At 70.7% G+C, this 57,671-nt stretch carries 40 protein-coding genes (1 of these 40 running past the window's edge); 18 read left to right on the top strand and 22 right to left on the bottom strand.

Annotated elements, in window-relative coordinates:
- Positions 1–8,500 carry the 5' portion of a LamG-like jellyroll fold domain-containing protein gene (locus ACGFMP_RS12855; RefSeq protein WP_393672215.1) on the bottom strand. It extends 2,105 nt beyond the left edge of the window, so only the first 8,500 of its 10,605 coding nucleotides appear in the window; it begins with the start codon at positions 8,498–8,500; its stop codon lies beyond the left edge, outside the window.
- A gap of 470 nt (positions 8,501–8,970) precedes the next feature.
- On the opposite strand from ACGFMP_RS12855, the gene ACGFMP_RS12850 reads away from it, so the two are divergent.
- Entirely contained in the window at positions 8,971–10,365 is a 1,395-nt protein-coding gene (locus ACGFMP_RS12850) for a GH1 family beta-glucosidase (protein ID WP_393672214.1), read from the top strand.
- A gap of 108 nt (positions 10,366–10,473) precedes the next feature.
- On the opposite strand, the gene ACGFMP_RS12845 is transcribed toward ACGFMP_RS12850, so the two are convergent.
- A complete protein-coding gene (locus tag ACGFMP_RS12845) occupies positions 10,474–12,567 on the bottom strand; it encodes a PQQ-dependent sugar dehydrogenase (RefSeq protein ID WP_393672213.1) in 2,094 nt (697 codons plus the stop codon).
- 746 nt (positions 12,568–13,313) lie between these two features.
- Here ACGFMP_RS12845 and ACGFMP_RS12840 point away from each other — a divergent pair.
- The 3 genes from ACGFMP_RS12840 to ACGFMP_RS12830 all read left to right on the top strand — a co-directional run bounded on the left by ACGFMP_RS12840 (position 13,314) and on the right by ACGFMP_RS12830 (position 16,926).
- Positions 13,314–14,003, top strand: a complete 690-nt coding sequence (locus ACGFMP_RS12840; protein WP_393672212.1) for a sugar-binding domain-containing protein — start codon at positions 13,314–13,316, stop codon at positions 14,001–14,003.
- The gene (locus tag ACGFMP_RS12835; protein WP_393672211.1) at positions 13,961–16,120 is read left to right on the top strand and encodes a glycoside hydrolase family 2 TIM barrel-domain containing protein; all 2,160 of its coding nucleotides are present in this window, start codon (positions 13,961–13,963) and stop codon (positions 16,118–16,120) included. Before ACGFMP_RS12840 ends, ACGFMP_RS12835 begins: the two co-directional genes overlap by 43 nt.
- A gap of 176 nt (positions 16,121–16,296) precedes the next feature.
- Entirely contained in the window at positions 16,297–16,926 is a 630-nt protein-coding gene (locus ACGFMP_RS12830) for a YceI family protein (protein WP_393672209.1), read from the top strand.
- A gap of 39 nt (positions 16,927–16,965) precedes the next feature.
- Here ACGFMP_RS12830 and ACGFMP_RS12825 read toward each other — a convergent pair whose 3' ends face one another.
- Complete coding sequence (locus ACGFMP_RS12825) at positions 16,966–17,259, bottom strand: YiaA/YiaB family inner membrane protein (RefSeq protein WP_393672208.1); 294 nt, start codon at positions 17,257–17,259, stop codon at positions 16,966–16,968.
- A gap of 129 nt (positions 17,260–17,388) precedes the next feature.
- The gene (locus tag ACGFMP_RS12820) at positions 17,389–18,552 is read right to left on the bottom strand and encodes a hypothetical protein (protein WP_393672206.1); all 1,164 of its coding nucleotides are present in this window, start codon (positions 18,550–18,552) and stop codon (positions 17,389–17,391) included.
- Between the two features lie 371 nt (positions 18,553–18,923).
- Here ACGFMP_RS12820 and ACGFMP_RS12815 point away from each other — a divergent pair, with 371 nt between their 5' ends.
- The 3 genes from ACGFMP_RS12815 (at position 18,924) to ACGFMP_RS12805 (ending at position 23,142) form a co-directional block, all read left to right on the top strand.
- Positions 18,924–19,178, top strand: a complete 255-nt coding sequence (locus tag ACGFMP_RS12815; RefSeq protein WP_393672795.1) for a hypothetical protein — start codon at positions 18,924–18,926, stop codon at positions 19,176–19,178.
- A gap of 548 nt (positions 19,179–19,726) precedes the next feature.
- A complete protein-coding gene (locus tag ACGFMP_RS12810; RefSeq protein ID WP_393672205.1) occupies positions 19,727–20,686 on the top strand; it encodes a hypothetical protein in 960 nt (319 codons plus the stop codon).
- Between the two features lie 341 nt (positions 20,687–21,027).
- Entirely contained in the window at positions 21,028–23,142 is a 2,115-nt protein-coding gene (locus ACGFMP_RS12805) for a SpoIIE family protein phosphatase (RefSeq protein WP_393672204.1), read from the top strand.
- Between the two features lie 47 nt (positions 23,143–23,189).
- On the opposite strand, the gene ACGFMP_RS12800 is transcribed toward ACGFMP_RS12805, so the two are convergent.
- From ACGFMP_RS12800 to ACGFMP_RS12790, 3 genes are all read right to left on the bottom strand, one after another.
- Positions 23,190–24,203, bottom strand: coding sequence for a helix-turn-helix domain-containing protein (locus tag ACGFMP_RS12800; RefSeq protein ID WP_393672203.1), 1,014 nt, complete (start codon positions 24,201–24,203; stop codon positions 23,190–23,192).
- Positions 24,204–24,329: 126 nt separating this feature from the next.
- Positions 24,330–25,226, bottom strand: a complete 897-nt coding sequence (locus ACGFMP_RS12795; RefSeq protein ID WP_393672202.1) for an RNA polymerase sigma-70 factor — start codon at positions 25,224–25,226, stop codon at positions 24,330–24,332.
- A gap of 146 nt (positions 25,227–25,372) precedes the next feature.
- On the bottom strand, positions 25,373–27,103 hold the full coding sequence (locus ACGFMP_RS12790; RefSeq protein WP_393672200.1) for an L-aspartate oxidase: 1,731 nt from the start codon (positions 27,101–27,103) through the stop codon (positions 25,373–25,375).
- Positions 27,104–27,766: 663 nt separating this feature from the next.
- On the opposite strand from ACGFMP_RS12790, the gene ACGFMP_RS12785 reads away from it, so the two are divergent.
- A complete protein-coding gene (locus tag ACGFMP_RS12785) occupies positions 27,767–29,116 on the top strand; it encodes an NAD(P)/FAD-dependent oxidoreductase (RefSeq protein WP_393672198.1) in 1,350 nt (449 codons plus the stop codon).
- 48 nt (positions 29,117–29,164) lie between these two features.
- On the opposite strand, the gene ACGFMP_RS12780 is transcribed toward ACGFMP_RS12785, so the two are convergent.
- The gene (locus tag ACGFMP_RS12780) at positions 29,165–30,823 is read right to left on the bottom strand and encodes a cytochrome bc complex cytochrome b subunit (RefSeq protein ID WP_393672197.1); all 1,659 of its coding nucleotides are present in this window, start codon (positions 30,821–30,823) and stop codon (positions 29,165–29,167) included.
- A gap of 252 nt (positions 30,824–31,075) precedes the next feature.
- Positions 31,076–33,223, bottom strand: coding sequence for a SpoIIE family protein phosphatase (locus ACGFMP_RS12775; RefSeq protein ID WP_393672196.1), 2,148 nt, complete (start codon positions 33,221–33,223; stop codon positions 31,076–31,078).
- A gap of 261 nt (positions 33,224–33,484) precedes the next feature.
- Here ACGFMP_RS12775 and ACGFMP_RS12770 point away from each other — a divergent pair, with 261 nt between their 5' ends.
- Positions 33,485–35,107 (top strand): cytochrome b N-terminal domain-containing protein, encoded by a 1,623-nt coding sequence (locus ACGFMP_RS12770; protein ID WP_393672195.1) that lies wholly within the window; start codon positions 33,485–33,487, stop codon positions 35,105–35,107.
- A gap of 81 nt (positions 35,108–35,188) precedes the next feature.
- Here the strand turns inward: ACGFMP_RS12770 and ACGFMP_RS12765 are convergent, their stop codons facing one another.
- Positions 35,189–36,493: an MFS transporter gene (locus ACGFMP_RS12765; RefSeq protein ID WP_393672194.1), complete on the bottom strand. Its 1,305-nt coding sequence runs from the start codon at positions 36,491–36,493 to the stop codon at positions 35,189–35,191.
- Between the two features lie 75 nt (positions 36,494–36,568).
- On the opposite strand from ACGFMP_RS12765, the gene ACGFMP_RS12760 reads away from it, so the two are divergent.
- Positions 36,569–37,138, top strand: a complete 570-nt coding sequence (locus ACGFMP_RS12760) for a TetR/AcrR family transcriptional regulator C-terminal ligand-binding domain-containing protein (RefSeq protein WP_393672193.1) — start codon at positions 36,569–36,571, stop codon at positions 37,136–37,138.
- 71 nt (positions 37,139–37,209) lie between these two features.
- Here ACGFMP_RS12760 and ACGFMP_RS12755 read toward each other — a convergent pair whose 3' ends face one another.
- A complete protein-coding gene (locus ACGFMP_RS12755) occupies positions 37,210–38,067 on the bottom strand; it encodes an AraC family transcriptional regulator (protein ID WP_393672192.1) in 858 nt (285 codons plus the stop codon).
- Between the two features lie 157 nt (positions 38,068–38,224).
- Here ACGFMP_RS12755 and ACGFMP_RS12750 point away from each other — a divergent pair, with 157 nt between their 5' ends.
- The 5 genes from ACGFMP_RS12750 (at position 38,225) to ACGFMP_RS12730 (ending at position 43,336) form a co-directional block, all read left to right on the top strand.
- Positions 38,225–39,058 (top strand): phytanoyl-CoA dioxygenase family protein, encoded by an 834-nt coding sequence (locus ACGFMP_RS12750; protein ID WP_393672191.1) that lies wholly within the window; start codon positions 38,225–38,227, stop codon positions 39,056–39,058.
- 195 nt (positions 39,059–39,253) lie between these two features.
- Positions 39,254–40,534, top strand: a complete 1,281-nt coding sequence (locus ACGFMP_RS12745; RefSeq protein WP_393672190.1) for a hypothetical protein — start codon at positions 39,254–39,256, stop codon at positions 40,532–40,534.
- 122 nt (positions 40,535–40,656) lie between these two features.
- Entirely contained in the window at positions 40,657–41,322 is a 666-nt protein-coding gene (locus ACGFMP_RS12740; RefSeq protein ID WP_393672189.1) for an ArsR/SmtB family transcription factor, read from the top strand.
- Positions 41,319–42,656: an MFS transporter gene (locus tag ACGFMP_RS12735; RefSeq protein WP_393672188.1), complete on the top strand. Its 1,338-nt coding sequence runs from the start codon at positions 41,319–41,321 to the stop codon at positions 42,654–42,656. The genes ACGFMP_RS12740 and ACGFMP_RS12735 overlap by 4 nt, the downstream gene beginning before the upstream one ends.
- Before the next feature lie 185 nt (positions 42,657–42,841).
- The gene (locus ACGFMP_RS12730; protein WP_393672187.1) at positions 42,842–43,336 is read left to right on the top strand and encodes a hypothetical protein; all 495 of its coding nucleotides are present in this window, start codon (positions 42,842–42,844) and stop codon (positions 43,334–43,336) included.
- On the opposite strand, the gene ACGFMP_RS12725 is transcribed toward ACGFMP_RS12730, so the two are convergent.
- The 3 genes from ACGFMP_RS12725 to ACGFMP_RS12715 all read right to left on the bottom strand — a co-directional run bounded on the left by ACGFMP_RS12725 (position 43,306) and on the right by ACGFMP_RS12715 (position 46,225).
- Positions 43,306–44,751 (bottom strand): DUF692 family multinuclear iron-containing protein, encoded by a 1,446-nt coding sequence (locus tag ACGFMP_RS12725; RefSeq protein ID WP_393672186.1) that lies wholly within the window; start codon positions 44,749–44,751, stop codon positions 43,306–43,308. The two genes, ACGFMP_RS12730 and ACGFMP_RS12725, sit on opposite strands and share 31 nt — an antisense overlap.
- 21 nt (positions 44,752–44,772) lie before the next feature.
- Complete coding sequence (locus ACGFMP_RS12720) at positions 44,773–45,015, bottom strand: hypothetical protein (RefSeq protein WP_393672185.1); 243 nt, start codon at positions 45,013–45,015, stop codon at positions 44,773–44,775.
- Between the two features lie 208 nt (positions 45,016–45,223).
- A complete protein-coding gene (locus ACGFMP_RS12715) occupies positions 45,224–46,225 on the bottom strand; it encodes a LacI family DNA-binding transcriptional regulator (RefSeq protein ID WP_393672794.1) in 1,002 nt (333 codons plus the stop codon).
- Between the two features lie 342 nt (positions 46,226–46,567).
- Between ACGFMP_RS12715 and ACGFMP_RS12710 the strand changes: the two genes are divergently transcribed.
- Both ACGFMP_RS12710 and ACGFMP_RS12705 read left to right on the top strand, forming a co-directional pair.
- Positions 46,568–46,963, top strand: a complete 396-nt coding sequence (locus tag ACGFMP_RS12710; RefSeq protein ID WP_393672184.1) for a DUF805 domain-containing protein — start codon at positions 46,568–46,570, stop codon at positions 46,961–46,963.
- 66 nt (positions 46,964–47,029) lie between these two features.
- Complete coding sequence (locus ACGFMP_RS12705; protein WP_393672183.1) at positions 47,030–47,578, top strand: RICIN domain-containing protein; 549 nt, start codon at positions 47,030–47,032, stop codon at positions 47,576–47,578.
- Positions 47,579–47,730: 152 nt separating this feature from the next.
- Here ACGFMP_RS12705 and ACGFMP_RS12700 read toward each other — a convergent pair whose 3' ends face one another.
- The 7 genes from ACGFMP_RS12700 to ACGFMP_RS12670 all read right to left on the bottom strand — a co-directional run bounded on the left by ACGFMP_RS12700 (position 47,731) and on the right by ACGFMP_RS12670 (position 55,240).
- A complete protein-coding gene (locus tag ACGFMP_RS12700; protein ID WP_393672181.1) occupies positions 47,731–50,928 on the bottom strand; it encodes a S8 family serine peptidase in 3,198 nt (1,065 codons plus the stop codon).
- 760 nt (positions 50,929–51,688) lie between these two features.
- Positions 51,689–52,249 (bottom strand): hypothetical protein, encoded by a 561-nt coding sequence (locus ACGFMP_RS12695; protein ID WP_393672179.1) that lies wholly within the window; start codon positions 52,247–52,249, stop codon positions 51,689–51,691.
- Positions 52,250–52,269: 20 nt separating this feature from the next.
- A complete protein-coding gene (locus ACGFMP_RS12690) occupies positions 52,270–52,623 on the bottom strand; it encodes a PadR family transcriptional regulator (protein ID WP_393672178.1) in 354 nt (117 codons plus the stop codon).
- A gap of 140 nt (positions 52,624–52,763) precedes the next feature.
- The gene (locus tag ACGFMP_RS12685) at positions 52,764–53,495 is read right to left on the bottom strand and encodes a 3-keto-5-aminohexanoate cleavage protein (RefSeq protein ID WP_393672177.1); all 732 of its coding nucleotides are present in this window, start codon (positions 53,493–53,495) and stop codon (positions 52,764–52,766) included.
- 101 nt (positions 53,496–53,596) lie between these two features.
- Complete coding sequence (locus ACGFMP_RS12680) at positions 53,597–53,767, bottom strand: hypothetical protein (protein ID WP_393672176.1); 171 nt, start codon at positions 53,765–53,767, stop codon at positions 53,597–53,599.
- Positions 53,768–53,893: 126 nt separating this feature from the next.
- Positions 53,894–54,451, bottom strand: a complete 558-nt coding sequence (locus ACGFMP_RS12675) for a cellulose binding domain-containing protein (RefSeq protein WP_393672175.1) — start codon at positions 54,449–54,451, stop codon at positions 53,894–53,896.
- Between the two features lie 198 nt (positions 54,452–54,649).
- The gene (locus ACGFMP_RS12670; protein ID WP_393672174.1) at positions 54,650–55,240 is read right to left on the bottom strand and encodes a TetR/AcrR family transcriptional regulator; all 591 of its coding nucleotides are present in this window, start codon (positions 55,238–55,240) and stop codon (positions 54,650–54,652) included.
- A gap of 151 nt (positions 55,241–55,391) precedes the next feature.
- Between ACGFMP_RS12670 and ACGFMP_RS12665 the strand changes: the two genes are divergently transcribed.
- On the top strand, positions 55,392–56,411 hold the full coding sequence (locus ACGFMP_RS12665; RefSeq protein ID WP_393672172.1) for an aldo/keto reductase: 1,020 nt from the start codon (positions 55,392–55,394) through the stop codon (positions 56,409–56,411).
- A 79-nt stretch (positions 56,412–56,490) separates the two neighbouring features.
- Here ACGFMP_RS12665 and ACGFMP_RS12660 read toward each other — a convergent pair whose 3' ends face one another.
- A complete protein-coding gene (locus ACGFMP_RS12660) occupies positions 56,491–57,444 on the bottom strand; it encodes an acyltransferase domain-containing protein (RefSeq protein WP_393672171.1) in 954 nt (317 codons plus the stop codon).
- Positions 57,445–57,671 lie beyond the last annotated feature (227 nt).

Genomic DNA, 57,671 nt, shown 5'->3' with positions numbered 1-57,671 from the left:
CGTCGTAGGTGTAGTCGCGCTGGGCGGTGCGCTTCCCACCGGCGCCGTCGGGGGCGGTGTACTGCTCCAGGCGTACCTGGCCGTCGGCGTAGTAGTCGGTCGACATCCGGTCGCCGGTGACGGCGTCCTGCGTCCAGTCCAGACGCCCGCCGCTGTCGTAGCCGTAGGTGCTGGTGCCCGAGGCGTCCTGGCGGGACGTCATACGCCCGTCCGCGTCGTAGGCGTAGACCGAGTGGCCGCCGGCGCCGTCCGTGGTGAGCAGCTCACCGCGGTCGTTGTAGGTGTACGTGTTCTGCGGCTGGAAGACGTCCTTTCCTGTGGAGATCAGGCGGCCAGCCAGGTCGTAGGCGAGGGTCCGCTCCTTCGTGGCGGCCTCGGCGCCGGTGCCGGTCTCCGAGGTCAGGCGGCCCGCGAGGTCGTAGCCGCTGGTGCGGACGATGCCGCCCGGCTCGGTGGCCTCGACCTGCTGGCCTGCCGCGTCGTAGACCGAGGTGAAGGTCCGGTCGGCCGCCGCCGGGTGGGCGGTGGTGGCCGGCTCGACCGTGGACTCGGGCAGGCCCCACGAGGTGTACGTGTAGACGGTGCTGTTGCCGCGACCGTCGGTGAGCCGGGTGCGGTTCCCCGCCGCGTCGTAGCCGAATCCGGTGGTGATCCGGTCGGTGGCGCTCACGGACTCGCTCTGGCCGGTGACGCGGCCGAGCGCGTCGCGGGTGTAGGTCACGGTGCCCGACTCGGCGTCCTGCGCGGAGCTGAGGTTGCCCTCGGCGTCGAAGTCGTTGTGCGTGGACGCGTACCCGCCGCCGTCGAGGGCGCGGATGGTGTCGGTCAGCGCGCCGCGGAAGTCGTACGACGTGAGCGTCGTGCGGTCCATGGGGTCGGTGACCGAGTCCTGGCGGCCCAGTTCGTCGTAGGTCCACCGGGTGGTGGCACCCGCCGCGTCGGTGACGGACGTCCGCGCGTTCGCCGGGTCGTAGGTGGCGTGCGAGGTCAGGCCGCTGGGTGTGGAGGCGGCGGTCTGCCGTCCTGCGTCGTCCCAGGTGTATCGGGAGGTGTAGGTGGCCGTGGCCGGGTGGCGCTCGATGCTGCTGGCGGTCAGCTGCCGGCCGAGCTGGTCGTAGGTCGACTCGGTGCGCGCCCCGGTCGGATCGGTCACCGACAGCGACAGGCCGGTGGGCGTGTACGTGGTGTAGGTGCCCTGGTCGGTGAGCTGTCCGCCGGCCAGGCCGCTGCTGTGCGGCACGGGCACGCTCTGGAAGGTCTGGTTGCCGAACTGGTCGTAGCCGAACTGGACTTCGCGCCCCAGCGGGTCGATCTGGGCGGTGATCCGGCCGAGCGCGTCGTACTCGGTGTGCGCCACCGCCGTGAGCGGCTCGGCGGCTCCGGGCGGGGTGTAGGCCGGCAGGGTCGTCGCGATGGGACGGCCGAGGGCGTCCACGGTGGTCCGGGTGACGCCGCCGTTGGCGTCACGGACGTCGGTGGTCTCGCCGAAGGTGTTGTAGCCGGAGACGGTGGCCGGATGCACGGCGGCCGCCTTGCCGCCGCCGCTTTCGGCCTGGACCTGGGGCGCGGTGGTCTCGACCCGCTGGCCGAGCGCGTCGTAGCGGTAGCGGGTGGTGAAGGCCTCAGGGTCGTCGGGGTGCCCGTCGTCGTCCGCGTCGGTGTTGCCGCGCGGGGAGACCGAGGTGAGCGGCAGGCCGCGCTGGTCGTAGGTGGTGGAGACGACCGACGAGGAGAACGCGTCGTGCGCGTCGACGCTGAGCACGTTCCCGGCGCTGTCGTAGGCGTAGGACTCGATGAAGCTCGTGTCCACGCTCATCGGACTCGCCAGGCCGGCGCCCTGGACGGGCGGGGTCGCGTACTGGTGCTTCTCCAGCAGGCGGTTGTCGCCGTCGTAGCGGTATCCCGTCCAGCGGTCGAGGCCTTCGGGGTCGGTCACGGACATCGTCACGCGGTTTGCCGCGTCGTAGGTGGCGTCCACCCTGGTGGTGCCGCCGCCGGTGACCTTGGTGAGCGCGTTGCCCGCGCCGTCGTAGGTGTCGGTCTCCAGCACGATGTCGTGCGCGCTGCCGTCGGCCTGGGTGACCTGCTTGGCGGTGACCGAGGCTGTCAGGCCGTCGTCGTAGTAGGCGTAGGCGGTGGTGGCGCCCATGGCGTCGGTGGTGGAGGCCAGCCGGCCGGCCGGGTCGTAGGCCTGTGAGGCGACCACCAGGTCGTGCGGGTCGCCGCCGGCGGGGTCGCCCTTCCAGTCCTTCAAGGTGGTGGCGGCCGGCTTGCCGTCCGGCGTGAACGAGTAGGTGTACCGGGTGCCGAGCGGATCGGTGGTGCTGGTCTGCCGGCCCAGCAGGTCGTAGCCGAAGGTGGTGACCGCGCCGCCGGGACCGGTGACGGTGTCGTTGAGGCCGTGCTCGTCGTAGTGCCGGGTCACGGTGCGTGCCTGGTCGCCGCCGGCGGAGTCCGCGGTGACCTCGGTGAGCAGGTTGCCGTCCGGGTCGTAGGTGCGGGTGATGTCGGCGGCGTGGCTGACGCCGGTGATCTCGTTCTTCACCGCTGCACCGGACACCGAGTCCACATGGGACATCTCGTCGTAGCCGTAGGAGGTGACGACGCCGGACGGGAAGCTGTCCGAGATCTGCGTCTCGGTGGTCTTGCGGCCGAAGCCGTCGTAGGTGAAGGCCGTCACCAGGCCGGAGGGCGAGGTGACCGAGGCCAGGTCGCCGTTGGCGAAGTAGGCGTAGCCGGTGAGCGCCCCGCCCGGGGTCTTCTGCGTGCGGGGCAACCCGGCGGGTACGGTGCCGCCGCCGACCGCCGCTTCGGTGCCCGCGGTGTACGTCGTGGCCGTCACCCGGTTGTCGGGCAGCGTCGTGGAGTCGGGCATGCCGGACGCGGTGTAGTGCAGCTGGGTGCGGTAGCGGTTGTCCGACGGCCCCGCGGAGCGGCCGTCGCGGGTCGCGGTCGGCTTGTCGTTGCGCGGGTCGAGCGGGTCCGCGGTGTTCAGGTAGTAGTCGGTGAAGGAGGTCCAGCAGGAGTTCTGGTCCCGGCAGGTGGTGGAGGACACCGTGTTGCCGCGGGCGTCGTGCCCGGTGATCGTGGAGTGCCCGTCGGCGTCGGTGACCGTGTGCAGGAATCCGCCGGTGTCGTAGGCGTAGGTCGTCACACCGCCGCCCGCGCCGGTCGTGGAGACCGCGCGCTGGCCGTGCAGCATGTCGTAGGTGGTGCTCGTGGTGTGGTTCTCGGGGTCGGTGACGGTGATCTTCGAGGTGAGCGCGGGGATCTGCGAGCTGCTTCCGGCCGCGTAGTGCTCGGCCACCTGGGCGGCGGTCAGCGGGTGCCGGTAGACCGCGGGAGCGTCGACGGCGCCGTTGTAGTAGTAGGTCTTCTCGGGCAGACCCATCCAGCCCGAGCTGCCCCAGCCGCCGCCGAGGTAGGTGTACGGGCGGTCCTGCGAGGTGATGGTGCCGGCCAGGGACCCGACCAACTCGCCGTCGAGGTAGAGGGATTGGGTGGTGCCGGCGCCGGAGAGCACCACGTGGTGCCACTCGTTGTCGGTGACGGTCTGCGACGACACGATCGGCGTCGCCCCGGGGCTGCCGGTCAGGTAGAACTCGCCGCGCAGCTTGCCCGCGCTGTCGATGTTGAGGATGTCGCGCCAGGAGGTGGCCTGGGTGCCGATCGGCTTGTCCTGCGCGCCGAGCAGCACACCGCTGGGATAGGCGGTCTGGAACCACAGCTCGACGGCGAGGTTCGTCGTGCCGGCCAGCAGGGTGCTGCCCGGCAGGGCGATGGTGTTGTTCCCGTCGAGCAGGCTTCCGCCGAAGTCCGTGGGGCCGAACGCTCCCCACCACATGAAGGAGGTGTCGTCGTCGAGGGTGGCATCGGTGCCAGGAGTGGCGGCGACGATGTTGTGCGCGGTCTTGGTCTCGTCGTTCTCGTCCAGCGGCCAGAAGGCGGCGGGGGAGTCGGACAGCACGGCGCGGGAGTAGGCGTTCCTGCTGCCGCCGACCATGTCGTGCCACGCCTGGTAGTGCGCGGACATGTCGTCGTGCGTCAGGGCCCGGTTGTAGATCGCCGCCTCGTCGATCTGGCCCTCGAAGTAGCGCGTGCCGGCCGCCTGGTCGTCCCAGCTGGGGCTGGAGTACCCGCCGCCGAGGTAGGCGTGCGACAGCGACTCCGGGTGGATGGGGCTGCCGGTGAGCCCGGTGGTCGTGACGCCGTCCAGGTTCAGTTCCTGCCGCTCAGCGTCGCCGGTCAGCAGGACGTAGTGCCAGGCGTTGTCGGTGACCTTGCGGTTCATGACCAGGTGCTTGCCGTTCGCCCCGTCCCACAGGTAGCTGCGCAGGTAGCCGGACGAGTCGATCAGGAGGCTGGGGTTCCAATGGGTGGCGGTGTCGCCGAGTTCGCTGTCCTGGAAGTCCAGCAGCACGCCGGGCTTGGTGGTCTTGAACCACAGCTCGACCGAGAGGGCGCCGGAGTTCTCCACGGTGTCGGTGGGGATCTCCACGGCGCCGCCCTTGCCGTCGAAGGACACGGCGGTGTCGTCGCTCTCGGAGAAGGCGCCGGCGGTGTTCAGCGTGGTGCCGTCGAGGTAGGAGGCGTCCGAGCCGCCCGCCGCGATGTTGCGGGCGTCGGCCCCGCTGTGGTCGCCGAGCCGCCAGTAGCCGCCGGGATTCGAGGCGAGGACGGCGTCGGCGTAGATGTCGGACCCGTTGTCGTACTCGGGCGCGGAGACCTTCCAGGTGCCGCCGTTCTCGTCGGTGGTCTCGCTCAGGCGTCCGGTGCCGGGATCGTAGTCCGCGGTGGCGTGCACGCGGCCCGAGGGCAGCGTGACCTTCGACATCTGCCCGGCGGTGTTGCGCGCCGCGTAGTGGGCGGCGACGGTGGCCGCGTCCAGCGGGTGCTCGTAGACGGAGACCTCGTCGAGGTCGCCGGTGAAGTGCTTCACGCCCTCGGATCCGCCGTCCCAGCCGACGCTGGAGTAGCCCGCGCCGAGGTAGGTGTACGACTCGTCCATGTGGTCGATCGGGCCGGTCAGGCTGCCCGCGGCGACCCCGTCGAGGTAGAGGGTCTGCGTGGTGCCGGCTCCGCTGAGCACCACGTGGTGCCAGGCGTCGTCGGTGACGGTACGTGCCGTGACGATCGGCTTGACGGAGCCGGTCCAGAACTGGCCGCGCAGATGGCCGGTGGCGTCCACGGTGAGGGTGGGCGTCCAGTGGTCGGGGGTGCCCTCGTCCAGCGGGCCGTCCTGGAAGCCCATCAGGACGCCGGTCTTCGAGGTCTTGAACCACATCTCCACCGACAGGAAGGTGGAGGTGCGCAGCGTGTCCGGTGGGAGTTCGACCACCGAGTCGGTGCCGTCGAAGCCGCCCGCCGTGTCGGTGGAGCCGGCCGTCGCGCCGGGGCGGCCGAGCTGGACGTCCCGGTGGAGCGCCTGGTTCAGGCCGGTCCTGGACGGCGTCTCGCTGACCGCCGTCGCGCTGTCCGCCTCACCGAGCCGCCAGTACGCGGTCGGGTTCGCGTCGAGCACCTCGCTGCGGTACTGGGAGCCGTCGGTGTAGTCGTACCGCGTGCAGGCGGTGGTGGAGGTGGGCGGGCACACCGAGTCCAGCTGGTCGCCGGTGTAGGTGTACATCCAGGTCAGGCCCGGCGTGCCGGGACCGACGGGGACGGTGGTCACGGTCCCGATGTGCGCACCTGACCAGGCGAAGGTCAGCGAGCGGCCGGAGACGGTGTCGGTGACCCTGGTCAGCTTCCCCGCGGTGTAGGCCAGCGTCTGGGTGCGGCCCGAGCCGTCGGCCACCGAGGCCAGGAGCCCTGTGGTGTCGAAGCGGTAGGTGGAGCCGGTCCGGTCGCGGAGCGTCCAGCCGGTGGAGTCGTGGGTGAGGCTGGTGGTGCCGCCTGAGGGCGAGGCGTAACTGCCGTCGGCGTTCCTGCCGTAGCGGACCTGGGAGCCGTCGGCGAGGGTGACCAGTACGGTCGCCGTCTGCGGCTCGTCGCGCAGCCGCATGTCCCAGCGGGTCGCCCAGCCGGCGCCGAACGCGTTGCCGGTCCTGGGGTCGAGGGAGTTGTACGTCCTGGCCACCGACAGCTCGGGCCCGACGGTGTTGACGGCCGCGTCGGTGGCCGCCGTCACGTAGTTGCCTGCGCGGGCGCCGAACTCGTGGGAGGCGTCAGCGGAACCGAGGTGACTGGTGACCGCGGGCTGCGGGACCTGGGTGGAGAAGAAGGCAGGTCCCGGCCGGGCCGAGGTGTCCTTGCCGTCGTACACGTATCCGTACCAGGCGTACTGCTGGCCCCAGTTGAGCCAGCCGACGGGCACGGCCCACTGCTGGGCGGTGCTGCGGGTGCCGGTACGGCAGTTCTTGCGGGTGTCCTTACCCGAGACCTCGCAGACCTCGAAGCTGTACTGCGGGGTCGCGGTCGGGTAGCGGTCGGAATCCTTGCCGGTGGCCCACAGGGTCGGGGTGAGCGAGTCCAGCACGACCCCGCTGACCGGGGACTCGCCGGTCAGCTGCGGCGGCACGTTGACGGCGGCGAACTTGACGGCAGGTCCGGGGACCCCGGCGGAGGTGAAGCGGCTGATGCCGACGTCGTCCATCGTCCACTGGAGGGTGTACGTGGCCGGCGCCATCGCGGCGATCGCGGCGGTCAGGGTGACGGACTTGCCCGGCGCGACATCGCTGGGCATCTTCGTCCAGGCGAGCTTGGTCTTGTCGGTGATCTCCGTGCCCGCCGAGTTGAACAGGTTGTAGCGGAGCTGGTAGTTGCCGCCCTTGGTCCAGGTCTCCTGCCCGCTGTTGGTGACGGTGACCTTCATCGCGCCCGGCGCGGTCGCGGTGACCGGGGTGACCCAGTCGCCGAGCTTGTAGGTCGCGCCGTACTTGGTCCAGGAGACGTCGAGGCGCGGCTTGCCGCTCGCGTAGTCGTCGGAGCCGAACTGCTTCCACGCCTTGCTGTCGGAGGTGGACGCCTTGACCGCGAGCCCGTAGTTCTTCTTGCGGCCGTGCGTCCAGTCGTCGACCAGGGTGCGGCCTGCGGAGCCCAGCGGGATGGTCTCCCAGGCGGCGGCGCAGGTCCAGGAGCTGGTGTCGGCCGGCCGCCAGCCGTGGGCGAAGCTCTTGGAGGCCACGGAGGCGCCGGTGGCAGGGCCCGGGTAGGTCTTGGTGGTGGATTCCGACCAGTTCGAGGTGATCGGGCTGATCGTCACCGGGCGGGCGGTGCACGAGTCCGACCAGCTGTTGAACAGTGCCAGGCGCGCGTCGGTGACCCAGGCGTTCTTCAGCGTGGTCTCCAGGCCGGAGAAGCGCAGGAAGGACGCCGCCTTGTGGCTGCCGCCGTCGTAGGTCCCGGTCTTCAGGACGGTGTCACCGCTGAAGTCGGTGTTGTACGGCGACTCGACGTAGGTGCCGGAGGTGGCGTCCACCGATTTCACGGACGGGTCGACCTTGACCGGGTAGACCCGCTCCGGGGCGTTCAGCCAGTCCTGGTCGAGGTCGACGGTGAGCACCTGCTGCCCGCTGCCGCCCGTCAGGCCGTAGCGCACGCCGGTGGAGATCGCGCCTTCGTGGGCGTTGCCCGGGGCGGAGTCCTCCATCCAGCCGGCCGGTATGCGGGCATGCTCCGCGCCGGTGCTGTCGGCGAGCACCACTGCGCCGCTCCCGTCAAGCGACGCGGTCAGCCCGTCCAGCACCAGCGGGAAGCTCCAGTGCGAGGGGGCGTCCTTGGAACGGAGAAGAATCGTTTCCTTGACGGAGGCGTTCCCGGCCAGGAACTGCAGGTCCGCACCGTTGCGCACACCCGGATAGCTGATCGTGTCGCCATCGGCGACGGCCTGGCGGTGGGCGGCGCCCGTGACGCCGAAGCCGACCGATCGGCCGCCGGGCAGCGTCATGTCGACCACCGGCGGGCCGTCGGCGTACCCGGCGAAAGCCAAGGGGGTCTGCGTGGCGGCTGTCGTGTATCCCTTGTCGGAGGCGTCCATCGTCATGGCGCCGGCGGGCCGGACCAGACGCGTGTCGACCGGTGTCCAACTACCTTTCCCAGAACGGAAGTTGACCGGCTCGTCGAAGTACTGCGTCGTGTAGGTGCCGTCCGTGTTGCGGTAGGTGCGCGACTGGCTCTGCCTCTTGGCGGCCACTTCCGTGCTCGTCCCGGCGTCGAAGCCGTCCACCGGGGGCAGGGCGGGAGCGGCGACCTGCTGGACCAGTGCCGGCTGGGGGGCGGCGGCGTGCGGGGCCGGTGTGCCGGCCGGGAGGCCGGCGTCGAGGGGAAGCTCACCGGGAGCCGTGAGGGCGCCCTTGCGGCCTCCGCCGGCCTTGGCGGCGGTGGCGGCCGCGCTCGCTTCGTGGCTCCGGTTCGCAGCCGAGCCCCAGCCCTGGTCCGGCGCGGTGCCGGCGGGCGGAGAGCCCGGTGTCCACTGCCCGGCGGCCGCCGCCCCTGAAGTGGTACCCGCGAGCAACGTCAGGATGAACGGCATGACGACGACCAACGACCGTGCGGTGCGCACTCGGCCCCCCCGAAGTGGTTTTCAAGATCAAGGCCCTCACAGAACACCAGTTCAAGGCGCCGCACCAGAGTTGGATGTCAATTCGTTATGCGTTGGCTAACATATGGTCAAGAATAAGACAACAGCCCACGGTTGAGGGCACTCCGGGCCAAGCGAAGCCCCAGGTCACGGACCGTGCGGACGAGGGGGCGGGCGCCCGCGCCGCTGCGGCACGAGCAGGGCGACCGCACCCGTCTCGCCGAGTGGCATCGGGAATGGCTCGACGGCCAGACCCGGAGAAATCGCCCCGGTCAGGAAGCCGGACAGCCACTCCGGCCGGGGTTGACGGGCCGGGGCCACCCCCGGACGTCAGGCGGCCCACCACCGCCGGGCACGATCGCCGTCGCCGGTGGGGAGGTCGTCCTGCCGGGCGTCCTGGAGCGTCGCGTAATCTGGCGGCCGCGAGGATCGACCACCTGAGGAGCCGCTTGATGACGTCCGCCCCCGCTCCGCGCTTCCCGCGCGGCTTCCGGTTCGGCGCCGCCACGGCCGCCTACCAGATCGAAGGCGCCACCGGCGAGGACGGCCGCGGTGTCTCCATCTGGGACACCTTCTCCCGCACACCCGGCGCCACCGCGGAAGGCTCCAGTGGCGATGTCGCCTGCGACCACTACCACCGCTATCCGGAGGACGTCGCCCTCCTGCGCGACCTCGGCGCCGACACCTACCGCTTCTCCGTCGCCTGGCCGCGGATCCTTCCCGAGGGCACGGGGGCGGTCAACGCCGCGGGCCTCGACTTCTACGACCGCCTCGTGGATGAACTGCTCGCCGCCGGCATCGAGCCGGCCCCCACGCTCTACCACTGGGACCTGCCGCAGCCCCTGGAGGACCGCGGCGGGTGGCGCGTCCGGGACACCGCCGAGGCCTTCGCCGAATACGCGGCCGTCGTCGCCGACCGCCTCGCCGATCGCGCCGGGCGCTGGATGACCCTCAACGAACCCTTCTGCACCGCGTTCGTCGGCCACGCCATCGGCCGCCACGCCCCCGGCACCCGCGAGGGCAACGGCGCCCTCGCCGTCGTGCACCACCTGCTCGTCGGGCACGGCCTGGCCGTGGACTCCCTCCGTGCCGCGGGGGCCCGTGAGGTGGGCATCGCCCTCAACCCCGACCGGCTCCTGCCCGCCACCGATTCCCGAGCCGACGCCGAAGCCGTGGCGCGCGCCGAAGTCCTGCACAACCGCTGCTGGTTCGACCCGATCTTCCTCGGCCGCTACCCCGAGGGCGAGAAGGAGGTCTGGGGCGACATCAGCGATTTCTCCTTCCGCCGCGACGGCGACCTCGAACTCGCCTCCCGCCCGCTGGACTTCTGCGGCGTCAACTACTACCGGCCCATCACCGTCGCCGACGCCCCCTGGCGGGACACCGATCCGACACTACGGACCGCCGTCGACATCCGGGCCGAGGAGACCTGGGGAGACGATGCGGCCCGCCGCACGACCATGGGCTGGCCCGTGGTCCCCTCCTCCTTCCGCGACCTGCTCGTCGACCTCAGCCGGCGCTATCCCGACCTGCCGCCGATCGTCATCACCGAGAACGGCTCCTCCGAGGCCGACATCGCGGAAGCCGACGGCACCGTCCACGACACCGACCGTGTCGACTACCTCCGTGACCACCTCGACGCCCTCGCCCAGGCCATCGCCGAAGGGGTCGACGTGCGCGCCTACTACGTATGGTCGCTGCTCGACAATTTCGAGTGGGCATTCGGCTACGACCGCCGCTTCGGCATCGTCCGCGTCGACTACGACACGCTCCGGCGCACGCCCAAGGACAGCTACCGCTGGTATCGGGACTTCATCGCCGCGGAGCGTGCCGCGCACGGGAGTTGAGCCGCCGCGGCCGGCACGCCGCGCCCACTGCCCGGTGCCGTCCGACGCCTCTGAGGGGTGAGTCGGACGGCACCGGAGCAGCCCGCGGACACGGGATGCCGCCACGCGTCAGCCGAGGGCGACGTGGAGGATCTTTTCGTTGCTGTTGTTCGGGATGCTGTCTTTGTCGCCGTCGTTGCTGGTGGTGAGCCAGAGTCCGCCGTCGGGGGCGGGTTCGACGGTGCGCAGGCGGCCGTAGGTGCCGTTGAAGTAGGTCTGCACGTTGGTGAGATCGCTGCCGTTGATGGTTTCGCGGTACATGCGGGTGCCGCGTTCGCAGGCGATGTAGAGGACGTCGCGGACGATGGCGATGCCGGAGCAGGAGCCGTCGGCGGTGGGGTAGGTGTGTTTGGGGGCGATGTACCCGGCGGTGCCGCAGGTTCCGCTGGTGCCTTCGCAGGCGGGCCAGCCGTAGTTGCCGCCCTTGGTGACGAGGTTGGTCTCGTCCATGATGGCGTTGCCGAACTCCTGCTCCCACAGGCGCCCTTGGGAGTCGAAGGCGAGGCCTTGCGGGTTGCGGTGGCCGTAGGACCAGACGTAGTTGCCGAAGGGGTTGTCCGAGGGGACGGTGCCGTCGGGGTTCAGGCGCAGGATCTTGCCGTTGAGGCTGTTCTTGTTCTGGGCGTTGTCGCCGTTCTGGGCGTCGCCGGTGGTGGCGTAGAGCTTGCCGTCGGGGCCGAAGCGCAGGCGTCCGCCGTTGTGGAACTTGTTGCGCAGCATCCCCGGGAGCAGGATCTGCTCGCTGCCGAGGGTGAGCTTGTCGTTGTCGAGTCTGATGCGGACGATGCGGTTGTCGGTGGGGGAGGTGTGCATGATGTAGAGCCAGTGGTCGCTGGTGTAGGTGGGGGAGACGGCCAGGCCGAGCAGGCCGCCTTCGCCGTCGGTCTCGTCGACGTCGGGTACGGTTCCCACGGTGGTCTTCGCGCCGGTCGCGGGGTCGAGGTGGATGATGTCGTGGGCGTCGCGCCGGTTGTAGAGGATGGTGCCGTCGGGCAGGGTGACCAGGCCCCAGGGGATGTCGGTGTCGGTGGCGATCTGGGTCACCGCGCAGACCGGGCTGCCGCACGCGGCGCCGGTCTTCACGGTCGCGGTGTTGCTGTGCGCGGAGACGTTGGCCTGCGCGTCGCGGGCGACCACGTAGTAGGCGTAGGTGGTGTCGGCCGCGAGGCCGCTGTCGATGAACGTCGTCGCGGGCGGGGTCGTGCCGTTCGCGGTGACCGTGCCGGCCTTGGTGGTGCCGCGGTAGACGTCGTAGTACTTCACCGCGGTGTTGTCGCTGGAGGCGGTCCAGTTCAGCGTGACCGATGTCCCGGAGACCGCCCCGGTGAGGTTGCCGGGGGCGGTGGGTGCCTGGGTGTCGACCTGGCACTGCGGCGGCGTGACCGACACCGTGGAGCTGGCCTGCGAGACGTTGCCCGCCGCATCACGCGCGTTGACGTACAGTCCCCAGGTCACCCCGGGAACCACCGTCAACGACGTCGACAGGGTCGAACCGCTGACCGACTTCATCAACTGGCCGTCGTGGTAGACGTCGTAGAAGGCGACACCGGTGTTGTCGGACGCCGCGTTCCACGCGAATGTCAGCGAATCGCACAGCAGATTGCTCACCCGCGGGCTGCCCGGCACGGTGGGCGGCTGGGTGTCGCCCGCGGTCGTCTGCCACTTCTGGTTGGACTGGCCGTTGCAGGTCCACAGGTCCACCAGGGTGCTGTTCGCGGTCCCCGCGCCCACGACATCGAGGCACAACCCGGACTGCGCACCGGTGATGGTGCCGTCGCCGTTGATCTTCCACTGCTGATTCCGGCCGCCGTTGCAGGGATAGATCTGCAGCTTGGCGCCGGGGGTGGTGCTCTGGCCGGCCACGTCCAGACACATCGGGTTGTCGTAGACCCGCAGTTCGCCTGCCGAGGTGAACGTCCAGGCCTGGTTGGCCTGCGCGTTGCAGTCGTAGACGTTGACGCCGGCTCCGGATGCCGTGCTCTGGCCGATGACGTCCAGGCACCGCCCGGAGGCTGTTGCCGTGACATGGGCGCCGGTGGCCGCCTGCGCGGCGCCGGAGCTGGTCAGTAAGGCGGCCACCAGCGCGGCGGCCGCGACGAGAGCGGTGGCGAGCGCGGCGGGCAGTCGCCGGAGCCCTCGCCTGTGGTGAGTGTTTCCTGACACGCATGACTCCTTGCAGTGGGGGAGCGGAGACGCCGTTCGCCAGGTGCGGGGATCGGCGCGCAGCGCAGCAGCCGGGCGGCCGTGGAGTGGCCGTGACGCTGCGGACATGGCCGCCACCGGCCGGGAGCGCTGACGGACGTCGGGCCGGGTGTCACCACGAGCGCCTGTCCGCGGTCGAGGCGGCGCCGCGGACGTCGAGCCGGATGCCGCGCACTCGCGGGCACACTTCTCGTCGTTCTGCGCATGCGTACGTCCTTCACCCGTGGGGGAGCGGCTGTCGGCGTGCGCCCGTGGGTCACGGCGCACGCACCGCTGGGAAGTTGGTGCACAGTGTGTGGTCCTGTTCTCCCAGCGGTCAACCCTGGGAGTCAAAAAGACAATTTCCAACAGATGGGATCAGTGGCTGGTTGACGCTGGGGATGCGCGAACGCACCGGAACACAGCAGGGACGCTGCTGCCGTGCCGCTTGACGGGTCGTCAGGGCGCGGTTACCTTCAAGACCGCCCGGGGGGCTTGCGTCCCCGACCGCTGGGCGGCGGTGCTTCCCTGATGGATCCAGGGAATGCCGTCGCCGCACCCGGTGATCGGGCGACGGCCTTTCGACTCTCGCCGCCGGACTTCCCGACCACGGTCTGACAACGCTGTCATCACCAGACCGCGGCCGGTGGGACCGGCCTCGGGACCCGCGATCGGCTCCGCCCCCTGCAACCCGCACGGCTTCGGCATCTCCCTTCAGGAGGTCTCCCATGGATCTGCATCGGCGCGGGTTCCTCACGCTCGGCGCGACGGCGGGCCTGACCGCCCTCGGAGCGGCACGCGCCGCCCCGGCAGGCGCGAGGGTGGCCGACAGTGCGGCAACGCAGACGATGTACCTGACCGGTACCGACGCAGACAGCACGGTGCCGTGGGACTTCATGTGCACCGCAGGTCGCAGGAGCGGCGTCTGGGGCACCGTGCCGACCCCGTCGAACTGGGAGTTCTCCGGCTACGGCACCTACAACTACGGCGGCACGCCGACCCCTGGCGAGAACGGGCACTACCGGCACAGCTTCACACCGCCCGCCTCGTGGGCGGGGCGCCAGATCTTCCTGGTCTTCGAAGGCGCGATGACCGACACCTCGGTCCTGGTCAACGGTGTCTCGGCCGGTCCCACCCATCAGGGCGCCTTCTACCGCTTCCGCTACGACGTCACCTCACTGGTGCGCCTGGGGCAGTCCAATCTGCTGGAGGCGACCGTCACCAAGGACTCCTCCGAGGACTCGGTGAACCAGGCCGAGCGCGAGGGCGACTACTGGAACTTGGCGGCATCTTCCGGCCGGTCTACCTCCAGGCCCTTCCCAGGGCGCGGGTGGACCGGACGGCGGTCGATGCCGGGTCCGGTGGCGCCGTCTCGGTGGACGTCCACCTGGCCGGCAACGTGCCCAGCGGCAGGGTGACCGCCCAGATCACGTCGCTCGACGGCACGAAAGTGGGCGGCGCCTTCTCCGCGGCGGTCGCGGCGGGAGCGAGCCGGGTGACGCTGTCGACCTCCGTCGCCGGCCCGCGGCTGTGGACCGCGGAGACCCCGAACCTCTACCAGGTCGACGTGGTGCTCACCGATGCCCAGGGCGCGCAGGTGCACGGGATCACGGAGCGGTTCGGCTTCAGGACCGTGCAGGTGCGTACCGGCGACGGCCTCTACGTCAACGGACGCCGGATACAGCTCAGGGGCGTCACCCGGCACACGTTCCACCCCACCCTGGGCCGCGCCTCCAGTCCCCGGCTGGCCCGGGAGGACATCGCCTTGATGAAGGCGATGAACGTCAACGCCGTCCGGATGTCCCACTACCCGCCGGACACCTACTTCCTTGACCTGTGCGACGAGTTGGGGCTGTACGTACTGGACGAGCTGGCCGGCTGGCAGCACAGCTACGACACCGCCGCGGGCACCCCGCTGGTCCAGGCGATGGTCACCAGGGACGTGAACCACCCCTCGGTCATCGCCTGGGACAACGGCAACGAGGGCGGCTGGAACACCGCGCTCGACCCGTTGTTCGGGTCATGGGACCCGCAGGGGCGTCCGGTCCTTCATCCCTGGTCGAGCTTCGGCGGGATCGACACCAACCACTACCCGACCTACGACACGGTCAAGTCCAAGCTGGCCGGTTCCACGGTCTTCATGCCCACGGAATTCCTGCACGGCCTCTACGACGGCGGCGCCGGGGCGGGTCTCGACGACTACTGGAACCTGATGGCCACGGCGCCGCGCTCCGCCGGCGGATTCATCTGGTCCCTCATCGACGAGGGCATCAGGCGCGACGACGGCGGCGGCGCGATCGACACCAACGGGAATCGCGGACCCGACGGCATCGTCGGCCCGTTCCGCGAGAAGGAAGGCAGCTACTACACGATCAAGGACATCTGGTCACCGATCCAGCTGACCAGCCGGTCCTACTACGAGTCCACCTTCCCCGCCGCGTTCGACGGCACCGTCGGGCTCACCAACAGGTACGCCTTCACCGACGTCTCCGCCTGCACCTTCACCTGGCAGCTGATCACCTACGCCGCCCCTGGCGCCGGGGCCGGCCACACGGTCACCGCCCACGGAACGAGCGCGAGCCCGAGCATCGCCCCCGGTGCCACCGGGAAGCTCACCCTCGGCCTGCCGGCCGGCTGGGCCGGCTCCGACGCGCTCCGGGTCACCGTCACCGACCCTTCCGGGAGCGAGGTCATCACCTGGGTGTGGACCATCAAGAAGGCGGCCGACCACACCGCCCGGATCGTCGTACCCATCCCCGGGGCACCGGCGGTGACCGCGATCCAGACCGGCGACACCGTCACGATGACCGCAGGCGCCACCGCGGTCGGCATCGCCAGGTCCACCGGCCGGCTGAGCGCGGTGACCAGGAACGGGACAGCGGTGTCGCTGGTCAACGGTCCCGCCCCGGCCGTGGGGAACGCGACGCTGACCGGCCTGACCCACGCCCAGGACGGCGCCGCGCACACCGTCACCGCCACCTACTCCGGCAACCTCCAGTCGGTGCGGTGGCGCCTGGACTCCAACGGCTGGCTCCGGCTCGACTACACCTACGTCCTCACCGGCGCCCACGACTTCCTGGGTGTGGACTTCGACTACCCGGAGTCCAAGGTCACCGGCGTGACCCGGCTGGGTCGGGGGCCCTACCGGGTGTGGAAGAACCGGCTGCGCGGGGTGACCACCGACGTGTGGACCAAGGACCACAACGACACCGTCACCGGGAGGTCCGGCTTCGAGTACCCCGAGTTCAAGGGCTACCACGCCAACCTCCACTGGGCGTCGCTGCACACCACCGAGGGCACCATCACGGTGGCGTCGGCCCAGGAGAACGTCTTCCTGCGGCTGTTCACGCCCACGCAGCCGGCGGATTCGCAGTACGCGGCAGCCCCCTTCCCGGGCGGAGACATCTCCTTCCTCGACGGCATCCCCGCGATCGGCAACAAATTCCACCCGGCCACTTCGGTCGGACCCGCGGGCCAGCCGAACACCGCGACCGGGACCTACACCCGCACGCTCCACTTCCGCTTCGGGGCGTAGCGCAACGGGGTCACGGCGCTCCGTGCGGACGCGGTCGCCTTGCGTGTTCCTCGCGACCAGGCAAGGTCGGCCGGCGCGGACGGAATACCTCGGCGGTCGGTGCGGTTAGGTCAGTTGAATGTTCAACTGAATGGCCGACCGCCCTACCAGGTCGCGCCCGTCCCGAGGAGCACATCATGGGCATCTTCAACCGCAAGACCAGCACCGCCGGCGCCGCCACCACGACCGCGTCCGCCGCGACGACTCCTGCCGCCGTGAGCCCCGGTCTGGCCGCCCTCACCGGCGACTACACGATCGACCCGTCCCACTCGTCCATCGGCTTCGTCGCCCGGCACGCCATGGTCACCAACGTCAAGGGCAAGTTCTCCGACTTCACGGGCTCGCTGTACCTGGACGGCGACACTCCGGCACGGTCCACCGCGACCCTCGACGTCACCATGGAGAGCATCGAGACCGGCTCCCCGGACCGCGACGGCCACCTCAAGAGCGCCGACTTCTTCAAGACGGACGAATTCCCGACCATGACCTTCCGGTCGACGTCGGCCGAGTACGTGGGCGGTGACGACTACCGGATCACCGGCGATCTGACCATTCTCGGTACCACGAAGCCGCTCACCATCGACCTCGAGTTCAACGGTGCCGCCAAGGACCCCTTCGGGAACGAGCGCGTCGGCTTCGAGGGCAAGGCGGAGATCTCGCGTTCCGAATGGGGCCTGACCTGGAACGCGGCCCTGGAAACCGGTGGCGTCCTGGTCTCCGACAAGATCAAGCTGAACTTCGACATCTCGGCGATCAAGAACGTCTGAGCCGTGACCGCCAGGGGCCCCGCGGGGCCCCGGTTCCGGTCAGATGCCCTCGACCTTGAAGGGGTCGTGCTCGGCCAGCAGCTTGTCCAGCCGGGCCTGGTCCACCCGGCTGACCACCTGCACCTCCTGTTGACGGTCCCGTACCACCTTCGCCAGCGTGAAGGTCGACGTCACCACGTAGAGCAGTCCCACGGCCAGGAAGGCGCGTTCCCACGCGCCGACCGGCAGATACGCCACCCCCACCACCATCGCCCCGAGCGCGATCGTGAACGAGATCGCAGCCTGCACGGCATATGCAGCAGTCGTCTGCTGCTGCGGAATCACCTTGGTCATACCGCCACCATCCCCCTCGGGCGAGGCTCCGTCATGAGTACGGCTACTCAACCCCCGGCAGGTGGACTCGTCGGCAGCCATGACCGCAGCCCGCGCCGGGGACGGGCTGCGGCCGGCCGCTCGATCCTCCTACCTGGTCAGGATGGTGCCGCTGCTGAAGCTGTCGCCCTCAGGGCTTGACACGTAGTGCCAGCCGACGATGGTCAGGCCCTTGCCGGAGGCCGCCACGGCGGTGACGCCCAGCGGCAACTCCGGGTCGTTCTGCGGCAGCCCGAGGGACCCCCAGCCGCCCGCGGAGTTCAGGCTCAGGCCGACGGCCCCGTCATCGATGCCGCCCACGACGATGACTCCGCTCCTGCCCCGAAGGGCCACCGACTGCAGGGCGAACGTTCCCCGCGGCAACGGCACCTCGGTCCACGAGGTGCCGTCCCAGTGCAGCGCAAGCCCTGCCGGGGTCTGCTTGTCCGTGTCGCGGGACCAGCCCACCGCCCAGACGTCATCCGGCGTCCGGGCGGCGACATCGAAGAGGATCGCCGAGTCGCCGAACGCCGGGGTCGGCGTGCGCTTCCAGCGCTGCCCGTCCCAGTGCGTGGCGACGGACTGGCCGGTGGCCTCGTCCACGCCCACCACCCAGACGTCGTCGGGCGCCACCTCGTCGACCTGGTTCAGGCTCCAGTTCTTCGAGCCCGGGATGTGCACGGACCGCCACTGCTTGCCGTTCCAGTGCTGCACCACGGGGACCGCCGTGAAGGGGTCCTCGACGTAGCCCTGCCCCACCGCCCAGGCGTCCTGCCCGGAGGCCGCGCTCACCGACAGCAGGCTGGCCTCGACGGTCCCGGCCGGGAGGCCCTTGTCGGACGTCAGGTGCCAGTGGCCCGCGGTGTACCGCCCGACCAGCACACCCTGACCGTCCACGCCCTGGTCGCCGACGAAGAAGGCCGAGCCGTCGGGGGCCGTGGCGATGTCGTTGATCCTGCTGTTCCACGCGCCTGCGCCCTGCAGCGGCAGCTGCCGCCATGCGCCGTCCGTGGCGAGGTCGCGCTTGTAGAGAGTCGGCGTGAAGGAGATCCCCCCGTCGGCGTCGCTGACGACGGCGGCGCCCCCCGCCCAGGTCACCGACGGACCCTGCTGGGCCACACTCATCATCGAGACCTGCCCCGTGGGCGTCTCCACCCACGGCCTGCCTCCCACCGGCGCGGCTGCCGCCGTCCCGCCCAGCGCCAACGCGCCGATCCCGGCCCCCGCCAGTGCCGCGGCCATCCCGCGTCTGACGGTCATCGTGCTGTGTGCCATCTTCCGTGCTCCCCCTTGATCCGTTCGACGCATCCAGGGAGAAGCCGGCCCGCCCGATTCGGCCGGCCGCTTTCCTCTTCCCCCCGTGCCCGGTCGGCGCGAGGAAGCGCCGTGCCGGTACAGATAAGGAGAGCCGGCCCCGGTGAACGGTTGCAGCGAACCGCGCTTCCGACGGCGGGTGTGGGAAGCAAGCCCTGGGCGGGTTCGCCACGGGATCGGCCGTGACCCGGAGTCCGCGGCAGCCACCAGGCCGATCCTCTTCCCGGAGGTGAACGCGGGCGAGGCCGTTCGCGCATCCGCCGTGCGCCCCGGCATCTCCGGCCGGCGGGTTGCCGCAGCGGCTGCCGGTCCGACAACATCGGGCCATGGACATGGGAGCGGGAGACTTTTCGGGGGCGCCGGGAGAGTCGGCGGCATGCAGCAGTTGCGGAACGACCGGCCTGGAGCCCGGCTTCATCGAGGACTCCGGCGAGGGTTCGCGCGGCTACGCCCGCTGGATCGCGGGCCCCCTGCAACGCGGCGTCTTCGGCGGGGCGCGCCGCATGGGCAAGCAGCGCTGGCAGGTGGAGGCGTTCCGCTGCCCGGCGTGCGGGCACCTGGATCTGTACGCGCACAAGCCGGTGTAGGGCGCGTCGCCGCACCGCCCGGTGGCGCCGGCGGCCGCCGTCCGCACGGGCGCCGCAGCAGGTGAGAGCCGCCTCCGCCGGAGCGGCGCCCTCTGACACGCCGGCCCCACCGGGCTCCTGCTCACATCCGGGGATCGAACGGGTGTGGACCCCCTCGCAGCGGGTACGCGCCCTGTTGGCCCCGAAGGGTGCCAACGTCCCCTCGGGGACCGGCGGCTCTGCCGCCAGAAAGCGCCCGACCGTCCACCCCCCCGGACGGTCGGGCGCTCCTCCCTGCCGAGGGAGCCCCGGCCCGCGGCGGTCGGCGCATCGCCATCGAGCGGCCGACGTCGCACTGCCGGAACCGCGGGACGCCGCGCAGGCGTCGGGAGCGGTGTGACCACCGCGTCGAGTCAGGCACCACCCCGGTGCCCGCCGAAGGCGGGAACCGCCGGCTCATAGCGCCCGGGACCGGGTAGAGCGCCTCGTTCCGCCCTCCAGCCCGACAAGGGCAGGCCATACTGAAGGCGCAAAGCATCATCCCTGGGGGGGACCGTATGCGACAGCACATGCCTTTCTTCCGTTGGGTCGCCACTCTCGGCCTGGTCTTGATCGGCTGCTCGGTGGGTCTGTACGCGGCTTCCTCCGACCCCGACATCCGGCAGATCGACCTGACGGTGATCCACGAGGCGCCCAGCGGGGCCTGCACGGTGCGCTGGACCGACCCCTTCGACGGCCACCAGCACCAAGGGCCGTACACCTGCCACGCCGACCGGGTGCAGATCCTCAAGGGGTCGAGCTACGACCCGGTGACCGGCCACGGCTGGGACACCGGCTGGATCGTCGCCTCGGGCTCCCACAAGGGCGACCTCTACTCCCTGGACCAGAGCGCCGACGGCCGGCTCACAACCGCCGACAAGCTTCTCCTGGCCGGGCTGCTCGCGACGATCGTCGGTGCGGTCGGGGGCAACATCCGGGCGCTTGCCCGGATGACCGGTGTGAACCCCGCGATCGTCGGCCGGGCACGGCGACTGCGTGACGCCGCGGCGCTGGTGGCAGAGGACCACCGGCGCGCGCTGGAAGCCGTACGCGACGCCTGGACGCCGCAGGTGGCCCTGACCGATCCGGAACTGCTCGCCGCCCTGCGCGTGCTGGTGGAGGCCGGCGTCCACGGCCGCAAGGTCGCCACGACCGGTGCCGATCTGGCGAACCGCCTCGACGCGCTGCTGACCGACGCGGCCCCCGCCGCGGGCCGCCGCCAGATGCTCGCCGCCGGCCGTGAGGACCGGCTGCGGGCCCTGGCGGCCGTCTCCGAACTCCGCTGGGCTCTCGCCGAGGCCGAATGCCGCAACCTCGCCGAGCAGTTCGCCCAGACCTCGGTCGACCTGCTCCGAGGCCCGGACAACGCCCCGTCCGCCCTGACCGCCACGGTGGACTACGAGTCCCGGCCTGCGGACTACGCCAGGGCGCTCACCGAAGTGGTGGGTGTCGTCCCCTCACCGGCCGTGACACCCGCCGTGAGCAGCTGAACGGCGGAGTACCCGTCGGCGTGGCGGCTCCCGGGGGAGCATCCCGCCGGTCGCGGTCCGTGCTCACCGCCGCCGGTGGCTGTGGGTGGCGGACCCGGGGCAGACTGCGGTCCCCAGTGCGGGTCCAGGTGCGGGGTCGTCGCCCGCAGCAACTTTCCCGGGCGGAGACCGAGACTCTGACCAGGGGGAATCGCGCGCCCGGGGCGGGCCGCGAGCGTACGGGCGCACATCGTCACGCTCGGTCGTCCGGTGCGTCCGGCGCTCTCGTACGCTGGAAGGGCCGGTTGCCCGGCCCCGAGGAGGCCGGCCGGCGACTGCGAGGCGGCCACGGAGGGTATCGAATGGCGCACAGTCTTGAGGGTGCTGCCGGTTTGGGGCAGGCCTATGTCGACTTCGCCAAGAGCGCTTCGGACGTCCCTGCCCCCGCTCTGGCACTGATCGGCACGGACGGGAGCATCCTGGCCTGGGGCGACGGCTGCCGAAGGGTGCTCGGCTACCGCCCCGAGGAGATCGTCGGGCGGCCGGTGGCGGATCTCCTGGTGGGGCAGGTCGAGGCGGAGGCGTGGTCACCGGCCCAGGGTGCCGTGGGGAAACGGGGCAACCGGCAGGCCGCGGAGGCGGTGGTTGAGGCCAGGCACCGTGACGGCCGGGTCGTCCGGCTGACGGTGGAGGTCGTGGCCGTGAGCGCCCCGAGCGGCGTGGACGGTGCGGGCTGCTGGTTCGTCGCGGTCACGGGAACGCCGGACGGCGAGCCGCCCGGGGAGGGGGAGGCCGGCTTCCTCGACCGGTCGCCGCTGGCAGTGGCGGTCTGGGACGGCGAGATGCGACTGCTGTGGCTGAACCGGGCTTCCCGGGAGGTGATGGGTTTCGCCTCCGAGGGGGACCCGGGCGCCGCGGTGCTCCGGGTCCTCCGCGGCTTCGACAGGACCATCCTCGAGCCGGTGATGCTGGGGGTGCTGGCGTCGAGGGAGCCGGTCGGCGACCACGTCGTCAGATGGGTGTCCCCCGAGGTCGGCCGGGAGGTCGTCTTCTCCTCCTCGCTGTTCCCTCTCGCGTCGGGCGACGGCACCCCGCTGGGCATCTGCTCCGTCTCACTGGACATCACCCCCAGCTGGGAACGCGAGCGGCTCGCCCTGCTCAGCAGGGCAGCCCAGCGCATCGGGACCACCCTCGACGTCATGACCACGGCGCAGGAGCTCGCCGACATGGCGGTCCCCGCGCTCGCCGACTACGTGGCGGTGGACCTGGCCGAGGCGGTGCCGATGGGGGAGGAGCCGCTGGAGCGCATGCCGGAGGGCGACGGGCTCGGCATCCCCGTCCTGCGCAGGGCGGGAATGGCCTCCATCCACGAAGGAGTGCCCGAGGCCCCCTTCCCGGTGGGAGGGGTCGTGTACGCGGTCCCCGGATCGCCGTACCTCGACGTGCTGAGCGAGGGGCGGTCCCATCTCAGCCCGGTCCTGGAATCGGGTGCAGGTACATGGCTCGACCGCGATCCGGTCCGCAGGCAGCGGGTCGAGGAGACCGGCATGCACTCGCTGATGATGGTCCCGCTCAGGGCGCGGGGTACGGTCCTGGGCCTGGCCGCGTTCGCCAGGAACGACAATGCCGCCCCCTTCTCCTGGGACGACCTGCTGCTGGCGGAGGAGCTGGGTGTCCAGGCGTCGCTGAGCCTGGACAACGCCCGCCGCTACACCCGTGAGCGCACCGCCGCCCTCGCCCTGCAGCGCAGCCTGCTGCCGGAGATGCTGTCGGGCGGGGCCGCGATGGACCTGGCCACCCGCTATCTGCCGTCCGCCCGGCACGAGGGGGTCGGCGGCGACTGGATGGACGCCATCGAGCTGCCGCGGGGCCGCATCGCCCTGGTCATCGGGGACGTCGTGGGGCACGGCATCCACGCGGCCGCCACCATGGGCCGGCTGCGTACGGCGGTCCACACCCTCGCCGTCCTGGACCAGCCGCCGGCCGAGGTGCTCGACAACCTCAACCAGGTCAGCGCCCAGCTCGCACCGTCGGACAGCTGGAACACCACGGGCTATCCGTCGATCGCCGGGGCGAGCTGCCTGTACGCCGTCTACGACCCGGCCGACCGCGTGCTCACCGTGGCACGCGCCGGTCACCCGCCACCGGTGCTGGTGACTCCGGACGGCCGCGCCGGCATTCCCGACACACCGGTGGGCCCGCCCATCGGGACCGGCACCGGCCCGTACGAGTCCGTCGACCTGGAAATCCCCGCGGGCACGCTGGTCGCGCTGTACACCGACGGGCTGGTCGAGACCCGGGAGGCCGACATCGACGCCGGCCTCGACCGCCTGACCGCCGCCCTCCGCGACCCGCCGGCCGACCTCGACGACCTGTGCGAACGCACGGTCGCGGGGATGACGGCGCGCAAGCCTCCGGAGGACGACGTGGCACTCCTGGTGGCCCGCACCCGCGCCGCCGGCGCCCCGCCGGCATGAGCGGGCGCCGGTGACCACGCTGACGGGATTCGCCGTGCGTGCGCCCGTCAGCCTGCCGCGGGAGCCGCTTCCATGAGCGTTGCCACACGGGCGGCGTGGCGGTAGTCGCGCGGGGTGATGCCGTAGGCGGCGCGGAAGGCACGGGTGAAGGTGGCGTGGTCCTTGAAGCCGTGGCGGGCGGCGATGACGTGGATGGGGACGGCGGACGCGGAGGCGTTGGCCAGGTCGGCGCAGGCGGACTCGAGACGCTGGCCGCGGATGTAGCCGGCCACGGTGATGCCGTCCTTCCGGAAGAGCTGGTGCAGGTGGCTGCGGGAGACGAAGTGGGCGGCTGCCACGCTGCCTGGGGTCAGGTCGGGATCGCACAGATTGCGCCGGATGAAGGCCTTGACCTCCAGCGTGAGGGTGCGGGTACGGGTCTCCGGCGGAAGGTGCTCTTCTGCGTCGAGCGCCCGTGCGAAGAGCGCGGTGACGAGTTCGGAGAGCACCCGGCCCAGCCTGGGTGCCTCGGCCGGCTGGTAGGTGCTGGTGCCGGCGGTCACCTGGATGAGGAACTGCACCAGGAGGGCGCCGATGCCGTCGCGTCCCGACATGGCCTGCCCGATCACCTGTCGCAACCGGCCCCAGGGCAGGTCGAGCGACGTCCTGGGCACCTCCACGCCGATCATGTCGACCGGTCCCGGGCGGCTGACGATGTCGTAGGCCTGCGAGGTGTGGTTGGTGTGGAAGTCGTACGGACCGAGGACCGACTCGGCCCGCTCCCACCGGGCCACGCCGCCGCCTCGCAGGACGAGTGTGAGGTGGCAACTCTCCGGGTCGGACTGCCGTATGAGTCGGGGTGTGCGGTGGAAGCTCAGCTGCGGGAAGGTGGTCGGCCACAACGAGGCCTCGCCCAGGTCGATCTGACTCAGCGTCCCGTCGAAGTCGGCCGCGAAGTCGCTCATGAGATGCATCGGTGCGTGCGCCTGGCTCACGAGCTGCTGGAACACGTCGAACCTGTCGCCCACCGGCAGGTCCGCACTGTTGAACACCTTCACGTCCAACACCAGGGAATCCCTCACTCCGTCTCCTGTGGCCGACCCGCCCCGCACGGCGGCGAGTCGACCACGCCCGTACTTGCCCAGCACGGACCGGAGCCGCAGTGTCAAGGGATCGGTTCCGTGCCGCGGCAGGTGGTGATGTCGGGGTCAGACGGCCATGGCGCCGAGTTTCGCGGGGTTCATGATGACGAGCACGCGGTCGATGCCCTCCGCGGTGACGCTCACGGTGAGGACGGCGACCACGGTGCCGCCGCGGGTCAGGCGCACCGCGGGCCTGCCGTTCGCCTCGACCGGCTCCGAGGTGATGCCGGGCCAGAAGCGGTCGGCGAAGGCGTGGTAGAACCTGGCCACGGTGTGCGGGCCCGTGACGGGGACCCTCGATGCCTGCGCGACTCCTCCGCCATCGGAGTACGAGATGACGTCGTCCGCGAACACCTTCTCCATCAGCGACACGTCCCCCGCCTGGGCGGCGGCCACGAACGCCGTCAGGAAGCGCTGGTGGTCGGCGGGCGCGACACTGGCACGCTTCTCCTTGGCCAGGTGCTTCCTGGCCCTGCTCACCAGTTGGCGCGTGTTGGCCTGCGACTGACCGATGATCTCCGCGATCTGCCCGTACGGGTAGTCGAATGCCTCGCGGAGCACGTAGGCCGCCCGCTCCGGCGGGCTGAGCTTCTCCAGGAGCATCAACACCGCGACCTCCAGTGCCTCGCCGTTCACGGCGCCGAGTGCGGGGTCGCTGCTGGTGTCGACCGGTTCAGGAAGCCACGGGCCGACATAGGTCTCACGGCGGACCCTCGCGGACTGGAGCACGTTGATGGCGAGCCTTGTCACCGTCGTCGCCAGGAACGCCTCGGCGTTCTCCACCTTCGATCGGTCGTAGGTCTGCCACCGGATCCAGGCCTCCTGGAGGACGTCCTCGGCTTCGCTGACGCTGCCGAGCATCCGGTAGGCGATGCCGAACATGCGGCCGCGGGAGTCCTGGAACACGACCTCCGCCGCACGGAGGTCCTCGGAGTCCTCCGCTGGATCGTTTCTCGACGGCATCTTCCGCGGTATCCGTATCCCAGTCGCTGTGTGGCGTGCCCACCCACGCTTTCGAGCCTACCGCTGCCGGATTTGACGCGCCCGGTCGGCATTCGCCCGTGACGAAGCCGCCTCCCACGACCCGTGGACGCCGGATGCAGGCCGGCTCATTCGGCGAGCTTTCCCACGGTCGAGACCTCCTGCATCAGCGAGGCGATCCGCTCGGGGATCGGCGCGATGGCCTCGCGGGTGACGCCCGCGGTCGGGGACCACACGAGATTCACCTGCAGAGCGGGGTCCATCCCGGGAAAGTCGCTGCGGTTGTGGCAGCCGCGCGTCTCGCGGCGTTCCAACGCCGCTTCGAGGGTGGCCCGGGCCGCCAGGGCCGCGGACTTGAGGTCGAAGGCGTGCGCGAGGTCCTGGTAGCCGGCGATGTCGGGGTGTACGCCGACGTCCTCCATCCTCGTCTCGATCGCCGCGAGCTCCGCGAGCCCGGTCCTGAGCCCCTGCTCGTCGCGTACGACACCGGCGTGCTCGGTCATGGTGTTGCGGACGGCACGCTGCAAGGCCCGTACGTTCTCCGGTCCGTCCGCGGCGAGCAGCTCGTCGACCTCCGAGCGGGCACGCGCTGTCGCCGACGCCGACCGCGGCTGCGCGGACAGGGCCTCCGAGTAGGCCGCTGCGGCCCGGCCCGTGATCCGGCCGAAGACCAGCAGCTCGATGAGGCTGTTGCCGCCGAGGCGGTTGGCCCCGTGGAGCCCGCTCGACGCCTCGCCGATGGCGTAGAGGCCGCGTACATCCGTGCTGTGGTCCTCAGGACGCACCCATACCCCGCCCATCGAGTAGTGCGCGGTGGGAGCGATCTCGATCGGATCACGGGTGATGTCCAGCATCTGCAGGTCGAGAAGCGTCTGGTAGACCCTGGGAAGCCGGTTCATGATCTGCTGCCGAGGCAGGTGGGAGACGTCGAGCCACACGCCTCCCTTGGCGGTCCCGCGCCCTTCCTTGATCTCCGTGTAGGCGGCGAGTGCCACCCGGTCGCGGGTGGAGAGTTCCATGCGCTCCGGGTCGTAGCGGGTCATGAACCGCTCGCCGAGCGCGTTGCGCAGGATGCCGCCTTCACCCCGGGCGGCTTCGCTGACGAGGGTGCCGGCCGCGTTCTCCGGCTCGATGATCCCGGAGGGGTGGAATTGGACGAGCTCGGGATCGCGCAGCCGGGCTCCGGCCTCCGCGGCCAGGCGGAAGGAGTCACCGATGTTCTCGTCGCGGCGTGAGGAGGTGCGCCGCCAGATACGGGTGTGGCCGCCCGCTGCGAGGATGACGGCGTCGGCATGGATCAGATGCCGTGTCCCGTGGGTGAGGTCGAAACCGTAGGCGCCGAAGACGGCACCGTCGTGCACCAGGAGCCGGGTGATGTAGACGCCGTCGAGTACGGGGATCCGGAGTTGTTCCGCCCGCCTGATCAGCGTCCGCTGGATCTCCAGGCCGGTGTAGTCGCCGGCGAAGGCCGTGCGCCGGAATGTGTGCGCGCCGAAGAAGCGCTGGGATATCCGGCCGTCGCCCTCCCTGGCGAAGGCCATGCCGTAGCGCTCGAGATCGTCGATGCCCTGGGCGGCACCCTGGGTCACGATCTCCACGGTGCGCGGATCGGCGAGGAGGTAGCTCTCCTTCAGGGTGTCGGCGGCATGCTGCTCCCAACTGTCCTCAGGATCCATCGTGGCCAGGGCGGCATTGATCCCTCCGGCGGCGAGTGCCGTGTGGGTGTCCTCCTTCAGGCGCTTGCCGACCGCGAGTACGTCGACACCGGCCTCCGCCAGTTCCACGGCTGCTCGTAGTCCTGCACCGCCTGTGCCGATGACCAGCACGGCAGTGGAGAGACGACGTTCGGTGATGGCCACGTTCCTGCTCCGTTCACATCGTTTGTCACCGGCTACGACCGGATGCACCGGACATCTGTGACACCCCTCGGACCCCGGCGCGACCCGGGAGGCGGCGGGCGGGCCCGGACCGGCACCGCTGTCACAGATCGGTGCAACGTCCAGTTAAGTACTCATATGGCGCAAACGGAACATCAGGTGCCGAGGTGACATCGACCCCGACCTCCCGTCCAGTCCACGGACGCGGCGATGCGGGAGTCGCTTCCCGCCCGCCGATCGGCATCGTGGTCCGCGGCCTGCGGCTGCGTCGCACCTGGGTGGATGACACGATGGAAAGCCACGAGGAATGCCGAGCTGATGGACGAGCGCCTCCCGGTCCCGCGGCGCGCCGGTCTGCGCGGTACGCACGCGAGCACACCGCGGCCCTCGCCCTGCGGCACCGGCTTCCCCGCCGGCTGAGCGGCGGTACCGCGGTCCAGGCCGCCTCGCGCCACCTGCCCGCCTCTTCCCGGTCGCCCGGCTGCCGCGGAGATGGGGCTCCCGCTCCGTGACGGGCGGAAAGGCCGCCCGTTACCGGGGGAAGCCCTGGCGGGGCGTGCCGCGCCCGGCACTCGGCAGGACTGTCACAGCGGGGAGTCCTGTCCGGTCTCCACTGGGGAACCGACATGAGGAACAGAGGGCACTGTGCGTGAAATCCTGATCGTCGGGGGCGGCTACGCAGGCTTCTACACCGCGTGGCGCCTCGAGAAGAAGCTGCACCCGGGAGAGGCGCGTGTCACCGTCGTCGATCCGCGTCCCTACATGACCTACCAGCCGTTTCTGCCTGAGGTCCTTGCGGGGTCGATCGAGGCGCGGCATGCGGCGGTGTCGCTGCGACGGCACCTGCACCGCACCAGGCTGATCGCGGGCACGGTGACGGAGATCCGCAACCGTACACGGAAAGTCACCGTACGGCCGGAGAGCGGGCCCGACTACGAGCTGACCTACGACATCCTCGTGGTGACCGCGGGCGCGGTCACCCGGACCTTCCCGATTCCCGGGATCAGGGAGGAGGCCTTCGGGCTGAAGCACGTCGAGGAGGCCGTCGCCATCCGCGACCGCCTGCTGACCTCCTTCGACCGGGCGGCGGCACTGCCACGCGGACCCGAGCGCGCGAGGCTGCTGACCGTCACCTTCGTCGGCGGCGGATTCTCCGGCGTGGAAGGCTTCGGCGAGCTGCTGTCCCTGGCGACGGCCCTGCTCAAGCGCTATCCGGAGCTCGACGCGTCGGAATTGGACTTCCACCTTGTCGAGATGCAGGGGCGGATACTCCCCGAGGTCACCGACGAGCCCGGTGCCTGGGTCGTCAGGTCCCTGCAGCGGCGTGGAGCGCGGGTGCACCTGAACACCCAGCTCCTCTCGGCGGAGAAGGGCCACGTGGTGCTGTCGGACGGGAACGAGTTCGACTCGGGGCTGATCGTCTGGACCGCGGGCAACGCGTCCAACCCCACCGTGCACAACCACACCGACCTCCCCGTCGACCGGCGCGGCCTGGTCGTGGTGCGGGCGGACCTGCGGGTGGGGACCGAATCGGACGTGGTGCCGGACGTGTGGGCGGCGGGCGACGACGCGGCAGTGCCCGACCTCGCGGTCGAGCAGCCCGGCGCCTTCGCCGTGGCCAACGCCCAGCACGCGGTGCGGCAGGGCAAGCGCCTGGCGAAGAACATCGTGGCGACCCTGCGGGGCGGGGAGCCCAAGGACTACGTGCACCACAGCCTGGGCGTGGTGGCCACCCTCGGTATCGGCCGCGGCATCTTCCAGTACCGCGCGCTGGTGATCAAGGGCCTGCCCGCCTGGGTCATGCACCGCGGCTACCACGTGCTCGCGGTGCCGACGTGGGAGCGGAAGGTGCGGGTGCTCGCGGTCTGGTCGACCGCCGCCCTCTTCGGGCGGGACATCGTCTCGCTGGCCTCGGTGCAGCACCCACGGGCGGCATTCGTCTCGCGGGGCGACCCCCGGCACCCGGACGGACCGCCGGAGACCACCACGCGGTGAGCCCGGCCCACCCGGCCCCGCACGTACCCCTTCCGGGGCCGCCGGCGGTCACCGGCTGTCCTGCTCCTCCAGTTGCTCGGGGTGATGCTCCCAGTACTCCTCGGCAGTCGGTTTCGGAATGCGGCTCCGCTCGCCGTACAGGGCCTGGGACAGCGTCACCCGCACTCTGGTGAGCAGCAGTTGCCACCGCGGGCCCCCTTCCTTCCCGCCCGGCGGCGCCGAAGGCGCGACCAGCGGGGACGGCTGGTCGTGCGCGGTGAGAACGTGCAGTCTGTCCTGCGGCAGCACCGCGTGCACCTCGATGACCTCGCCGGTCGGCAGACGCCTGAGGGTGCCGGTCTCCCGTCCGTGCAGGACCTCGTTGCGGTCCCGCCGCTGCAGGCCGAGGGCGAACCTCTTGGCGACGGTGAAGGCGAGGGGCGGCACCACCAGGATTCCGACGCGGACCGCCCAGGTCACGCTGTTGACGGACACATGGAACCAGGTGGCGATGAGGTCATTGCTGCCACCCACGAGAGCCACCAGGTAGAAGCTGATCCACGCCACCCCGAAAGCGGTCCGCATCGGCCGGTTGCGCGGCCTGTCGGCGAGATGGTGGTCGGAAGTGTCGTCGGTGACCCAGGATTCGAAGAACGGATAGAAACCGATGACCGCGAGGGTGGCGCCGAACACCGTCAGGGGAATCAGGACGTCGAGGATCAGTGTGTGTCCCCACAGGTTGATCTCCCAGCCGGGCATGATGCGTTCCAGGCCGTCCGCGAATCCCATGTACCAGTCCGGCTGGGATCCCGCCGACACCTGGTCGGACCGGTAGGGCCCGTACTCCCAGACGGGGTTGATCTGGGCGATTGCCGCGACCAGTGTGACGACTGCGGTGACGATGAAGAAGTAGCCGCCTGATTTGGCCAGGCGCACCCAGAGGAAAGGCTGCCCCACGATGTTCCCGTTGGTGCGCCCAGGGCCGGGGAACTGGGTGTGCTTGTGGTGGAAGAGCAGGATGAGGTGCACCAGGATCAACGCTGCCATCGCCCCGGGGAACAGGAGGACATGGATGGCATTGAAGCGGGCGACATAATCGGTCCCCGGAAATTCGCCACCGAAAAGAAACATCGAGAGGTACGTGCCGACGACCGGCACGGAAAGCAGTCCGCCCTGCACGACACGGGTCCCGGTGCCGGACAGCAGGTCGTCCGGGAGGTCGTACCCCGTCAGCCCTTCGAACATGGCCAGCGGGAGCAGTGCGAATCCGACGAGCCAGCTGATCTCGCGGGGCTTCCTGAAGGTTCCGGTGAAGAAGTTCCGCATCATGTGGAAGAGGATCCCGGCGACGAGGATCAGTGCCGCCCAGTGGTGCATCTGGCGGATCAGGAGACCGCCCCGCACATCGAGGCTGATGTGCAGGGTGGACTCGTAGGCCTCCGACATCCTGACGCCCTGCAGCGGTACATAGCTTCCCTGGTAGACGACCGTGTTCATCGACGGATCGAAGAAGAGCGTGAGGTAGACACCGGTCAGCATCAGAATGACGAAGCTGTAAAGGCAGATCTCGCCGAGCATGAAGGACCAGTGGTCAGGGAAGGCCTTGCGCATGTTGGCCTTGGCCAGCTGGTGGATCCCGGCTCTGCCGTCGAACCAGTCCGCGACCCGGAATCCTTTGGAGCGGACCGGGGGTTCCGCCGAATGGAGCGCGGTTTCTGAGTCACGCATGGTCGGCTCCAGCTGAGGCGGTGCAGGGCGGACTCCGCCGGCGGCGGGATGCGAGGCGGGGGTGGTGCCGGATGATCGTTCAGTATGCCTCTCACGCGGAGAACCCAGGACGAGGCGGGCGCCGCCACGCCGAATTCCGCCGGATCCGTGCGGTCATCAGGTCGAATCGTGCGACCGCGGATTCTCCGCGGGGCGACAAGGATGGGCGGAACACGGATAACGCATGAAGGCCGGGTCTGCCGGTGAAGGCGGTCAGCCGACCTTCAGAAGCAGGAGCGCGGTGTCGTCGGCGCGATGGCCCGGGGGCTGGCCGTGCGTCAGCAGGGTGTCGGCGAGGGCGTCGAGGCCGCCGCCGGCACCGGAGAGGGCTGCGGCGAGTTCGGCGATGTTGCTGTCGTGGTCGGTGCCGGGGATCTCGATGAGTCCGTCGGTGAAGAGGGCCAGCACCGCGCCCGGGGGCAGGTCGATCCCGGTGATCGGGTAGCGCGCCGCAGGATCGACGCCCAGCAGGGGGCCGGGCGGCAGGTCGAGGATCCTGCCCGGGTGGCCGGGGCGGCGCAGCAGCGGTGGCCAGTGACCTGCGGTGGCGAGGTGGGCAGTGTGCCGGGCGAGGTCGAGGGTCACGCACAGGCAGCTGCAGAGCAGTTCGGCGTCGAGGTCGATGAGCAGCCGGTTGGTGCGCGCGAGGACCTCGCCGGGTGTCGCGCCGGACAGGGCGTACGCGTGGACGGCGGTGCGGACCTGGCCCATGAGGCCCGCGGCGCTGACGCTGTGGCCTTCGACGTCGCCGATGACGGCGACGGCCTCGGTGGCCGACACCCGGATGACGTCGTAGAAGTCGCCCCCGACGTCCACGCGCCGGTTGGCGGGCAGGTAGCGGGCGGTCGCTTCGAGGCCCGGGAGCGCGGCCAGTGCGCGGGGGAGCAGGCTCGCCTGGAGGTCCTCCGCGAGCTGGTGGGTGGCGTCGTGCTGCCGGGCACGGTCCAGGGCCTGGGCGATGAGTGTGGCCAGGGAGGTGCAGACCGCGCGCTCCTCCAGGGTGAACGGATGACGCCGGGAGTAGCCGACCACGCACAGGCCGACCAGCTGGCCGGAGACCATGAGCGGCAGCCACGCCCACGCGGCCACACCGGAGGAGGCCTCGGCCGCCTCGGGATAGGCCGCGCGCAGATCCTCAGGACTGGCGAAGAAGGACGCCACCCCTTGCGCCAGCCCCCAGGCCGGCGCGTGCGGGGCCAGCCCCGGTACGGGCACGTCGGTGGCGAGGGGGACCCCTTCGAAGAGCCGGACCAATCCCGGACTGACCCCCCGGTGGCCGACCAGCCGTACCCTGTCCTCCTCCGCGACGAGCAGCCCGAAGGTCTGCGCCTGCAGGGCGAGCAGGAGCTGGTCCGCCACCAGGTCCGCGACCTGCCGTACGGACACCGCTTCGGACAGCGCGGAGGAGAGGTGCATCCGATGATGGAGCGCGTTGAGCCGATCGGCTCCGGCCAGCGCCTGGCGGTCGGGCGGATCCGGTCCGTCCGGCTCCTGCCGGCTGTCGGCCGGGGTGATGCGCAGACTCACCCCGTTCCGGCCCGGGTGGAGGACGAAGAGGAGACGCCCTCCTGCGGGCGGCCGGGCGATGTAGGTGGCCGGCAGCCGGCTGACGATCGCGGCCTGGTGCCGGTACTCGAGTTCCGGATCGGCCAGCCACGGCACCGCTTCCCACAGCCGGGCCCCCACGAGGCGCGCATTGTCGCCGCCCAGGACGGCGGCGGCGGTGGGGTCGACGAAGGTGACGCGCCCCTGCGGATCCAGCTGGCAGCTCCCCTCGGGCACAGCGGCGAGGAAGTCCACCGCGGCCTGGGCCTGGGCGGGCTCGGGACTCTCGGGAGAGGGGAAGGCGAGGAAACGCGGTTCCGCCTGCGGCCACAGGTGGTGCCCGGCGGCCGCGGCACCCTTCACGACCCACGCGATGGACTCGGCCGCCGTGGTGAGCACGGGGCCCACGGGCGTGTCAGGCCCAGGATCGCTCTCGGAGAGCAGAGCCAGCAAGGCACCCCAGGCGGTGGAGCCGGTCAGCAGCGGGATGACGGCCACGGCACGGGGATGGGGGAGGACGGCGGCGATCTTCGGGTAGCGGCGGGCGATCTCCTCGCCTGAGCCGATCCACACCGGACGCCGCTCCTGGAGCGCTTCCGCGACGGGCCCGCCGCCTGCGGCCACCCGGACACGCCGCAGCGGTCCGAGGAAATCGAGGGGCATCCCGGCACTCACGGCCAGGGTCAGGATCTCGCCGCCGGGCTCGAGAAGGAAGAGGGCCCCGGCGTGCGCGCCCACCGCTTCGACCGTCCGGGCCAGCATGTGATCCACCAGGTCCCGTACGGCGGCCGATCGAAGATCTTCGCCATTGCCCATCCGCCGATACCCATTCCCCTCGGTCCCACCCCTACAGGCTGACGCACGGACGGCGGCAGCGCACTCCGTGACGGCGCGGTGAGCGGTGCCACGGTCCACGGTCGCTTGTGGGGCCGATGTGTCACAGAACCGGCATCGCCGTGGTCTACCAGGAGGACACGTACACACACGGCGGTGGCCGGCGCGCGATCCCAGGGCACCTGGGGCCTGCGTCGTCCTTCAGCCGGATCGGACGCCGGGGGACTCGGAATGAGTGGGGACATGGGCAACGAGAGCCGGCCGGACGCACCGCGGCAGGGCCGTCATACGGGGAGGGTCGCCGCCTGGGCAGAGGCACGTCTCGGCACCCGCGGGCCGGCCGGGACCACCGTGATGCGGAGGATCTTCCCGGACCGCTGGGCCTTCATGCTGGGGCAGATCGTCCTCCACAGCTTCCTCATCCTCGTCGTCACCGGCATCTACCTCTCCCTCCACTTCCACCCTTCGTCGGAAGGGAAGGTCTACCGGGGCGGCTATGCGCCCATGAGGGGCCAGTCGGTGTCGGACGCCTTCGACTCGACGATGCACATATCCTTCGACGTCCGTGGCGGCCTGCTGATCCGGCAGGCCCACCACTGGGCGGCGCTGATCTTCGTGGCCGCGATGTTCGCGCTCGTCATGCGGGTGTTCTTCACCGGGGCGTTCCGCAAACCGCGCCGGCTCCTGTGGGTGATCGGCCTTCTGCTGCTCATCCTCGGCATGCTCGGCGGCCTGACCGGATACGACCTGCCCGACGACCTGCTGTCCGGCACCGGTCTGGCCGTCGTGAACGGCACCCTGCTCTCGCTGCCGGTCATCGGCACCCGCCTGTCGGACTTTCTCTTCGGCGGCGAGTTCCCCGGCCACGAGGTGGTGGCCCACTTCAATCTGCTGCACGTCGTGGTGATCCCGATCCTCATGGCGGCACTGATCCTCGCCTGCGTGGCATGGTCGTCCCGTCAGGGGCAGAACCGGCAGGTTGGAGCGGGCCGTTCGCGCAGGAAGCTCGTCGCGTTGCCGCTGCGGGCCCACGCGGTGAAGTCGGTGGGCTTCTTCTTCCTGGTCGCGGGCGTCGTCTTCCTGCTCGCGGCGATCGCGCAGATCAACCCCATCTGGGAATACGGGCCCTACCGCGTCGACCAGGTCTCCACCGGGTCGCAGCCCGACTGGTACATGGGCGTGGCCGACGGCCTGCTGCGTGCGATGCCCGGCTGGGAGGTCACCGCCTGGGGCCATACGCTCGCGCTCGACAACCTCGTCCCGCTGGCGGCGACCGGGGCACTCTTTCTCGCACTCGGCGCGTACCCCTTCGTCGAAGCCTGGGTGACCGACGACGACAGCGAGCACCATCTTCCGGACCGGCCGCGCAACCGGCCGGTGCGTACGGCCCTCGGCGCCGCGTGGCTCGCCCTCTACGCCGTGGCGTTCCTCGGCGCCGCGAACGACCTGATCGCCACCCACTTCTCGCTCTCGGTCGACGCGGTGACTTGGGCGGTCCGCATCGGCCTGTTCGCCGCGCCCGCCGTCGTCTTCGCGCTGGCGAAACGGGTGGCACTCGGTCTGCAGAAGCGCGACCGGGACAAGGTGCTGCACGGCCGCGAGACCGGTGTCGTCAAGCGCCTCCCACACGGCGGTTACGTCGAGGTGCACGAGCCGCTCAGCCCCCGGCAGGTGCGCCTGCTCACGGACCACGAGCAGTACCTGCCCCTCACCCCGGGCCGGGTGGGAAGCGCCGACGGCCCGGACACCCGGACCCAGCGCCTGCGGGCAGGGCTCAGCCGGCGCCTCTACGGCCCGGGAACGCAGATCCTCAAGCCCACCGTCCCCGAACCCGAGGACATCGCCGCCGGGGGGCACGGGCCGTGAACCCTGCCCCCTCGGCGCTCGATGCGGGTGCCGCTGATTCACCCGGGCAGGCCCCGGTGCACGGTCGCCGGTTTGCCGTCGTCACCGGCCGGCCTGCGTGGGGCCGGACACCGGAAGGACCTCGACGACGGGATCGGCCGCACGGGCCGTCCGCACCCGCTGGGCAATGAGGGCGAGGGCGCCGAAGGCGATGACGGCGATGCTGTAGACGACCGCGGTCCTGTGCAGGCCCACGTTCGTGGTGGCGAAGCCGGCGACGACGGCCGGGATGCTGAAGGCGAGGTAGGAGATCACGAAGGCGACTGCGAACAGCTCACCGCGCTCGGCCGGTTCTGCGATCCGCGCCAGCGTGCCGAAGCTCGCCAGGCCCGCCGCCCCGAAGCCGACCCCCGCGAGGGCCGTGCCGATGGCCGCCGCGGTGACGGAGCCGGCTTCGACCCCGGTCAGTCCCACCGCCGTACCGAGCACCAGCAGCGCGGCGCCGAGCGCCAGCGTGCGTTCCGTCGGCCAGCCGCGCAGCGCGAAGGCGGTGATCGAGGCCGGTACGCACAGGATGGTGACGACAAGGCCGCCGATCACATGGCTCGACAGGCCGAACAGGCCGACGGCCACCGACGGGCCGAGTGCGAGGTAGAGGCCGCCCAGCGCCCAGCTGGCCACGAGGATCGGCACCAGGGCGATCAGGTCCGCCCGCAGCCGGGGCGCGACGCCGAGCCGGGGCTGCAGTGAGCGGGCGGCGCCCGGCCTGAGCTGGGAGGTCTCCGGCAGCCCGGCGAGGAGCATACCGGCCAGCACCAGGCCCGCGAGCAGGATCACGTAGACCAGCCGGGTCGGGTGCGGTCCGTACTGCACCAGGAATCCGCAGCCGAGCGCGCCCAGGCCGAGGCCGAAGGTCGGCGCGGCGCCGGTGATGACGCCCGCCCGGTGCGGTGCGTGCGGCGGGTTGAGGTCGACGAGGGTCGCGCCGAGCGTGGTCATGGCCGCCCCTGTGGCGATGCCCTGGACGAAACGGGCCAGCAGCAGGAGGGACACGTCGCCCGCGGTGATGAAGAGCACCATCGCCGCCGCTTCGAGGGCGATCGCCGAGATGAGGACGGGACGGCGGCCTATGTGGTCGGAGAGCGCGCCGAGCACCAGCAGCGCGCCGATCATGCCGACGACGTAGACCGCGAAGACCGTGGTCAGCATGGAGGCGGAGAAGCCCCATTGCTGCTGGTAGACGACGTAGAGCGGCGACGGCGCGCTCGACGCGGCCATGAAGAGGACGAAGATCGCCGTGATGGCGGCGAAGGCTGCCGGGCGGCTCAGCCCGCGCCGCCCGGACGAGCCTCGCGGCGCGGTGGCGGAGCCGGGACTCTCGTTGTGGCGCGTCTGCGCGACGGTCATGCTGATCTCCGATTGCAGTGATCATTGCGTTAATGACAGCTATGCTAACGCAACGATGAGTGCGATAATTTCTGCATGACCGAAGCAGTGCAGGCCCGTCCGGGCGGCCGTTCCGCCCGAGTGCGTGCGGCGGTGCACCGGGCCGTCGAGGAACTCGCCGGTGCCGGACCCGCCGAGACGCTCACCATTCCCGCCGTCGCAGCCCGCGCCGGGGTGCACCCGACCACGGTCTACCGGCGCTGGGGATCGGTGGCCCAGCTGCTGGCGGACGTCGCCACCAGCCGCTTCAGCGGCGACGTCGTGGTGCCGGACACCGGCACCCTGGCCGGCGACCTCGAACGCTGGATGGACGACGTGGCCACCGACCTCGCGGACCCCGACGTCCTCGCCCTGATGCGGGCGACCATCGGCTCGGGCCCTGAGGGCGGCTGCGCCTGCACGGCCGACCGGCACGAGCAGCTCGGCGCGATCATCGCGCGCGAGCGGGCGCGCGGCGGCGAGGTGCCGGAGCTGGAGCGGGCCGTCGACATCCTGCTCGGGCCGCTGTATTACCGGGCGATCTTCAGCGGCAGCCCGGCGTCAGGCGAGTGGGCGCGCGGCCTGGTGGCCGTACTTCTCGCCGACCGGGTCGCCGCGAAGGGCTGACACCCCCCGCCGCGGGTCGTCCCTGCCGGGACCGCGCTCCAGCGGGTCGCCGCGGATGTCGCTGGTTCTGCTCACTCCACGGTGCGGCGGAGGTGCGCGGCGCGGTATTCGGTGGGGCGCAACCCCTTCAGCTCCCGGAAGCGGCGGTTGAAGTTGGACAGGTTGCGGTAACCGCTGCGGGCGGCGACTTCCGTGACCGGCAGCGGGGTGCCGGTCAGCAGCGCGCACGCGGTCTCCACCCGGAGCTGGTTGAGGTAGTCGGTGAGGGTGCGGCCCATCGCGTTGCGGAAGAAGCGGCTGAAGGACGTCGGTGACATGTGCACCAGCGCTGCCACCTCCTCGTGGTGCACCGGTCCCGTGTGGCTCTGCTGGAGGTGGCGGCACACGGCGTCGATACGGTCGCGTACGGCGGTGCCCGGCGCGGGGGCGTAGCCGGGGCCGGTGAGGTGCCTGGCCGCAGAACCTGGGGCGAGGCGGCAGAGCACATCGAGCAGCGCCGTGGTCTGGGCGGCGGCGCCCAGGTGCGGCAGCCGGGTCACCAGCTCCCGCACCTCCTCCGGTACGCGGTCGAAGTACAGGCCGCGCCCGGACCGGGCCAGCAGGTCGTCGAGGGCGCAGAACTGGGGGAGGGCGAAGAAGTCCGGGCCGAGGAAGTCATGGCGGAACTGCGTCACCGCCGCCTCCGCCACTCCCTCGTACGGCTCAGAGGTGAAGGTGTGCGGCAGGTCCGGGCCGAGCAGGACCAGATCTCCCGGCCGGTACCGCTCGACGGTGGTACCCACGTAGCGGGTGCCCGACCCCTGGGTGATGAGCGTGAGTTCGTACTCGCGGTGGTGGTGCCAGCCGAATGCGAAGGCGCTCTCCCGGCGGGTGTAGCTGGCGAACGTGCTTCCGGCGGCAGCGGGCGGCTGCTCGAAGCGGGGCTTCACGCGGGCCAGCGTAGACGCGCAGCGACGGCAGGGGTAAGTGGCAACCGCGTATCGGAAGTGGGCAACAGGGGCGTGGCGGGACCACCTGTGTGCTGCGACGGTGGACACCGGCGACCGGCCGGGACTTCCCGGGACTTCTGACGCAGGGAGCAGTGCGATGACCACGACGGCACAAGCGCCGACCGGCGAACTCGACGTCCCCTATGAGGGTTTGTCCCCGACCGCGGTCGCCGACTTCAACCGGGACGGCTTCGTCCACCTGTCAGGAGTGCTGTCTGCGGGGACGGTTGCCCGGTACGAACCGGTGATCACCTCCGAGGTCATCCGGCTCGACACCCAGCACCTGCCGCTGTCCGAGCGTGACACCTACGGCCGTGCCTTCCTGCAGGTGTCGAACCTGTGGCGGGAGAACGAGGAGGTCAAGCGGCTGGTGTTCGCCCGCAGGCTGGCCGGCATCGCGGCCGCGCTGCTCGGCGTGCACGCGGTCCGCCTCTACCACGACCAGGCCCTGTACAAGGAGCCGGGCGGCGGGATCACCCCCTGGCACGCCGACCAGTACTACTGGCCGCTGTCCTCCGACCGCTGCCTCACGATCTGGCTGCCGCTCCAGGAGACCCCGCTCGACATGGGTCCGCTCGCCTTCGCGCGCGGCAGCCACCAGCTGTCCCACGGCCGCGATCTGCCCATCTCGGACGAGTCCGAGACCAGGCTCCGGCAGGTCGTCGCCGAGCAGGACTTCGAGGATGTCGTCGAGCCCTTCGCCCTCGGCGACGCCAGTTTCCACCGCGGCTGGACCTTCCATCACGCCGGGCCCAACCGCGGCACGCAACCGCGCCGGGTGATGACCGTCATCTACATGGATGCCGGCATACGGGTCGCCGAACCCACCAACGACAACCAGGCCCGCGACCGCGACTGGATGCCCGGCGCCGAGGTCGGCCAGGTCCCCAGGACACCCCTGAACCCCGTTCTGTACGACAGCGGGAAGTGAGGCGGGTCCGGGCGCCGGCCGGTCTCGGCCACAGCGCGGAGGCGGGGCCGGCCCGGAACCTCGGTGACAGAACGGTGACACTGCGCAGCGCAACCGGCTGTCGGGCAGGCGGGTCCAACTGTGCGTGACGGCGGCCTGCTTGCCCGCGGTCACCGAGCGCGGCGACACCGCGCGACACATATCCGGGGGGATACGTTGAACACGTTTGCACACAAGGTTCGTTCGTCGGCCGCAGTCTCGGGAACGGCCCTGCTCCTCGCCGCCGCGGGCTTCACCCTCGCGCCGGCCGCCGCCGCGGACGAATCGCAGCCGCCTGCGCTGGCCGTCGCCACCGCCGCGCCCGCGGAGGTCGGTCTTGCAGGCCTTCCGGTCGCCTTCACCACCACGGTCTCCAACACCGGGGACCACGACACCTCGACGGCGCGGCTGATCTACCGGATCGACGGGGGAGCGGGCCTGCCGCCGAACGCCGTCAGCCTGCAGTACCGGCTCAGCGGCACGGCGTGGAAGACGGTGCCGCTGACCTACGCCGACGGGAAGTTCTCCGGTGAGATGCCCGACAGGTTCCCGCTCGCCGCGGGCCGGTCCCGCGTCGTGCAGCTGCGCATCGGGGTGCCCATGGGCACCCCGCACAACGGCGACAGCAACGGCGGCACCAAGCAGTTGAAGCTCACCACACTCGTCTCCTACGGCGCCTCAGGAGCGGCGAACGACAGGGACGACGACACCATCAAGGTCGACGGCCTCGGCACCGGGCTGTCCGGCGTACCCGGCACCGTGACCGCCGGCGGCCCCGCCGTCGACTTCCAGGCCACGCTGACCAACCCCACCGCATCGGCGTACGAGAACGTCACCAACACGCTGATCACCAACAGGTACGCCTCCGTGCAGGTGCTGCGCTCCGGGACCTGGAAGACCCTCACGCCGCTCACTTCGAACGCCGAGGCCGACGTGTACGGCTTCGACGTGATCGGCAAGGACGCCTCCCTCGCCGCGCACAGCAAGACGGTCGCCAAGGTCCGGGTGAGCTACCGCAAGGACGCGCCCGCCGGGAAGGCCACCGTGACGTCCTGCGCATTCGTCAACCAGGGGTCGGCGCCGTTCGAGGGGAGCACCTTCTGCGGAGGCACCGCGACGCTGAAGGTGCTCGCGGCGGGTTCCGGGGGATCGGGCTCCACCGGGGGCACCGGCTCCACCGGCTCCACCGGGAGCACCGGGGGCACCGGCTCCACCGGGGGCACCGGAGCATCCGGGGGTACCCAGAGCCCGACCCCCACCGCCTCGCCGTCCACCGCGACCAGCGGCGCGTCCGCGACCTCGGGCACCACCTCCGGCACGGCAGGGGCGAGTTCGCAGCTTGCCAAGACCGGAAGCAGTGGGACGTCCACGACCGCCGCGGCGGCCGGGGCCTTCCTGCTCGCCGGAGCTGCGGCTGTGGGTGCCGTGGCCGTGCGCCGCCGCCGTACGCGGGCCTGATCCGAGAGGCAGTCGCCCATCAGGTCTGCGACCACACCCGGCTGAACCGCACAGGAGAACCGCAAAGGGTTCTTCGCAAAGAGCTCTTTGCGAAGAACCCTTTGCGGTCTACCGTGTAGTGCATGGCTGACGCAGTGGACAGGCCGGAAGGCCCGAACTCCCAAGAGGACTCGGTGGTGCTGGATGCCAAGGGGCTGCGGGCCCTGGCGCATCCGGTGCGTGTGCAGTTGGTGGGGCTGCTGCGGAGGCACGGCCCGTCGACGGCCACCCGACTCGCGGAGCGGCTGGGTGTGAACTCCGGTACAGCCAGCTACCACCTCCGGCAGCTCGGCGCGGCCGGCTTCGTCGAGGAGGACACAGAACGCGGCAACGCGCGCGAACGCTGGTGGCGTTCGGTGCACCGGACCTTCTGGTTCAACGATCAGGACCTGGCCGAGCAGGAGCCCGAGGCCGCGCTGGCCTACCAGCAGTCCGTCGCCGCCATCCACACCCTGCGCACCCAGCAGACCCTGAACGGGCTGCGGACGATGCCCCGCGCATGGCGGAACACCTTCGACATGAGCGACTGGGCCCTGCGGCTCACGCCCGAGGAAGCCGCCACCCTCTACCAGGAGCTGGCCGACGTCATCGGGCGCTACCGGCGAGACGACCCGGAGACGGCGGCCGACGCCCCCGAAGGGGCGGAACGGGTCGGCGTGATCACGCAGATCCTGCCGGAACTGGACGCGCCCGGCGGGTCGTCGGCCCCTTCCGCCTCTCGGGCAGCGGAAGGGAGCACGACATCATGACCGGCGACACCTCGAAGGCCGCCGGCATACCCGGCACGAGGTCCTTACTGCCGCTGGGCGGAGTGCTGGCGGCCATGGCCGTGTCACTGACCGGCACCCGGATCTCCGTTGTGGCATTGCCCTGGTTCGTGCTCGTCACCACCGGCAGCGCCACCAGGACCGGGCTGGTCGCCTTCTGCGAGATGGCCCCCTATGTGCTGGTCAAGGCCTTCACCGGACCGCTCGTGGACCGGATCGGTCCCCGGGCCGTCTCCTGGACCACCGATCTGGCCAGCGGCACCGCCGCCGCCGCGATCCCCCTGCTCCATGCCCTGCACCTGATGACCTTCCCCCTTCTGCTGGTGCTGGTCGCAGTGATCGGTGCCGCACGCGGACCCGGTGACCTGGCCAAGGAGGTGATGGTCCCGGAGGCGGCGGAGCGCGGCCGGGTGCCGCTGGAGCGGGCCACCGGTCTGGCCGGAGTGACCGAGCGGCTCGCCTCCACCGTCGGCCTGGCGGTCGGCGGATCCCTCGTGGCGCTGCTCGGTCCCCTGGCAGGGCTCGCCGTCAACGCGGGCTGCTTCGCCCTCGGATCGGTGATCATCAAACTGGTGCTGCCCCGTGGCATGGGGCATGCCGTCGACGATGCCCCCGTCAGGGCCGGGGATGCGGAACCGGGTTACTGGCGGCGCTTCGGTGAGGGCTTCGCCTTTCTGCGCGGCGAGCTGCTGCTTCTCACCGTCATTGTCATGGTCGGCATCACCAACCTGCTGGACGCCGCCTTCTCCTCGGTGCTCATACCCGTCTGGGCCAGGCAGTCAGGGAACGGGCCGACCGCGATCGGCCTGATGGGCAGCGCGATGGGGGCCGCGGCGGTCGGCGGGAGCCTGATCGCCGCGGTGGTCGCGCACCGGCTGCGGCGGCGGGTGGTGGTCCTCGCCGGCTTCCTGCTGGCCGGGGCACCGAGATTCTTGATCCTCGCCTTCGACGCCCCGTTGGGGATGGTGGTGGCCGTCTTCGCCGTCAGTGGCTTCGGGGCCGGCTTCGTCAATCCCGTGCTGGGGGCCGTACTCGTCGAGCGGGTGCCGCGCCGGATGCTGGGCCGGGTCAACGCACTCGGCGACTCGCTGGCCTGGGCCGGTATCCCGCTCGGCGGGCTGATCGCCGGGGCGGTGGTGACCGGCGTCGGACTCGTGCCGGTGCTGCTCGCCTGCGGCGCCGCGTACTTCCTCACCACGAATCTGGCCGGACTGCGACCGGAGTGGCGCGAGATCGACCGCACCCGCGGGCGGGGCGCCGTACAGTCCCACTCCAGGGAAGTGGCCTCGCCGAGCGGTGCGCAAGCAGCGAAATGACGCTGCCGGCGACCGGCGGGTCGGTCCAGGACCAGGTTCGACCGTGAATCCGCCGACATGCTGAGGCGGCAGGTGCGCGGGATACTGATCGTGTCGCAGACGGCGTGCGCTGCCGGTGGGGGCAGCCGGGCGCGCGCCTCGAACCGAGATTCTGACCTGCGGGATGGAAATAAGGTGGGAAGGCTGTGGCCACCAAAACGATTGACGTCACATTGGCGACCATGCGTAATGTCGGCCCCGCCGGCGTAGCGCCGAAGGGCGGCCTGAGCGCCGCGATCGTACGTGCGGTGAATGATGAGCAAGTGTTCAATGCTGAACTTCTGTATTCGAGGGACGAGGGGCAGAAGATGCACCCGAACGGTGCGCTGTTCCTCCCGCCGGACCACAGTTTCACCTACAACATCACGAAGCGGCTTGCGGTTTCCCAGTTCGATACGGAGACCGACGACAATCTCAACCAGATGCTGATATTCGACGAGCATTTGACGCAGGACATTGTCGATGATGTCCACCAGGTTCACACCGACGAGAAGTTTCAAGGGTCTTTCAAGCGCCAGGTGCGATTCGATGAGATCGACGGGTTCAACCTCATCACGTGTGACTACAGCGTCATCTTCCGTAGTGAGGTCGCAGCCAAGATCATCGTTGCCTACACGGTGAGCCTCGTTTCCTCGTCCTGACGGCCGGTCGTGCCGTCGTCGACGAGGCGGACCCGGAAGTGGCCCTGTGGCGGCGCCACCGGTAGCCGGCCGGCGCCCAGTTCCGTCATGAGCGCGGTGGGATCGGTACGGAGGCCGACGGTGCAGGGTGAGCCGTCGAGTCGGGCGCGCAGGAGGCCGAGGTCGAGCTGGACCACGTCGGTCAGCCAGGGCACGGGCGGCCGGGCCTCCCGCAGATGGTCTGCGAACGCGAACGCTTCCTCGGAGGCGAAGAGGCGCGGCGGGCACGAACGCGTGTAGCCACTGAGCAACTCACCCACACCGACCGATCCCAGCGTCAGGAACAGCAGTCGCATCGTGTACCGGAGGGTGCCCGTGAGCGCGCTGCCCCTGAACTCGGCGACCAGGTCACGGAGCAGTCCGATCGCCGGGTCGGTCACCAGCTCGTGCGCCAGGGGGGTTTGGGGATCGCGGCCGATCACCAGACTGCCGAGCGCGAACTCCCACTCGCACGGAGCGGTCGGCTGCCTGCCGGCCGGATGCGGAACATCGGCCGGACGCGGCGACGTCAGCGGTGCGATCGAGGCCGCTGGTGGCCACATCTCCCGCACCGCCAGGAGCAGTTCGCGGACGGCGCCCGTAGCCAGATGCGGTACGGCCGAGGGCGCCACCTCGAACAGGACCGCGCGCAGGGCCGGCAGTCGCGGCAGGACCCGGCCGGCGAGCGCCAGCAGATCGTCGTCGGGGAGCCCGGAGTGTGCGTCCAGCCAATACCCGCGGTATTCGGAACCGCCGGCGAGGTGCACCTCCCACACGCGGTCGAGGGGCAGCTCGGCCAGCAGATCGTCCACGCTGCCACGGCCGTTGCGCTCGTTGGCCAGGACGTTGTGCAGGTCGAGCAGCAGCCCGCAGCCGCTCTCCTCCGCGACCCGCCTGGCGAACGCGCCGTCCGGCAGGTCGCCTGACCGTGGTCGGAGGTAGTTCGTGCCGATCTCGACGGCCAAGGGCACCGGAAGCGCATCGGCCATGGTGCGAATGGACCGGGCGGCCGCATGGGCGCCCGCCTCCGTCTGGCTGGGCGGCAGCATGAACCCGGTGTGGAACCCACCCCGCCGGTCTGCCACCCGGTTGAAGGCGAGATGCTCACTGACCCACGGAGTGTGCAGCCTCCCGGCGAGTTCTGCGAAGAGCGCCGTCTGCCGCAGGTCGGGAGGGCAGGAGCCGCCGACCGGATTGCCGACCCCGTGCAGCAGTCGCGCGCCGGGAAGGTCGCAAAGGCGTCCCAGCACGTCCTCGTCGACCGTGATCCCGCCATCTCCGCGGATCCGCCAGAGGCTCTGCGGTTCGATCTCGACGACGTCGAGCAGGTCGGCAACCCCGTCGATGATGTGGTCGAGACCGGGCACATAAGTGAGTCCGACCCCCAGTCTCGTCACGGCGGGCCCAGAGCCTGTGGGTCAGCGGGTCAACGGTGCGGCGACCGCCGGCTGGACGAGGCCCTCAGGATCCACCACGAAGTCGCGGGCGATGGTGATGCGGAGGTCCCTCCCCGAGTGGCACGTGGGGCACCCCAGCTGCGTCATCACGTCCTTGATCACGCCCTGCATCTTGTCCAGGTCGTTGGCCACGGACACCGGCACCGTGACGTTGACCGCCGCCAGCCACGGGTCCGGCACCGGTCCATCCTGGTTGTTCGGCATGGGGGTCTCCCTGCGGATCGGGTCCTGTCGGTTGGGCCGCCCTCGACGTATCGACGGCCGCTCCACATCATGCAGGGGGCTCCGGCACCTCACGAGAAGGCACGCAGGCGCACCCGGGTGAGTCGGCCCGCGGCGCCCGGACACATGGTGCGGCGGACACCCGCCACGCGGACCCTGTGGGGCCCGCGGGAGGAAGGCGCGGCGAGGACTACGCCGTAGCCGACCGGTCCGGGGCCGGGCCTGTGCTGGCGCGGACGATCAGCCGGGGCTTGACGGTGGCGGGGTCGAGGGTGGCCGCGGGTTCCGCGATGTGGCGCAGCAGGTGGCCGACGGCGAGCTCGCCCATCTGCGCGAAGGGCTGGGCCACGGTGGTCAGCGACGGGGAGCAGTACTCGGCCAGGGCGATGTCGTCCACGCCGACGACGGATACGTCCGCGGGCACGCGGCGGCCCTGTTCGTGCAGGGCGCGGATGGCCCCGAAGGCCATCTCGTCGCTGGCGACGAAGACCGCGGTGACGTCCGGGATGCTGCCGAGGATCAGACCGTTGCGGTAGCCCGACTCCGGCGACCAGTCGCCCTCCAGCACGGGCGGTACGGATCTGCCCTCGGCCTCCAGGGCCGCGCGCCAGCCCTGCGTGCGGCTGGTCGCGTCCAGCCACTGCGGCGGCCCGGCGATGTGCCATACCGTCCGGTGCCCGAGGTCGAGCAGGTGCCGGACGGCGAGGTGCGCCGCGAGCGACTGGTCGACGGCCACGACCTCGGTCGCCGAGGTGCGGGAGCCGTCGACGGTGATGGTGGGGACCGCGGAGGTGAGCTGTTCGATGCGCCGGCTGACGTGGATCAGGGGTACCGCCAGGACCACGCCCTCGACGTGCTGCTCCGACAGCCGCAGCAGCGCGGCCTCGATCGCGGAGGTGTCCAGGGAGGCGGTGGTCGCGGCACTGACCGCGTATCCGTGCGCCTGCGCTGCGCGTTCGATGCCGACGACGAGGGCGGTCCGCGAGTAGAAGCCCGTCTGCAGGGTGACGACCCCGATGGTGCGGCTGCGGCCTGAGGACAGGATGCGTGCGGCGTTGTTCTTGCGGTATCCGAGCTGCTCGACGGCCGCCAGTACTTTCGCGCGGGTTGCCGGCTGGACGTTGGGGTGGTTCCCCAGGGCCCGTGAGACGGTCTGCGCGGAGACCCCGGCGACCCGGGCGACATCCGCCATACCCGGTGGCCGCCCCGTGTCCCCCGCACCGTCGTTCGCCACGCGGCCTCCTCACTGTCGGGCTGCATGTTATCGATGACAGTCGGTCACGGCAAACCGCTCGGTGCAACGACACACGGTGAGATGCCGGATTGGCATCGATAACAAGAACGGTCGATAGCTGCCCTTTCTGGCGGCCCGGTCCATGGCGGCAGGCGGTCTCCCATCGGCCCCGATGGACTGTGGCAACCTTGCTCCGATTCGCTTGACTCGTGCAGGTCAGGGTCCATATGGTCTGCTGACCTGGCCGTCGATCGACGCGGGGCGATCACTCGATCGAATCTGGCCCTTGGGGGACACATCATGCGGTGGTATCTCGGCGCGTTCAGCAAGTACGCCGTCTTCAGCGGGCGAGCCCGCCGCAAGGAGTACTGGATGTACTCGCTGTTCTGCTGCATGGGCCTTGCGATGCTGGCTGTCCTCGGGGTCGTGGGTCACACCATGATCCCGTACCTCGTCTACTTGGCCGTCATCGTCGTGCCGTCCCTGACCATGACCGTCCGGCGTCTGCACGACTCGGGCACATCCGGCTGGTTCGTCCTGATCGCACTCCTGCCGCTGTTCGGCAGCATCATCCTCCTGGTGTTCGCCTGCACCGAGGGCGACAAGGGCCAGAACGCGTACGGGCCGGACCCCAAGCGGGAAGCCGGCACCCACGATGTGCCGATGTCCGGCGGCAACTCGCCCATACACGCCTGACACCTGTTCCTCACCTTTTGGGGAAGACCCGGACCCCGACAGGCCCTGCGCTGCTAGCGTCGCGCAATGCCCATATCGATAAGTCTCGGAGTGCTGGGATTCCCCGGAATCACTGTCGGGGTGGAGGGCGTCAGCTTGTTTCCCTCCAGGAAGCGCAAGAAGAAGACCGACCCGGCGGGCCCGTTTCTGATCATTGCGCGGGACTGCGGGCTGGCCCTCGACACCGGCCAGGCTGTCGAGCCAAGGAGCAAACCCATCCTGCTCCCGCCGCACGCCGACCTTCATCAGCTGTGGTACCTGCATCCCAGCGGGGTGCAGGGAGAACTGCTCATCATCTCCGCGGCCAACAAGCTCGCCCTGGACTCCACGACCGACTCGGATCAGGCCGAGCTGGTGATGTGGGAGACCAACAAGGAACCCTGGCAGCGGTGGCAGTTGCACAAGACACCGGACGGTGCGGCGTTCGAGATCCAGGCAGTCCATGGCCGGCGGTTCCTGACCGCTGCCGCGGACTTCCAGAGCGGGTGGAATCCGTGGTTCGGGGACCGCTTCTTCAAGCGCTCCCAGCAGTGGATCTTCGGCCTTCCGCACGGCGGCGACCCGACCGGAACCTGACCACGCACGGTCGTGCCGTCTCGAAGGTGCCGCCCGGGCAACCGGCCCCGGGCTGTTGCGTGGCGCCGGCCGCCGGGACCCGTTCGCGGTCCTGGCGGCCGGCGCGTGATGAGGCGAAAGCGGTCCGGGCTGCCGGTGTGCGGCTGTCCGGACTACCGGGTCAGGTACGCGTTGTAGATCGCCTGCGAAAGGGTGTTGCCCTTCTTGTCGGTGACGTCGGCCTTGAAGGAGACTCCCTTGCCGGCCTTGGGGTTCGCCACCGTCACCTTTCCGCTCTTGACGCTGAGCCGCTTCCAGTGCCTGCCGCCGTCGAAGGACACGTACACCCGCAGCGACTTGAGGTTCTTCCCCGCGGCCGAACCCTGGACGGAGACCGGCACGTCGATGCTCGCCCCGGCCTTGGAAGTGGACGCAAGACTCAGTGCGGGGCTGAACTTGACCGCAGAGGCAGGCAGTCGGACCTCGTCCTGGGTCTCATGGGAAGAGAAGGTCCACGCCGCCGTCACCTTGGTGCTGACCGCCGCGACACCGCTGCGGGTCACCGACGTGGTGAGCTTGTACCTCGCGGCCCCCGCGGGCACGGTGAAGGGCTCGCCGGTCACCGGATCCGCATTGCTGCCGACCTTCTTGCCGTTGCGATAGAGAGTGGTCACCGCCTTGTCGTAGATGGTGCCGCCCGCCCGGCCGGAGCCGTCCGCGAACATCGGGACGTAGCCGTAGATCTCGTTACCGGATCGGAAGAGGCCGGCGGTGTCGCCGACCGTCGGACCGAAAACGCCGACGTTGAAGGTCGCGGCGTAGCTCCTGCCTGCCTTGTACGCGGTGTCGTCGCTCCTGTAGTCCCCTTCGATCTGCTCACCTGCGCTGTCGAACTGGTTGAACCAGAGGACCCACCGCACCGAAGGGCCGCCGTTGACATACACGGTGTTGGTGACCGGCAGGTCCTCGGTGAAGCCGACCGAGCTGGAGCCTCCGCCGCCCGACAGCACTCCGGAGACGAAGATCAGGCCCTTCTTTCCCTTCACCGAAGTGCCGAGCCCGACCTTGACCTTGGCCAGCTCGGCGGCCTTGGCGTGCTTGACGTAGCCGGTCGCCAGCGTGGTCCTGTCGAGGCCGTAGGCCAGGTCGTAGCGCTTGCCGCCGTCCGTCCAGGTGCCGGCGAACGACTGGTGCAGGGTGCCTGCGGCGTCGGCCGGTCCGAGGTGCGCGGTGCGGAAGTCGGCGTAGCTGTCCAGCCACATGCCGATATCGTTGGTGAAGTCCGCGGTCTCGACGGTGATGTCGGGTGCCGCGAACTGCGCCACGGCCGCGGCGTCGGGGACGGTGAGTTCGACCGGGCGCGCGGTGCGCGCGTCGACGGTGACCCCGGTGTCGCGATCGACGGTCAGGTCCGGCTGGTTGATCCAGTCGCCGCCTTCCCATGTGCTTCCGTCGCCGACGTACACGGTGCTGCTGAGCAGGTAACGGCCCTTGGGCACACGGATGGTGGCGGTACCACTGGCGTCGTACACCGGGATGAAGCTGCCGACCTGGTCACCGGACATCGGGTAGAGCCAGGTGTCGTAGGCGGCGGTCGCCTTGCCCTGCCGGTCCAGGTGCTTGACCGTGACGTCGTACGACTCGACCTCGCGCAGCACGCCCGCCGCGGTGCGGACGGTCTGCCCGTCCGCGGAGGTGGCGGTGACGTAGGCGGTGTAGGCGCCGTCGACGCTGCCGCCGAGCGTGGTGTCCACGGTGACGCCGACGCTCGCGGAACCCCGGGCGGGCACCGTCACCGAATCGGCGGAGAGGGTGAAGAAGCCGGCGGGCGCGGGCTGCCGCAGCGGGTCCGTGCCCTGCGCGGCGAGCGCGAGGACGACGGGCTGGCTGCCCGTGTTGGTGTAGGTGAGAGTTCTGGTCTGCTTGGGGTCGTCCCCGTGCGGCCAGACGGCCATGTCGTAACTGAGGCTGGTCGATCCGGGCTTCGCCGTGACGGTCTGCTTGACGGCCTTGGTCAGGTCGACCTGGCCGGTGCCCTGCTCGAAGGGCGAGTATCCGGCACTGCTGTCGGTGGTGGCGGCGACCAGGGCGGCCTTGATCTGCTGGCCGGTCCAGTCCGGGTGCTCCTGCGCCAGGTCGGCGGCCGCGCCCGCGACATGCGGGGTCGCCATCGACGTCCCCGAGATCGTCAGATAGCCCGGCGGGTCCTCGCCGACCTCCTGGTCGATGAACGAGCCGGGTGCCGCGGCGGCGGTGACGTCGACACCGGGGGCGGTCACGTCCGGCTTGACCGCGTCGTCACCGACACGCGGGCCGCGCGAGGAGAAGTCGGCCAGCGTGCTGTCCTTGTCGACCGCGCCGACGGTCAGGGCGGCGTCCGCGCTGCCCGGCGAGCCGACGGTCCCCGCGGCGGACCCGTCGTTGCCCGCCGCGATGACGAACAGCGTGCCGTAGTCGGCGGACAGGGTGTCGACGGCCGACTCCAGCACGTCGGTGCCGGGCGTGTCGGTGCCGCCGAGGCTCAGATTGGCGATCCTCGCACCGGACTTGGCGGCCCACTCCAGGCCCGCCAGGATGCTGGAGTCGTCGCCGAAACCGTCGTCGTCCAGCACCTTGCCCGAGATGATCTTCGCGCCGGGTGCGACGCCCTTGTACGTGCCGCCGGACTCGGCTCCGGTGCCCGCCGCTATGGAGGCGACGTGCGTGCCGTGCCCGTAGTGGTCATCCGGATTGTCGGCGGTGGAGAAGTTCTGCACGTCGGTCACCTGGCCCGCCAGGTCCTGGTGGTCCTTGTCGACGCCGGTGTCCAGCACGGCGATCTTCACGCCGCTGCCGTCGTATCCGGCGTCCCACGCGCTCGGCGCCCCGATCTGCCGGCGGCTCCAGTCCAGGCTCGACGCCTTCTGCACCGCGTCCAGCCACACCTTCTTCAGGCCCGGCTCGGCGGCCGCGTACGGTGTGCCCTTCACCGGCGCCTTCGTCAGCGCCTGCCAGACCCCGGCGGTGCGGCCTGCCGGCGCCGTGACAGCCTCGGCGTCGAGCGTGCTGTACGTGCGGGTGATCCTGGCTCCGTCGGCCCGGTGCAGATCGGCCTTCGCGTCCGACCCCGCGCCCTGGTACGTGACGATGTACCCGAGGCCGCGCGCCTGCGCCTTGCGGTACTCCGGCCGGTTGAGTGTCGTGACGTCGAAAAGCCGCCGGTCGACGCGGCCTTGCCCGATCAGCCGCACCGCGTCCAGCGGCAGTGCGTAGGTGTGCCCCTTCGCGGTCTGTAATTCGATGGGGATGTGCTCGCGTCCCTTGCCGTGCGCGAGCGCCACCGGTTTGCCGTCGGCATTCACGCCGATCCGGTCACCCGTGATGAGTGTCACCCAGGTCTTCGCCTCGGCCCCCGCGGCCTTTTCCGGCGCCGCTGACCCGGCCCGCTGCGCCGGGCTCCCGCCGGCGGCTCCCGCGGGAACCGCCGCCCCGGCGGTCAGCGCCGCCGCCACCCCTACCGCGAGCGCTGTCGCCCGCGCCTTTCGCCAACCCTTGTGCAACTGAGTCCCCTTGTGCCGTGTTCCGCACATACGGGAGTCACCGCTGAGACACCGGGCATTCGTGCTCTTCCCCCACGAACCATCCCCCGCGCAGAACCCCCGTTCGTATACGCAGTATGTGAGGGCATTCCCAAGTTTCGCAAGAGCCACATACGGAACACGGGCTTCAGGTCGGCCCGGCCGGATTCCGCTTCTGCGTGCACCGAGCAAGGCTCGGGAGGCACCCCGGGGGAGGTGTTCGGCTGAGCCTCCGGGTCCCCCGGCGGGCCCTGGCGATCAACCTTGCGTGTGGTGGCGCCGCTCCCGGAGGCGTGCGCCTTGCCGTCGCATCAGCGGGCCCAGGAACACCGCCGCTGCAAAGATCACGACGATCAGGATCAGAGCGATCATGAGAGCCCTCCGCAACTGGTGTGACGATGCCCGGTGGCACCGTCCCCGCCCCTCGCAGGTCCGATGAGCGCTGTTGTCCCTTCTTGCCCGTCCGAGGCGGAGCAACACCGGCAGGGTGGAACACCTGAAACGGGGGCCGGGCCGGTGGCGCCGAAGCGGTGCAGGACCGTGGCCGGCGTGATGTGCCGGAGCGGTACGTGGCTCAGTCGTGGCTGGGGGCCGGGGGAGCCTGGCGTCGGCGTGCGGGGAGGAGTCGCCACAGGCGGCCGCAGGCGATGGCGCCGGCCAGCCAGAGGACGTAGACGAGGACGGTCCACGATCCGCCGGTCCTGGTGGCGTGGCCGTGGTCGAAGGTGAAGGTGATGCCGTTCTGCAGCCAGGTGACGCCCTGCCATACATGGGTGCCGGTGGCCTGCGGGTCGGCGGCGGTGACGGCTTGCTGGTAGGCCGAGGCGGACTCGTCCAGGAAGAAGTTGAGGATGAGCGGCACGGTCAGGCCGAAGCAGGCGGCAGCGGTCCAGGAGTGGCGCGGTTCTGAGCCCAACTCGGCGTTCAGGTAGTCCTGGGCGAGCTGCCTGCTGCTGCCCACCCTGCGCAGGGCCTGGCCCGTGCCGATGTCCTGGGCGGCGGCCAGCAGGTTGGCACGGACCTCGCGCCGTGTGGCGATGCGGCTGCGCCGCGGCAGGTCGTAGAGCCGCTGGTCCAGGGACCAGATCAGGCGCTCCACACGCAGGCGGTCGAGCCAGTTGAGGCTGTGCTGCATGAATCCCCCTTGAGCGATGGTTATTTCGGGTCACCGTTCCCGGGCGCGCCTGAGCCGAGGACGGCATTGACGGCGAGCACGTGCCGGGTCCAGGCCGCGCTGCCCTCGGTCAGGGCCTCGCGCCCGGCGGGTGTGAGCCGGTAGTACTTGCGGGCCGGCCCGCTGGGCGATGCCACCAGGTGGGTGACCAGCCGGCCCTCCCGTTGCAGTCGCGCCAGCGCGGGATACACGGTCCCTTCCAGGACATCCGTGAAGCCGGATGCTTGCAGGCGCTGGACCACCTCGTAGCCGTAGGACTCCTGCTCCGCGAGCAGTTGCAGCAGGAGCAGCCACAGAACCCCTTTGAGCTGCTGCGGGTCATGGGTCGACGTCACACAACTATGCTTCACCAGGTACTGGGTAAAGTCAAGTAGTGTGGAGAGGGGCGGGCGAGGCCTGACTCTCGCAGCTCAGGAGCAGGTCAGGGGCAGGTCAGGGGGCAACCCGGGCGTGGCCCTGGAGCCGACGTCGGGTATCAGGACTCCCCGCGTGCCTGCCGGATGATCTCCCGTGCGGCGCCCACGAGTTCGGCGTTCGACCCGGATGGTGTGCCGTCAGGCAGCCGGAGTACGTCCTCCAGCCCGATCCGCATGTCCAGCCCACGGGCGGCGGCCAGTCGAAGGACGGCCCAGGCGGCTTCGCCTTCGCCGTGCAGTAGGACCGGCGGGGTCGCGGCCGGGCGGAGGGTGTCCAGAAGACCGGCCGCGGATCGGACCGCGGCCTGCGGATCGGTGTCGGTGATCTCGGCAAGGACGCGCAGGACGCGGTGGGAATCCGGCCAGGCCAGGAATCGCTCGGCCGCCGAAGTCCCGGAGTAGATCCCGGCTTCGACACCGACACCCCGGTCCAGCAGGGCGCGGGCGACCTCGTCGGCGCCGTCCTCGTGCCAGTTCACGGAGGCGTGATCGGGCAGCACGGTCCAGGACCGGATCAGGGCGGCGCGTGATCCGGGCTCCGGTGCGGCCCAGGCGCCGGTGGTCACGCCGACAGCGGTGCGCGGGACCGCGGCCCGTACGGCTGTGAGGGCCTCGGCGACGGACGCGGGGTCCAGTGTGTCCCGGCCGTCGCGGCCCTTGGGGTGAAGGTGGACGTCCTGGGCTCCGGCGGCGACTGCCTCGCGGGCGGCCGCCGCCAACTCTCCGGGTGTCACGGGGAGGTGAGCGCACTCGGCGCGGTTCCTGGCACCGTTCAGGCAGGCTTGCAGCATGGCGTGATCCTCGCAGACGGGTCACGCCCCCTGTGTCTGCCCGCTGGAGCCCCTGCCTCGGAGCGGCCCGGCGAGCGTGCTCCTTCGGGTATGCCGTACGCCTACCGCTCGCGGACGGTGTAGGTGAGGTGGGTGTCCCGCTGCGTCGGCTCGGAGCGGACCTGCTCCGGGGCGACGCGTCCCGCGTCCACACCCTCGAACAGGCGGGTCCCGGAGCCGAACAGCACGGGGGCGAGCACGATCGTGAACTCGTCGACCGGGCCGGCGTTCACGTACTCAACAATCGTCGCGCCGCCGCCCGCGATGCCCACACCCCGCCGACGTGGAACCCGAACGCCCGGGTGGTCGTGGTGAAGCCTTCCGGTCCCCACCACCGTGGTCCTTTCTGTGGTGTCGGCTCAGCGCAGGGTGCAGGCCAGTCCGTTGTAGGTGAAGCCGGTGGGCGGCGGGTTGGCGCCCGACCAAGTGGCGCCGAAGCCGAAGGTCAAGGTGCCGCCGCCGCTCGGGATCTGCGCGTTGGAGGGCAGGCTGGCCGCCGTGTAGGTGGTGCCGCTCTTGGTGACGGTGGCGTTCCAGGACCGCGTGACGGTCTGGGTGCCGGACGGCTGGGACCAGCGGATCAGCCAGCCGTTGGCCTGCCCTGTGGTGGTCAGCGTGATCCTCGCGGTGAAGCCGGTGTGCCACTGCTTGACCGTGTAGGCGATGGAGCAGGTGGAACCTGGCGGCGGGGGCGTCGGCGTCTGCGACGGCGGGGTGGTGGGCGGGATGGTGGTGGGCGGTACTGTCGGGGGGGCTGTCGGCACCGTGGTGGGCGGGGTGGGTGGGGTGGTCGGCGGTGCCGGCGGGGTCGTCGCGTGTGCGGCCGGTAAGGCCACCGCGACCAGTGCCGCCGCGGCTGCCAGCAGTGCGGCGCCGGACCCGCCGGCGGCGGACCTCAGGACTCGTTTCGACAGCATGGGGCGGTACCTCTCTCCAAGTGGGGGATTGGATCAGGCGGTTCCCTCGCGTGGGCCGGAGAGTCGCAGGATTCGACCGCGCCCCCGCTCCGCGCGCGGCGACCCTACGGCCGTGCTTTCGAGGGCGTCAACACCACCCGTGGCCGGTATCGGTGCCGGATGCCCGCGAGAGCGGGCCTCGTCTTCGCGGCGCCGGGGTCAGCTCGGTCGGCGCAGGCCCGCGACGAGGAGTGCGACCAGCCGGCGGGCGTCGTAGCGGGGGTCGCTGTCGGCACCGATGCACAGGTTTCCGATGCCGCGCATGAGCTGGTAGGCGTCGAGGTCGGGGCGGATCTCCCCGGAGGCGGTGGCGGCGTCGAGGAGCCGGGTGCACACCGGCAGGAGGCGGTCGAGGAAGTAGGTGTGCAGCGCCGCGAAGCCGGTGTTGTCCGCTTGCATCGCGTTGGCGAGGCCGTGCTTGGTGACGAGGAAGTCCACGAAGAGGTCGATCCACTGCCCGAGGGCGGCGTGAGGTGTCGGGCCGGCGGCCAGCAGGGCCGGCCCGGCCTCGGCGCAGGCTTCGACCTGGTGCCGGTAGACGGCGATGATGAGGTCCGCTCGGGTCGGGAAGTGGCGGTAGATCGTGGCCGTCCCGACGCCGGCCTCGGCTGCGATGTCGCGTACCGGTGCTTCCACGCCCGAGGTGACGAAGACCGCGGCGGCCGCGTTGAGCAGGGTCTCCTTGTTGCGCCGGGCGTCGGCCCGCCTCGGCGGGGTCGCGTGCTCCGCGCCCCGGTCGCCGTCGTCCACCGCGTCCTTCCCTTCGCTGTCGGTTGCTAAACGGGACAGTGTTCCGTATCGTTAAACGGGACGGTGTCCCGTTTGCTCATGATGCCAGAGCCGGGACCGACAACCAAGCCGGAGCGCCACCGCGCTCCACCCGCAATGGAGGAACACGGTCATGCAGTACCGCACCTTGGGCCGCACCGGAGTGCAGGTCAGCTCCCTCGCGCTCGGCGCCATGAACTTCGGCACGATAGGGCGTACCACCCAGGACGAGGTCACCGCCATCGTCGACGCCGCCATCGAGAGCGGCGTGAACACCATCGACACCGCCGACGTGTACAGCGGCGGCGAGTCGGAGGAGATGGTCGGCAAGGCCATCGCCGGCCGCCGCGACGACATCGTGCTGGCCACGAAGGCGAGCCTGCCGATGGGCGGCGAGCGCAATCATCGAGGCAGTTCGCGCCGCTGGCTGATCACCGAATTGGACAGCAGCCTGCGCCGCCTCGGTGTCGACCACGTCGATCTCTACCAGATCCACCGGTGGGACCCGAGCACCAGTGACGAGGAGACGCTGTCCGCGTTGACCGACCTGCGGAGCGCGGGGAAGATCCGGTACTTCGGCTCCTCGACGTTCCCCGCCTACCGCATCGTGCAGGCCCAGTCGGCCGCTCGCGAACACCATCTCGGCCGCTACGTCACGGAACAGCCCGGCTACTCGATCCTCCAGCGCGGCGCTGAAAGCCACGTACTGCCCGTCACCGAGCAGTACGGGCTCGGCGTGCTGGTGTGGAGCCCGCTGGCCTCCGGCTGGCTGTCGGGCGCGATCCGTGCCGGCCGGGACGTCACCACCAACCGCTCCACTTTCATGCCGCAGCGCTTCGACACGGACATCCCCTCCAACCAGGCCAAGCTCGACGCCGTCGAGCGGCTGGCCAAGGTCGCCGACGAGGCCGGGCTGACCCTGATCCAACTCGCGCTCGGATTCGTGACCGCGCATCCCGCCGTGACCAGCGCGCTCATCGGTCCCCGGACGCTGGACCACCTGCACTCGCAGCTCGCCGCCGCGGACACGGTGCTCTCCGCGGATGTCCTCGACGCGATCGACGCCATCGTCGCCCCCGGCACCGACCTGGCCGCGCACGAGAAGAGCGACACCCCGCCCGCGCTGCTCGACCCGGCACTGCGGCGCCGCTGACCCCAGGAAAGCGGAGGTCACACATCGGGTCGGGCATCGCGTCGGGACCGTGGGTCGACCGGTCGGCGAACCTGCGCGGTCAGCCGTGCCGGATGGGGAAGAGACCGCGGCGCCATTGCCAGTGGCCGCCGGCCTTCAAGTGGTCGACCACGGCGCGCTGGAGCGCGGTGCGGCGAGGCAACCGGTCGAGCGGCGTGGCCAGGGTGCGGAAGACGAACCGCCGCACCTCGACGTCGGCGTCCAGGCCTTCCGGCTCCTCGTACGGCTCCAGCTCGAACCTCTGCTGGAACCGCGCGATGTTGGAGTCGCCGGGCAGGTATTCGAGCAGTTGCGGGTCGAGCAGCCACGATCCGCAGGAGAAGGCCGTGTAGGACTCCTCGGGGAAGTGCCGCGGGAAGAAAGCGCGGGCCTCGTCGAGTGACGCCGCGACCGCCTCCGGGGTCATCGGCCCCGATTCGGGGATGTGCAGGGCGAGTTCGGCGCCGCCCCGCTGGTATTGCAGCCGGCCCAGCTCGTAGAGGCCGCCGCGTGAGTGCAGCGTCAGCCAGCTCTGCATGACCGGCCAGCCCTCACGCCGCATGCGGCGGTCGACCGCGAGATTGCGGCCCAGGTCGGCCAGGGTCACCCGCGTCACCGGGTCGTCGATGCCGTGGTCGCGGTGGTATTCCGTGACGACGTCGACCAGGGCCAGGTAGGCGTACACGTACAGGTGCCGCCAGGCGGGGCCTCGGTCGCGCGGCAGCTCAGGACCGGGTGACAGCCAGTCATGGCCCCCGAGGTCGGCGCGGACCAGGGCGATCGAGCGGTCGAGCAGCCACCGCAACTCCGGCGTCCACAGGGGGGAGTCGGAGTCGGGCCAGCCCTCCATGACCTCGGCGGCGTCATCCGGTCGCACCGCGAGCCGGTCGAGGAGCGCGGGCGCGTCGGCCTTGGCGGGCAGCGGGGCCGAAGGGTGGTCGCCGGCGAGCCGGTGCACGCGCTCGACCTCTTCCACGGGTACGCCGAGCCGCGCGGCTATGTCGTCCAGATCCACGCGCACCACCCTACTGGCCGGTGGCGTCGCTCGTCCTGTCCCGGAAGGGCGGAGAAGGCCGCCGGCGCTTTGCTCCTGCCCTTGCCGATGCCGTGACAGGAGGAGGCCGAAGTCGGCTGATCGCGGGTCTTGTCGTGGGTGTCAGCCTTTGACGGCGCCGGTGAGTCCGCCGACGATTTTCTTTTCGAAGATGGAGAAGAAGATGAGTGCGGGGAGCATGGCGAGTG

Source organism: Streptomyces sp. NPDC049040 (genome assembly GCF_043197715.1).
In the GTDB taxonomy this organism is placed as follows: domain Bacteria; phylum Actinomycetota; class Actinomycetes; order Streptomycetales; family Streptomycetaceae; genus Actinacidiphila.
Note: the sequence above shows the minus strand (reverse complement) of the source record. Positions and strands in the feature narration are given on the sequence as shown.

Coding starts and splice junctions, on each gene's coding strand:
- ACGFMP_RS12850 (WP_393672214.1), top strand. CDS start 8,971: ATGACGTCCGCCCCCGCTCCGCGCTTCCCGCGCGGCTTCCGGTTCGGC.
- ACGFMP_RS12840 (WP_393672212.1), top strand. CDS start 13,314: ATGGATCTGCATCGGCGCGGGTTCCTCACGCTCGGCGCGACGGCGGGC.
- ACGFMP_RS12830 (WP_393672209.1), top strand. CDS start 16,297: ATGGGCATCTTCAACCGCAAGACCAGCACCGCCGGCGCCGCCACCACG.
- ACGFMP_RS12825 (WP_393672208.1), bottom strand. CDS start 17,259: ATGACCAAGGTGATTCCGCAGCAGCAGACGACTGCTGCATATGCCGTG.
- ACGFMP_RS12820 (WP_393672206.1), bottom strand. CDS start 18,552: ATGGCACACAGCACGATGACCGTCAGACGCGGGATGGCCGCGGCACTG.
- ACGFMP_RS12815 (WP_393672795.1), top strand. CDS start 18,924: ATGGGAGCGGGAGACTTTTCGGGGGCGCCGGGAGAGTCGGCGGCATGC.
- ACGFMP_RS12810 (WP_393672205.1), top strand. CDS start 19,727: ATGCCTTTCTTCCGTTGGGTCGCCACTCTCGGCCTGGTCTTGATCGGC.
- ACGFMP_RS12805 (WP_393672204.1), top strand. CDS start 21,028: ATGGCGCACAGTCTTGAGGGTGCTGCCGGTTTGGGGCAGGCCTATGTC.
- ACGFMP_RS12795 (WP_393672202.1), bottom strand. CDS start 25,226: ATGCCGTCGAGAAACGATCCAGCGGAGGACTCCGAGGACCTCCGTGCG.
- ACGFMP_RS12780 (WP_393672197.1), bottom strand. CDS start 30,823: ATGCGTGACTCAGAAACCGCGCTCCATTCGGCGGAACCCCCGGTCCGC.
- ACGFMP_RS12775 (WP_393672196.1), bottom strand. CDS start 33,223: ATGGGCAATGGCGAAGATCTTCGATCGGCCGCCGTACGGGACCTGGTG.
- ACGFMP_RS12770 (WP_393672195.1), top strand. CDS start 33,485: ATGGGCAACGAGAGCCGGCCGGACGCACCGCGGCAGGGCCGTCATACG.
- ACGFMP_RS12765 (WP_393672194.1), bottom strand. CDS start 36,493: ATGACCGTCGCGCAGACGCGCCACAACGAGAGTCCCGGCTCCGCCACC.
- ACGFMP_RS12760 (WP_393672193.1), top strand. CDS start 36,569: ATGACCGAAGCAGTGCAGGCCCGTCCGGGCGGCCGTTCCGCCCGAGTG.
- ACGFMP_RS12750 (WP_393672191.1), top strand. CDS start 38,225: ATGACCACGACGGCACAAGCGCCGACCGGCGAACTCGACGTCCCCTAT.
- ACGFMP_RS12740 (WP_393672189.1), top strand. CDS start 40,657: ATGGCTGACGCAGTGGACAGGCCGGAAGGCCCGAACTCCCAAGAGGAC.
- ACGFMP_RS12735 (WP_393672188.1), top strand. CDS start 41,319: ATGACCGGCGACACCTCGAAGGCCGCCGGCATACCCGGCACGAGGTCC.
- ACGFMP_RS12720 (WP_393672185.1), bottom strand. CDS start 45,015: ATGCCGAACAACCAGGATGGACCGGTGCCGGACCCGTGGCTGGCGGCG.
- ACGFMP_RS12715 (WP_393672794.1), bottom strand. CDS start 46,225: ATGGCGGATGTCGCCCGGGTCGCCGGGGTCTCCGCGCAGACCGTCTCA.
- ACGFMP_RS12710 (WP_393672184.1), top strand. CDS start 46,568: ATGCGGTGGTATCTCGGCGCGTTCAGCAAGTACGCCGTCTTCAGCGGG.
- ACGFMP_RS12705 (WP_393672183.1), top strand. CDS start 47,030: ATGCCCATATCGATAAGTCTCGGAGTGCTGGGATTCCCCGGAATCACT.
- ACGFMP_RS12695 (WP_393672179.1), bottom strand. CDS start 52,249: ATGCAGCACAGCCTCAACTGGCTCGACCGCCTGCGTGTGGAGCGCCTG.
- ACGFMP_RS12685 (WP_393672177.1), bottom strand. CDS start 53,495: ATGCTGCAAGCCTGCCTGAACGGTGCCAGGAACCGCGCCGAGTGCGCT.
- ACGFMP_RS12675 (WP_393672175.1), bottom strand. CDS start 54,451: ATGCTGTCGAAACGAGTCCTGAGGTCCGCCGCCGGCGGGTCCGGCGCC.
- ACGFMP_RS12665 (WP_393672172.1), top strand. CDS start 55,392: ATGCAGTACCGCACCTTGGGCCGCACCGGAGTGCAGGTCAGCTCCCTC.